This window comes from Pseudomonas extremorientalis, from assembly GCF_024584605.1.
In the GTDB taxonomy this organism is placed as follows: domain Bacteria; phylum Pseudomonadota; class Gammaproteobacteria; order Pseudomonadales; family Pseudomonadaceae; genus Aquipseudomonas; species Aquipseudomonas extremorientalis.
The window spans coordinates 5853502-5910628 of sequence record NZ_CP089519.1 but is presented as its reverse complement, the minus strand read 5'-3'; the positions used below and the strand labels follow the sequence as shown (position 1 = coordinate 5910628).

The window sequence follows — 57127 nt, the reverse complement described above, 5'->3', positions numbered from 1 at the left end:
CGGCGGCCATGGTCGCCCTGTGAGGATTGGCAATGAAAGGCGTTTTCGCCCTGGCAGCCCTGGCCTTGTTGGCCGGCTGCAGCAGCATGAACATGTTCAACGGCAAGGCCGAAACGGCCGACAAGTGGACCACCTGGACCTGCGACAGCAAGGCCGAGGTCAACTGGCGCTTTGCCAACCCGGCTAAATCCGAGGTGGATGTACGCCTCGGCGGTTCCGACCAGGTCTACCGCCTCAAACAGGACGTTGCTGCCTCGGGCGTACTGTATGCCAACGACCAATTGGCGTTTCACACAAAAGGTGAGGAAGGCCTGGTTTACTGGGTCGCCACCGATGATTTGATTGGGCGCGGCTGCAAAGCGCAGTAAGCGTGACAGCAATAACGATTCAGCAGGCCAGGCATGCAAACCCTGACCTGCAATAACTTGAATAGCAGCCGCCGCTACGGCAGGCTTGCACGATTAACGACCCTCGACCGGGAGAGACAACACAATGGCACTTATCAGCATGCGTCAAATGCTGGACCACGCAGCCGAGTTCGGCTACGGCGTCCCAGCCTTTAACGTCAACAACCTTGAGCAGATGCGCGCCATCATGGAAGCCGCTGACAAGACCGACTCCCCCGTGATCGTCCAGGCTTCGGCCGGTGCCCGCAAATACGCCGGCGCGCCGTTCCTGCGTCACCTGATCCTCGCCGCAATCGAAGAATTCCCGCATATCCCGGTGTGCATGCACCAGGACCACGGTACCAGCCCTGACGTGTGCCAGCGCTCCATCCAACTGGGCTTCAGCTCGGTGATGATGGACGGTTCCCTCGGCGAAGACGGCAAGACTCCGACCGACTACGAATACAACGTGCGCGTCACCCAGCAAACCGTAGCCATGGCCCACGCCTGCGGCGTGTCTGTTGAAGGCGAGCTGGGCTGCCTGGGTTCCCTGGAAACCGGCATGGCCGGCGAAGAAGACGGCATCGGTGCCGAAGGCGTGCTGGATCACAGCCAAATGCTGACCGATCCGGAAGAAGCCGCCGACTTCGTGAAAAAGACCCAAGTCGACGCCCTGGCCATCGCCATCGGCACCAGCCACGGCGCCTACAAGTTCACCAAGCCACCTACTGGCGACGTGCTTGCCATCGACCGAATCAAGGAAATCCACAAGCGCATCCCCAACACTCACCTGGTGATGCACGGTTCTTCCTCGGTGCCGCAAGAGTGGCTGGCGATCATCAACCAGTACGGCGGCGATATTAAAGAAACCTACGGCGTGCCGGTTGAAGAAATCGTCGAAGGCATCAAGTACGGCGTGCGCAAGGTCAACATCGATACCGACCTGCGTCTGGCGTCCACCGGTGCGATGCGTCGCCTGATGGCCACCAACCCGAGCGAGTTCGACCCACGTAAGTTCTTCGGTGCGACCGTGACCGCGATGCGTGATGTGTGTATCGCTCGCTACGAGGCCTTCGGTACTGCCGGCAATGCTTCGAAGATCAAGCCGATCTCGTTGGAAGCGATGTATCAGCGGTATTTGAAAGGTGAGTTGAACGCTAAGGTGAACTAAGCCAATAGCGCCAAAAAAACCCGCAGAAATGCGGGTTTCTTATAGGTATGAAGTATTTTTCTAAGGACAGTGAACAGTTTTTCATCGTGGGTAACGCAATAGTTTTTCAGGTGTTGGATAAGCCATCTTAGTAATTACTATAGTTATACAACTGTAAATCTCAGGTTCTGTCCTATCTCCGTATATGTTTGAGATGCATTTTCAAGCTCCCAGTAAACGTCATAGACTCCTGGGTTTGGAAGGTAGCAGGGTATTTCCTTCTCAAAATATTCGCGTTTATTGTTGATGTAAATTTGTAGCAGCGCGGCAGTAAGAGTTATTTGTTCCAGAAACATCGTAGGAAGACCTGCGGACGGCACAGGGTAGCAATAATAAGTCAGCACATCGCCTATCCTGGTGTTGTTGCTCAATAAGTGTGACAAGACGAGATACCTGAAAGGCCTGGTGACAACTGGCATGTTTTGGGGCGGCGTCGCAAAAGAACCAGGTGGGGTGGCATTGTATATTTTTGGTTGCGACCCGGCGCCAAACCCCGACGGCAGGTTGGTTAAAGGTGGCTATCGTTGGCATGTGTTTAACTCCTGAATGGGTACAGGAGTCGGACGCACATGATTTTATAAGATGTGCCCTAGGGTGCGCACTGCAAGAAATACTATTTTTATGCTGTTTTGCTATAGGGGTAAGACGATCGTCGGAGTTCGTTATATCCAAGTAATCATTCCCCCGCCGTAGCGGGGGATGATTGAAATAATCTTACTCGTGATCAATATCCAACTTGGCGAACGTCACCCGCGCCCCTTCCTTGCTGTCGCCACTGTTGTCCTGCACATACGCTCCCGCCTTGAAGTACAACGGCTTGGCGCCCCACGCCGCGCCGATGCGTTCGTTCCACTCGCCGTCCGCGGCATACACACTGAGAAGCCCCGCCTTGTTGAGGTTGATCACATAGGTGAAGGTTTTTTCCAGCGGCACATTCGATGCCACGGTGATCACCCGGCCTTCATCCTCATCCGGGCGCATGCGCACCTTGGCGACGATGTTGCCGGTCTGGGTTTTCTCCTTGAATTGATACTCCAGCTTGATCAGTGGTTTCTGGCTGTCATAGGCGTGAATCTGCCCGATCACGATTTTGCCGGAGGACGGCACTTGATTGACGGCCAGAGTGGCACGCAGGAAGTTGTCCGCATCCGGATAGGTCCAGTTGCGCAGGCGGCCATCGGCGTAGGTCTCGCGCAATTCACTGCGCGGGTAAATGGCGTTTTCGGTACGGGTGCCGGTGACCGGGGTCCAGAATTGGACGTTGCTGCCTTCGGCCTGGAAATATTGGTCGTTGAAGCCGCTCATCAATCTGGGGGTTTCGATGGTCGCGGGTGGAGAGCCGACAGGGATGCTGAGGTTCCAGGTGGATAGGTCGATCATGGCGTAGGCCTTTTTACAGAGGGGTGTAGGCTATGGCCCTTGGGCCAGACAGGTTCTTTATAGGTGGTGTTAACCGTCTTGTTAAATCATTGCTGGCAACTTATTGGCGCCAACGGAATGCCAAAAAGCCATGTTTCCCGTGGTTCGTGGCTTGTAGCGGTTGACCGTTAGTCGGCTTCCTGAACTTTGGCGCAATGATGGCACTGAGGTTACTTCTGCTTTTTCTGAACCGGGGCTAGAGTGAGGCCTCAGTGTTTGTCCGGGTTTTCTGTCAGAAATGACCGGAGTAGTCCTAAGGAAGAGACGTAGCATGGAATGCGCTCCACACCACGGCGATGGTCATTCGGTTCTTCTTGTGGTCGATGACTACCCAGAGAACCTGCTTAGCATGCGAGCGCTGTTACAGCGTGAAGACTGGCATGTGGTGACCGCTGCGTCCGGTGTGGAAGCCCTCGAGAAGTTGCTCAAGCACGAAGTCGACCTGGTGCTGCTGGATGTGAAGATGCCCGGCATGGACGGCTTCGAGGTGGCGCGCCTGATGCGTGGCAGCCAGCGCACGCGCATGACCCCGATCATTTTCCTCACCGCCAATGCCCAGTCGCCCGCCGCAGTACTCGAAGGCTATGCCAGTGGCGCCATCGATTACCTGTTCAAACCGTTCGACCCGCATATCCTCAAACCCAAGGTCCAGGCGTTGCTGGAGCATCAGCGCAATCGCCGGGCCTTGCAGCGTCTGACTCATGAGCTGGAGTCCGCACGGGCGTTCAATGCCTCGGTGTTGGACAACGCCGCCGAAGGCATTCTGGTGGTGGGCGAGGGCAGTGTGATCGAGTATGCCAACCCGGCCATTTCGCGACTGCTGAACGCTACCATGGCCGAGTTGCGAGGCGAGAGTTTCCTGAGCTTCCTGCAAAAACCCCATGTGCCGGCCTGGCTGGGGTTCGAGATGTACCTCGCTTATCGCCAGGGCCAGACCTGGCGCTTGCACGATGCGATCCTGCGTACCAGCCGCGGCCAGCAGGTGCCGGTGGCGTTGTCGTGTGCGCCGCTGCCGGCTGAACAGAAGGCCATGGTGGTGACCGTGCTGGACATGTCCGAAGTGCGTCACCTGCATCAACAATTGGAGTTCCAGGCAGTCACCGACCCGCTGACCGGGCTGTTGAACCGGCGCGGGTTTTACCAGGCGGCGGAGAACATTTTGCTGCGCAGCGAGCGCAACGAGCAGTCTCTGGTGCTGCTGTACCTGGACCTTGATGGCTTCAAGCGGGTCAATGATTCTCTCGGTCATGACGCCGGCGACCGGGTGCTGCGCTGGGTGTCGGAGCAGTTGCAGGGTTGCCTGCGTTCCTACGACATTCTCGGGCGCATGGGCGGCGATGAGTTCACCGCGCTGCTGGAGCTGGAGTTCCCCGAGCAGGCGGCGAAGATTGCGGAAAAACTGATCGAACGGGTGTCTATCTGTCAGCAGGTTGACGGTTTGGATGTGATGCTCGGTGTCAGTATCGGTATCGCCACGTTCCCGGATTGCGGCTCGGACGTTAACGGCCTGTTGCGCGCGGCGGACATCGCCATGTACGAAGCCAAGCGCGCAGGTCGTCAGCAATATCGCTATTACGACCAGGAAATGAACGGCCGCGCCCGTTCGCGCCTGATGCTGGAAGACGGCGTGCGCACGGCGATTCAAAACAAGGAGTTCACCCTGGTGTACCAGCCCCAGGTGGCGTTGGCGGACGGACGTGTGCGCGGCGTGGAAGCGCTACTGCGCTGGCAGCACCCCAGTGTCGGTGATGTGCCACCCGGTCTGTTTTTGCCGTTGCTGGAAGAAGCCCGGCTGATCAGCCAACTCAGCACCTGGATTTACCAGCAGGTCGGTGGCCAGCTCCAGGCCTGGCACGCCGGCTTGGATGATGAACTGGTGTTGAGCGTGAGCCTGAGCAGCAGTCAGTTCAACATGCCCAACCTGGCGAGCCAACTGCAGCAGGTGCTTGAGCGACATGAGCTGCAGGGGCGGCAACTGGAGGTGGAAATCAGTGAAGACTGCCTGATGAGCAACCTTGAAGAGTCGATCAAGCAGCTCAAGTTGCTGCGCCAGATCGGCGTGCGCACCGCCCTGGATGACTTTGGCCTGGGCAACTGTTCCCTGGCGCATCTGCGCGACCTGGCCTTCGACACCCTCAAGCTCGACCCGCAATTGGTCGCTCGCCTGCCAGGCTCAGCGCGGGATGAGGTGATGGCGCGCAGCATTATCGAGCTGTGCGGGCATTTTGATGTAGTGGTGGTGGCTGAGGGGGTGGAAACCCAGGAGCAGGCCCAATGGCTGAAGGCTAATGGCTGCCCTTTCATTCAGGGGCCGATGGCGGCACAGCCGTTGGTGGCTGAGGAAGTGGCACACTGGTGCCACGCTCGCCTGCGCTGAATTCGTTACACTGGCGCCTATCCGAATCTGTTGCAGACCCCATGACCGCGCTGAAATACCTCCAGGCCTATCCCGCCGCCCTTCAGGAACAAGTGCGCCAACTGATCGCCAAGGACCAGTTGGGTGCCTACCTGGAGCAACGTTACCCCGAACGCCACGCGGTGCAGAGCGACAAGGCCCTGTACGCCTACGCCCTGGCCTTGAAGCAGGAACATCTGCGCAATGCGCCGGCCATTGACAAGGTGCTGTTCGATAATCGCCTGGACCTGACTCATCGCGCCCTCGGCCTGCACACCACCATCTCGCGGGTACAGGGCGGCAATCTGAAATCGAAGAAAGAGATCCGCATTGCTGCGCTGTTCAAGGAGGCCGCGCCGCAGTTCCTGCGCATGATCGTGGTGCACGAACTGGCACACTTCAAGGAGTCGGACCACAACAAGGCGTTCTATAAACTCTGCGAGTACATGATGCCGGGCTACCATCAGGTGGAATTCGACCTGCGGGTGTACCTCACGTACCGCGACCTGCTGGGCAAACCCTGACCGCACAAGGCAACCGACCATGGATGTGAGCAAGACCAAGAGCAGCTTCTACCGTCGCCTGTACGTGGCCTACCTGATCGACAGCGGCCAGGCCAGCAGCGTCCCGGCCCTGACCGACGCCACCGGCATGCCTCGGCGTACGGCGCAGGACACCATTGCGGCGTTGGCCGACCTGGATATTGTGTGTGAGTTCGAGCAGGAAGACGGTGCCCGCAACCATGCCGGGCACTATCGGATTCGCAGCTGGGGCGCGATTGATCGGCGCTGGATCGAGGCGAACCTCGGCCAGATCAAGCAAGTGCTGGGTTATCCCTAGTCCTTTCGCATGCCGATGTGTGGAATATCATCCTCAAGGTACTCCTCGCCTGCCACGACAAAACCATACCGCCCGTAGTACCCCTGCAAATGCGCCTGGGCTGACAGGAATATCGGTGTCTCGGGCCACGTATCGGCAATCTGCTTGAGCGTCTCTTCCATCATCCGATGGCCCAGCCCGGTGCCGCGCGCCACTGGCGCTACGATCACGCGGCCGATCACCACGTCGCCGCCCTGGGATTCCGGGTCCAGCAGGCGCAGGTACGCCACCAGTTGGTCGTCTTGCCACGCCATCAGGTGGTGGGTATCGCCCGATAAATCCTGCCCATCGAGATCCTGGTACACACATTTTTGCTCGACAACAAACACCTCGTTGCGCAAGCGCAGGATCGCGTAAAGCTGCTCCTTGCCCAGGTCATCGTGGTGTTTGCACACCCATTCAACGGTCATGGCCAGTTCTCTTATCAATGTCTGTTGCGGATAGTAAGCGCAGCGGGCAACGCTGTCTAAATCAACTATTTTTGTGAGTGAAATCAATTTGCCATCATTGAGTGCGTTCGGTGCCGGTTTCTTTGTGTAATCTGAGCTACTGTTAGAACCTCGGGCCGCGCCTGAGCCAAGGCCACCGCCTGCCTGCCAAGGACTTTGAGCATGCCGCGATTCTCTCGTGCCGTTGCTTTGATTGGAGTGTTGCTGCTGGCCCAGCCGGCATTCGCGCAGCGTCTGCGTCTGGTGGCAGATGCCTGGCCGCCTTTTACCGATTCCACCTTGATCAACGGCGGGCTGGCCACCGATATCGTCAGTACCGCCCTGGCCCGTGCGGGTTATGCCAGTGACTTCGAGCAAGTGCCCTGGGCCCGTGCGCTGATGGGGGTGGGCGACGGCCGTTATGACGTGCTGATCAACGCCTGGTACGACGATGCCCGTACGAAACTGGGCCAGTTCTCAGGTGAATACCTGCTCAACCGTGTGCGCTTTATCAAGCGCCGCGACGATCCCATCGAATTCCAGAACCTTGCGCAATTGCACGACTATCCCATCGCCGTGGTGCGTGGCTATGCCTATTCGGCGGCGTTCGATGGGGATGCGCAGTTGCAGAAAGTCCCGGTGCACAACTTCGCCATGGCGGTGCGCATGCTCGCGGCGCAGCGGGTGCGGCTGACGCTGGAGGATGAGTATGTGGCGCGCTATTACCTGTCGCGCGAGTCGGCGCGGGTGCGCAACGCAGTGGAGTTTTTGCCCCAGCCGCTGAGTGAAAACAGCCTGCATATCCTGGTCAGCCTGAAGAACCCGGAGCATGAGCAGATCGTGGCCGGGTTTGATCGGGAGATTGCCAAGATGAAGGCTGACGGTAGCTATGAGCGGTTGATGAAGCAGCACGGTATGTAGCGGGTGCCTCTTGTGGCAAGCCCGCTCGCCACAGGTCAGGCCGCGCTGGTGTCCTTGATCAAATGCGTCGCCAAGGTGCGCAACGGCCCCAGTTGCCGGCAAATCAACGCCAACTGCGTCTGTACCAACCGCTGCCCTTCATCGATCTCATCCGGCATCTGCTCCAGGTCCGCCGCCAGCGCTTCCTCGGCATCGCTCTGGATCGCGATCGGCTGCTTGTTGGCCAACCCCGTGGCGATCTCATCGATGCTCGCCGCCAGGGTCTTGCCGGCGCCATCGATCAGATGCTCACGCACCTCGGCCGGCAATTGGGTTTCACGGTGCGCGCCCAGCCCTGACAAATAACTGAGCAAAGTGTGCGACAACACCAGGAACCGAAAACCCACGTCCGCTTCCTTACGGAAGTGCCCCGGTTCCATCAGCATGTTCGCCAGGGTGGTGGACAGCGCGGCATCGGCGTTGTGTGCGTTGCGTCGGGCCAGGCGGTAGGCCAGGTCGTCGCTCTTGCCGGCGGCGTACTGCTGCATGATCTGGCGCAGGTAGATGCTGTTGCAGGTCAGGGTATTGGCCAGCACTTTGTTCAAGCGGCGACCTTGCCAGTCCGGCAGGAACAGGAACACCGCGAGGCCGGCGATCAGGCTGCCGAGCAAGGTATCGAACAGGCGTGGCAGGAATAGTCCGTAGCCATCGCCGACCTGGTTGAAGCAGAACAACACCATCAAGGTGATGGCGGCGGTGGCCAGGGTGTAGCGGGTGGTGCGGTTGATAAAGAACACCAGGCCGGCGGCGATGGCGAACATCGATTGCACCAGGGGGCTCGGAAACAGGTCGAACAGTGCCCAGGCCACGGTCAGGCCGATGGCCGTACCGATGATCCGCTGGCCGAGCTTGCGCCGCGTGGCGCCATAGTTCGGCTGGCACACAAACAGCGTGGTGAGGATGATCCAGTAGCCCTGGGACGCGTGGATCGCATGCAGCATGCCGTAGCCGACGGTCAGCGCCAACGACAGGCGCAACGCGTGACGGAACAGCAGTGACGTCGGCGTCATCTGCGTGCGCAGGCGCGTCCACATTTCCTTGAGGTTGCGCGGGGCGCGGTCCAGCAGGTTGCTGTCGGTGGCGTCCGCCAGGCTGTCGGGGTTGCTGGCGTCGCCGAGCAGGCGGTCCAGGGTCGACAGGTTGGCCGCCAGGGCGCGCAACGAACGCAGCAGGCCGCGCCAGGCTGGGTTGCTCTGGATGCGCAGGTGTTCCAGGGACGCGTTGAGGTCGCCCAGGGCTTCGGCGAAGCTGTCGTCATAGATGAACGGTTGGCGCATCTGGATCGATTCGGCCAGGGTCTGGCAGGCCTTGCCTTGCTGGCGTAGCAGGCGCTGGCAACGGAAGAGTACGTCGCTGTGGAAGAAGGCCTCGGCCAGGGCGTTGTACGGGTAGTGCGACGAGCTGGCGCGTTCGTGGATGTCCTGGGCTAGGAAGTACAGCTTCAGGTAACGGCTGACTTTCGAACCGGGTCGACCATTGCCCACGCGATGCAGGATGATTTCCTTCGCCGCATTCAACGCCGCCACCACGCGACCGTTCTGCTGGGCCAGTTCCAGGCGCCGCGCTTCCACGTCCAACTGGCGGATTGGCTCGAACAACGATGACTTGAGCTTGAGGTACCGTCCAAGCTCACGGAACAACCGCGCCAGGCTCTGTTGCACCGGCTGGTTGGAAAACAGCGCCTGCCACAGCACCGACAGCGCGCCATACCAGGCTGCACCGGCCACCAACAACAGCGGCTCATGCCAGAAATCGCTGACGGCGCCGCCGCGCTGGTCCACGCCGATCATGGTGTATACCGACAGAATCAACGTTGCCGAAGCAATCGCCCCATAGCGCTCGCCCAAGGCGCCGAGCATGGTCAGGCAGAAGGTGGCCAGGGCCAGTGAGACCGCGAAGATCAAGGGATAAGGGAACAGCAACTCTACCGACAGCGCGGCGATGCTGAAACACACCAGCGTCACCGCCAGGGCGTTGAGGCGGCCCTGCCAACTGTCATCGGTCTCGGCCAGTGCGCTGGCGATGATCCCCAGGAACAACGGGATCAGCAGTGCCATTTCATCCTGATACCAGCACAGCGCCATGCTGCCGGTGAGGGCAATGAATACCCGAATGCTGTAGCTGAATTTATCCAGTGCCCACAGGCGCCGCAGGGACTGCTTGAACGAGGTCGATGACATGAAGTCTGGAGTCTTCCGGGACGATGCCGCTAAATTGAGCTATCAAGGACGCCACGGCAAGCGTGGCGATCACATCCAACAGCAAAATTTATTCCATGTGGGAGGGGGCTTGCCCCCGATAGCGGTAGATCAGTCACAGTCGTACTGATTGACACACTGCCATCGGGGGCAAGCCCCCTCCCACATTTGACCGATTACACTCTTCAGGCGTACTGCGCCGCCGCGTAACCCGAAGCCCAGGCCCACTGGAAGTTGAAGCCGCCCAGGTGACCGGTCACATCCAGCACTTCACCGATAAAGTACAGGCCGGGGCTTTTCAGCGATTCCATGGTCTTGGACGACACTTCCCGTGTGTCCACGCCACCCAATGTGACTTCCGCCGTGCGATAACCCTCGGTGCCCGCCGGCACCCATTGCCAGTTGCCGAGTTTTTGCGCGATGTCGGCAATTTCGGCATGGGTGTACTGCTTCATCGGCTTGGACACGAACCATGTCTCGGCCAACAGGTTGGCCATCTTCTTGGTGAAGATCTCGCCCAGCAGGGTTTTCAACTCGCTGTTGGGGCGCTCGACTTGTTGCTGTTGCAGCCAGGCGTGAGCGTCGTGGTCGGGCAGCAGGTTGATTTCAACCGTGTCGCCGGATTCCCAGTAAGAAGAAATCTGCAGAATCGCCGGCCCGCTGAGGCCACGGTGGGTAAACAGGATGTTCTCGCGAAAGCTCTGGCCGTTGCAGCTGACCAGGCAATCCACCGACGTCCCCGACAACTCGCCACACAAATCCTTGAGCTGGTCGGTGATGGTGAACGGCACCAGCCCGGCGCGGGTCGGCAGCAATTCGTGGCCGAACTGTCTGGCCACCTGGTAACCAAAACCGGTCGCGCCCAGGGTCGGGATCGACAGGCCGCCGGTGGCGATCACCAGGGATTCACAGCGCAACTCGCCCAAGGTGGTCTGCAACTGGTAGCCGCTGTCCAGCTTGGCAATCTCCTGGACCGACGTGTCCAGGTGCAGGCTCACGCCGACCTGGATGCACTCATCGAGCAGCATGCCGAGGATGTCGCTGGATTTGTTATCGCAGAACAACTGGCCGAGTTTTTTCTCGTGGTACGGCACGCCGTGCTTGGCCACCAGCCCGATGAAGTCCCACTGGGTGTAGCGGGCCAGGGCGGACTTGCAGAAGTGTTCGTTGTGCGACAGGAAGTTGGCCGGCTCGGTGTACAGGTTGGTGAAGTTGCAGCGGCCACCACCGGACATCAGGATCTTCTTGCCGGCCTTGTTCGCATGGTCGATCAACATCACCTTGCGCCCACGCCCGGCGGCGGTCAGCGCGCACATCAAGCCTGCGGCGCCGGCGCCAATGATCACAACTTCGGTCGAGCGCAAAACGGTGTCCTCATACAGGTTCTGATTTGGAATACAGTCAAATGTGGGAGGGGGCTTGCCCCCGATAGCAGTGTGTCAGCCAGTGCATCGGTAACTGATAGATTGCTATCGGGGGCAAGCCCCCTCCCACATTGGATCTCCATTGAAGCGGAGATCGTGTTACAGGATACGCACGCGCAACGAACGGCCTTTGATCTTGCCGTCATTCAAGCGCTGCAAGGCCTGCTTGGCGATCCCGCGTTCCACGGCCACGAAGGCCTGGAAGTCAAAGATCGCGATCTTGCCGACCTGGGCACCCGGGATGCCAGCTTCACCGGTCAACGCGCCGAGGATGTCGCCTGGGCGAACCTTGTCTTTACGGCCTGCAGCGATGCACAAGGTGCTCATCTGCGGCAGCAACGGACCACCGCTTTGCGGCTTGAGGTTGTCCAGTTGGTCCCAGTTCAGCGGCGATTTCTGCAACTGCTCGATGGCCTGGGCGCGGTGCGCTTCGGACGGAGCGACCAGGCTGATGGCGATGCCGGTCTCACCGGCACGACCGGTACGGCCGACGCGGTGGATGTGGATTTCCGAATCGCGGGCCAGTTCGACGTTGATCACCATGTCCAGCGAGTCGATGTCCAGGCCACGGGCTGCAACGTCAGTGGCAACCAGCACCGAGGTGCTGCGGTTGGCGAACATCGCCAGCACCTGGTCGCGGTCGCGCTGTTCCAGGTCGCCATGCAGGCCAACGGCGGAAATGCCCTTGGAGGTCAGGTGATCCACGGTTTCCTGTACTTGCTGCTTGGTGAAGCAGAAGGCCACGCAGGAGGCAGGGCGGAAATGCGCCAGCACCTTGGTCACGGCGTCCATGCGCTCTTCCGGCGAGATCTCGTAGAAACGCTGCTCGATCTGGTCATCGGAGTGGAACGCTTCGGCTTTGACTTGCTGCGGCGCGCGCATGAACTTTGAGGCCAGCTGCTTGATGCTCACCGGGTAGGTGGCGGAGAACAGCAGGGTCTGGCGGCGCGGCGGGGTCTTGCTGATGATGTCTTCGATGGCGTCGTAGAAGCCCATGTCGAGCATGCGGTCGGCTTCATCGAGGATCAGCGTGTTGAGGCCGTCCAGTACCAGCGAACCTTTGCGCAAGTGCTGCTGGATGCGACCCGGTGTGCCGACGATGACGTGGGCGCCGTGCTCCAGGGAAGCGATCTGCGGGCCGAGGGACACGCCGCCGCACAGGGTCAGCACCTTGATGTTGTCTTCGGCACGGGCCAGGCGGCGGATTTCCTTGGCGACCTGGTCGGCCAGCTCACGGGTCGGGCACATGACCAGGGCCTGGCAGCCGAAGTAGCGCGGGTTGATCGGGTTCAACAGGCCGATGCCGAAGGCGGCGGTCTTGCCGCTGCCGGTCTTGGCCTGGGCAATCAGGTCCAGCCCCTTGAGGATCACCGGCAAGCTTTGCGCCTGGATCTGCGTCATCTCGACATAACCCAGCGAGTCGAGGTTAGCCAGCATGGCGGCGGACAGGGGCAAAGTATTAAAAGCGGTGGCGATGGTAGTCACGGGACTGGCTCTGCAAAACAAAATGTCGCGCAGTGTACCAGTCCCGTGGGAATTTCCCTGCAAGTTCTAGACGAGAAGCCTGTTAATGCTCGATGTCGTGCTCGCGGCTGACTACTCGTTTGCCATCGGTTGGCGACAATTGCAGGAAGATCGCCGCCGCCAGCATCGCCATGATGCCCACTGTCAGAAAGGTCAGTTGGAACGCGCCGAGTACGCTTTCCACCCCATCATTACCGGTTTCGGCGGTGAACCCGCCGAGCAGCGCACCCGCGCAGGCCACGCCGAGGCTGAGGGACAACTGCGCCACCACTGACAGCAAACTGTTGCCGCTGCTGGCCTGGGCGTCGTCGAGGTCGATCAGGGTGACGGTGTTCATCGCGGTAAATTGCAGGGAATTGATCGCCCCGAGTACCGCCAGCATGCACAACAGCAGCGGGTAGGGCGTGTGCTCGCTGACCAGGCCCATGCTCGCCAGCATGATGCCCAGCGCCAGCGTGTTGCCGGTGAGCACGATGCGGTAGCCGAGGCGTTCGATCAGGGTGCGGGCGATGGATTTGGCAAACATCGCCGCCGCCGCCAGGGGCAGCATGCTCATACCGGCTTCGGACGGTGAGTAACCCAGCGCGACCTGCAACAGCAACGGCACCAGAAACGGCAACGCACCGCTGCCCAGCCGCGCAAACAGGTTGCCGAGGATGCCGATGGCAAAGGTGCGGGTCTTGAACAGCACCGGCGAAAACAGTGGGTTGTCGATATGCCCGGCGCGCAGCCAATACGCCGCCAGGCACGCCAGCCCGCCGAACAGCAGCAACATCACCCGCAGGTGCGGCAGGTGCAGTTCGCCCAGGCCTTCCATGGCGATGGTGATCAACACCATTGCCGCGCCAAACAAGAGAAACCCGACGCCATCAAAGCGCGTGCGTTCGCTGCCGCGCAGATCGGGGATGAGTTTCCACACGGCGTAACAGCCGACCATACCCACCGGCAGGTTGATCAGGAAGATCCAGTGCCAGGTCAGGTATTGCACCATCCAGCCACCCATGGTCGGGCCGAGTAGCGGGCCGAGCAGGCCGGGAATCGTAATGAAGCCCATGATGCGCACCAGTTCGGAGCGGGGGTAAGCGCGCAGCACCACCAAGCGGCCGACCGGCAACATCAGCGCGCCGCCCAGGCCCTGGATCACCCGGGCGCCCACCAGCATGGTCAGGCTGCTGGACAAGGCGCACAGCAGCGAACCGATGCTGAACAGCATGATCGCGCCAAAGAAGATTTTCTTGGTGCCGAAGCGGTCGGCGATCCAGCCCGAAGCCGGGATCAGCAAGGCAACGGTGAGCATGTAGGCGATCACCACCCCTTGCATGCGCAGCGGGTTTTCAGCGAGGTCCCGGGCCATGGCCGGCAACGCCGTGTTGAGGATCGTCCCGTCCAGCGACTGCATGAAGAAGGCAATCGCGACCACCCAGGGGAGCCAGCGGGCGGTCTTGGCATCGAGCGGGACGCGATTGGGCATAGAGAACCTTTTTGTTAGCTGGCTATGTGTCGGCGATTATGCGCCAACCGGGGTGCTTTTTCCCACCAGGAAATCCAGCAGTTCACGGTGTACCGCTGCGGCGGCTTCGTTGGATTCGAGGTCGAGCAAGTGGCCAGTGTGTTCGGCCACGGCAAAGCTGCTGCGCCCTACGTACTGCTTGAACAATTGCGCTTCGGCGGCGGGGGTGTATTCGTCGAGTGCGCCGTTGAGGAAGTGCACCGGTGTTTCAATCTGCTTGAGTGTCGGCAGGTAGTTGCCGTCGCCCAAGGCCAATACCTGATGGATGTGAAAACGCGCCTGGCGGTATTCGGTGGTGGCCATGCTCGACAAGTGCCGGTGGTTGTTGCGCTTGAGGCGGGGCGACAGGTACTTGCCCACGGTCTCGTTGAGCAAGTGGCCGACCGCGGACTTGTCATCGGCCTCGATCAGCACGCGCACGCGCTCCACATAATCGAGCATGGCCTGGTTGAGGCTGGGCGCCAGGGCCATCACCACCGAGCTTTCGATGGACGGCGGGTTATGGGCCAGGGTCAGCAACGTCGAGATGCCGCCCCAGGAGGCCGACACCAGGTGGTTGACCTGGAAGCGCTCGACCAGGGCGCGCAGCATCTGCACCTCGTCGTCCTTGGTGACCAGGTCCAGTTCGGCGTTGTGTTCCCGGGAATAGCCGGAGAACGGCAGGTCGAACAGCAGTACATTGAAATGCCCGGCCAGGCATTTGCTGGTGCGGGCGAAGGAACGCGTGGTGGACAGCGCGCCGTTGACCATCAGGACGGTCTTTTTTTCCGAATCGTTTCCTAGCTGCTCAACATGAACGTTGTAGTGCTTGAACAGCTTCTCTATGACAAAACTTCCATGGTTCATGTCAACGCTCCAGCTTGCCCTTCCCGGGCAAGGCCATGCTCTCGTGGGTGGGGTGGCGGGGTGCCACTAACCCTTATAACGAGGAATCTGGAGGTGAACAACAGGCCGAATGGCCAAAGTGTGGAGAAGGGAAGCTTCGCTACGGCGCAGGTAAATCCCCTGTAGGAGCCGGCAAGCCGGCGCCCACGAAGGATGGGGTTTACAGGGTGAGGGTCAGGCGTTTGACCAGGGCTCCCGGCAACAGGTTGGAAGCGGTGTTGCGCTGGCTGTAGGTGCTGGCCGAGAGCAGCAATTCCCGCTCAGCGGTCAGGGCTTCCAGCTGCGAGCCGAGCAGGTTGTACACGCTGTCATCAAAGCGCATGGTGCTGACCGGTGCCTTGATCTCGCCGTCTTCCACCCAGAACGTGGCGAAGCGTGTCATGCCGGTCAGGCGCGCCGCCGGCAGGTCCGAGTAGTTCAAATACCACAGGTTGCTGATGTACAGCCCGGTGCCCAATTGCTTGAGGATATCGGCCTGGGCCAGGTTGCCGGCGGCCATCTGCAAGGCGCTGGGGGATTCGTCGCTGCTGGCGCCGTTGGTGCTCAGGCCGTATTCGGCGGCGCTGCGCGAGTTGATCAACTGGCCTTCGCCTTTGCCCGCACTGATCAGTGTCACGTCACTGCGCGGATAGCCTTCGGTGGAAAACGCCTGGCTCAGGGAGCCGCTGATCTGTTCGTCCACGGTCACCAGCGGGCTCAGGGATTGTTCACCGGCATACAGCTTTTGCAGCGAACTGCCTTTACTGGCAATGGCCTGGGCGGAAAAACCACCCCAGGTGATGAGGCTGATGATTTCTTCCAGCGCCGCCGGGGCGAGGTAGGCGCGGTACTGCCCGGGTGCCAGCGTGTGCAGCGGGCGGCCAAGGAATTCCAGTTGCTCGCGGGCTTGCTGGAAGCGCGCGGCGAACTCGGCGCTGTTCCAGGTGTGCCCGGCATAGCTGGCCTTGACCGCTTCACCATTGGCGTGGAACAGGCTGAAGTCGAAGTTGAAGCTGTTGGCGCGGTGCCAGCCGAACGCGCCGTCCGAGCTGGCAAAGCCACGGCTGATCGGGCCGGCAGCGTAGAAACCGACCAGATCAATACCTTCAGCAGCCTGGCTGATGTCTTCCAACACCCGGGCCAGGTCCGGCAGCGGTCGCGTTTGTTCGTTGCTGCTTTGCCAGGCATTGTGGTTGAGCAGCAGGTACGGGTCCTTGGGTAGCAACGGCAAGGTGTCGCGCAGTTGTTGCAGGCCGTCGGCCAGGCGTTGGCGGTCCAGCCCCGCTTCGCCGGACAAGGTGATGCCCAGGTCGGCATGGCGGCCATCGTTGATCAGTTTCAGGGAGAGGCTGGCTTGTTGCACCTGGCCGGCCTGGCGCACCTTCGCGTGGTTGAAGCGTACGAATTCGGAGGCTTCATCCGCATAGCCGAGGTGGAATTGTTCGTTGTCGGTGATGGCCTGCTTGAGCCACTCCACCAGTGCCTTGAAATTGTTCATCAGGCATCTCCCCCAAATACGTCGACATCACTGAATACGCAGGCCGGCGACGCATGGCCGACGCGAATCACCTGGTTGGGTTCGCCTTTGCCGCAGTTCGGTGTACCCAGCACCTTGAACGTACTGGCATCGCCGACGGCGCTGAGATTGCGCCAGAAGTTCGCGGAAATGGCCCGGTAGTTGGGGTTTTTCACCACGCCTTTCAACTCGCCATTTTCGATCAGTTGGCCCCATTCGCAGCCGAACTGGAATTTATTGCGCGCATCGTCGATGGACCACGAGCGGTTGGTCGACATCAGGATGCCGTTTTCGATGCCGCCGATCAGTTGCGCGAGGCTCTTGTCGCCTGCTTCGATATTCAAGTTGGCCATGCGATCGATGGGCGCGCGGTTCCAACTGCTGGCCCGGCTGTTGGCCACGCCTTGCATACCCGCGCGAAATTGCGACAGCGCTCCACCGAGGGGTTTGAGCAGCAGCCCCTCACGGATCAGGAATTGCTTGCTGGCTTTGGTGCCTTCGTCATCGTGGCCGTAGCTGGCCAGTTGCTCGGGAATGTCCGGGTCGAAGGTCACGTTCAGCAGCGGGGAGCCGTATTGCAGGTGGCCGAAGTCGCTGGCCTTCACAAAGCTGGTGCCGGCGTAATTGCGCTCGTCGCCGAGGATGCGGTCCAGTTCCAGGGGGTGGCCGATGGATTCGTGGATCTGCAGGATCATCTGGTCGGGCATCAACAGCAGGTCACGCGGACCGTTGGGCGTGTTCGGCGCGGCCAGCAGTTGCAGGGCCTCATCGGCGATGCGAGGCGCGGCGCCGACCAGGCCGAAGCGGCTGATCACGTCGAACCCGCCTTGCTGGCCGAAGTTGCTGCCGCCGAGGGTGCGGGTCTGGCTGTCATCACCGTCGTAGGCGGTGACGTTGACGCCGGGGAATACAAAGCGCTGGGCCTGGCGCAACTGGGCACCGGCATTGTTCAGGTAGATCTGCTCGACGTGGGTCAGGCCCAGGCTGACTTCCCAGCTCACCAGGCGCTCGTCCTTGGGCACGGAGGCCGATTCGCTGCCGAGCAACTGGTAGCAATCGCTCAGGGACGGGAAGGGCTGTTGAAGCTCGGGCGACAGGTAATCGGCGACGTCACTGGAGACGTGTTGCGCGCGCAGGTCGAGCAAGGCGTGGGGGCTGATCAGGCGGGCTTGTTGTTCGGCACGCTCAAGGGCGGCTTGCAGACCGGCGAGGGAAATGTCGTTGGTCGCGGCGTAGGCTTCCACACCGTTGAGACGCACGGTGAGCATGGCGCCCTCGTCGTGGCTCAGGTGGGGCGGTTCGGCGACGTTCTTGCGTACGGCCAGGTATTGGCCGGATTCGCGTACGTAGCGCAGCGAGAAGAATTCGGCGCGGGTGCGCAGGGCACTGAAATGCTGTTTGAGTGTAGCGTGGTGGTCGAACATGGGGCCTTCCTTGTGGGCGGCTCGTCGCGGGCAGGCAGACAGAGTAGCTGATCAAGGAGGGGTTTTGCAGTGACTGGTCGGGCCTCTTCGGGGGCAAGCCCCCTCCCACACTTGATCGGGTTCACACGGTCAAAAATGTGGGAGGGGGCTTGCCCCCGATGGGAACACCGCGGTGTATCCGTTACTGCGCGGTAGGGCCCACTTCACGCAGCGGCTTGCCACGTACCGGCGCGTCGCCTGCCACGTAGTAGTCGGCGGTGCTGCGTGGCAATGGCTTGCGGCCACGGATCTTGTCGGCGATTTTCTCGGCGATCATGATTGTTGGCGCGTTCAGGTTGCCGGTGGTGATGATCGGCATGATCGACGCATCGACTACACGCAGACCCTGCATGCCATGCACGCGGCCTTCGCCATCGACTACTGCCATTTCGTCGGTGCCCATCTTGCACGAGCAGGACGGGTGGAACGCCGTTTCGGCGTGCTCACGGATGAACTTGTCCAGTTGCTCATCGGTTTGCACATCGATACCCGGGCTGATTTCGCGGCCACGGTAGGGGTCCAGCGCCGGCTGCTGCATGATTTCACGGGTCAGGCGGATGCCGTCGCGAAATTCCTGCCAGTCCTGCTCGGTGGCCATGTAGTTGAAGAGGATGCTCGGGTAGTCCCGTGGGTTCTTCGACTTCAACTGGATGCGGCCACGGCTCGGCGAGCGCATGGAGCCCATGTGCGCCTGGAAGCCGTGCTCTTTCACACCGTTGCTGCCGTTGTAGTTAATCGCCACCGGCAGGAAGTGGTACTGGATGTTCGGCCATTCGAACTCTTCACGGGTGCGGATGAACCCGCCCGCTTCGAACTGGTTGCTGGCGCCGATGCCGGTACCGTTGAACAGCCACTCGGCACCAATGGCCGGCTGGTTGTACCAGAGCAGCGACGGGTACAGCGACACGGGCTGGGTGCAGGCGTATTGCAGGTACAGCTCAAGGTGGTCCTGCAGGTTTTCACCGACGCCTGGCAGGTCGTGGACCACCGGGATGTCGAGGCTTTCCAGCAGTTTGGCCGGGCCGACACCGGAGCGTTGCAGCAATTGCGGCGAAGCGATGGCGCCGCTGCACACCAGCACTTCCTTACGGGCGCGGGCTTCGACGCGCTCTTCGGCGGCGCCGATCAGGTAACGCACGCCAACCGCACGTTTGCCTTCGAACAACACTTTGTCGGTGAGGGCGTGGGTGACGATGGTCAGGGTGGAACGCTTCTTGGCGGTGTCCAGGTAACCGCGTGCGGTGCTGGCGCGACGGCCTTTAGGCGTGACGGTACGGTCCATCGGGCCGAAGCCTTCCTGCTGGTAGCCGTTCAAGTCTTCGGTACGTGGGTAACCGGCCTGCACGCCGGCTTCGACCATCGCGTGGAACAGTGGGTTGTTGCCAGGCTTGGGCGTGGTCACGCTGACCGGGCCATCGCCGCCGTGCCAGTCGTTGGGGCCGATATCGCGGGTTTCGGCCTTGCGGAAGTACGGCAGGCAGTCGAGGTAGGTCCAGTCTTCCAGGCCCGGCAGCTTCGCCCAGTTGTCGTAGTCCATGGCGTTGCCACGGATGTAGCACATGCCGTTGATCAGCGAGGAACCACCCAGGCCCTTGCCGCGCCCGCATTCCATCCGGCGGCCGTCCATGTGCGGCTCTGGATCGGTTTCGTAGGCCCAGTTGTAGCGGCGGCCTTGCAGTGGGAATGCCAGGGCGGCTGGCATTTGCGTGCGGAAGTCGAAACGGTAGTCGGGGCCACCGGCTTCCAGCAGCAGGACGGTGACGCCTTCGTCTTCGGTCAGACGGGTCGCCAGGGTGTTACCGGCGGAGCCGGCACCCACAATGATGTAGTCGTATTCTTGGGACATTGGATGCACCCTCTTTGATGTGTGGTCAGGTCGGGCCTCATCGGGGGCAAGCCCCCTCCCACATTTTTGAATGTATTCGCAAATCAAAGTGTGGGAGGAGGCTTGCCTCCGATGGCGGCCTCAGGCAATACATGGCCCGGGTCTTAGAACACCGAGGCGTAGTCGCCCAGCTCAACCTGTACCGATTTGATGCGGGTGAAGTTGTTCAGCGAGCTGATGCCGTTCTCACGGCCCACACCCGATTGCTTGTAGCCACCGACCGGCATCTTCGCGTCGGATTCGCCCCAGGCGTTGATCCAGCAGATACCCGCTTCCAATTGGTGAATCACGCGGTGAGCGCGGTTCAGGTCTTTGGTCACCAGGCCAGCGGCCAGGCCGAAGTCGGTGTCGTTGGCGCGGCGGATCACTTCTTCTTCGGTCTCGTAGGTGAGGATGCTCATCACTGGGCCGAAGATTTCTTCACGGACGATGGTCATTTCGTCGGTGCAGTCGGTGAACACGGTCGGGGCCACGTAGGCGCCTTTGGCGAAGTCGCCGTCGGTCAGGCGGTCGCCGCCGCACAGTACGCGCGCGCCTTCTTCCTTGCCTTTGGCGATGTAGCTCAGCACGCTTTCCATGTGGGCGAAGCTGACCAGCGGGCCGAAGTTGGTGTTGTCGTCCTGCGGGTCGCCGACGCGGATGCGCGCAACACGCTCGACGATCTTGGCTTCGAATGCCGCTTGCAGGTGCTTGGGTACGAACACGCGAGTGCCGTTGGTGCAGACCTGGCCGGAGCTGTAGAAGTTGGCCATCATCGCGATGTCGGCGGCGCGATCCAGGTCGGCGTCTTCGAACACGATCAACGGCGACTTGCCGCCCAGTTCCATGGTCACTTCCTTGAGCGAGGAGCTCGACGCGCTCGCCATGACTTTCTTGCCGGTGTCGGTGCCGCCGGTGAACGAGACTTTCTCGATGCGAGGGTGCTCGGTCAGCCAGGTGCCGACTTCACGGCCGCTGCCGGTCAGCACGTTGAACACGCCCGCCGGAACGCCGGCTTCGGTGTAGATCTCGGCCAGTTTCAGCGTGGTCAGCGAGGTGACTTCGCTTGGCTTGAAGATCATCGCGTTGCCGGCGGCCAGGGCCGGTGCGGATTTCCACAGGGCGATCTGGATCGGGTAGTTCCACGCGCCGATACCGGCGACCACGCCCAGCGGCTCGCGGCGGGTGTAGACGAACGAGGTGTCGCGCAGCGGGATCTGCTCGCCTTCGATGGCCGGCACCAGGCCTGCGTAGTATTCCAGCACGTCGGCGCCGGTAACGATGTCGACGTATTTGGTTTCGGAGAAGGCTTTACCGGTGTCCAGGGTTTCCAGGGCGGCCAGCTCGTCGTTGCGCTCGCGCAGGATGTCGACGGCACGACGCAGGATGCGCGAGCGCTCCATGGCGGTCATCGCAGCCCAGATTTTCTGGCCTTTCTCGGCGCTGACCACGGCACGTTCAACGTCTTCTTTCGTCGCGCGTTGCACTTGGGCGAGAACTTCACCGTTAGCCGGGTTGATGGCTTCGAAGGTGGCATCGCTGCCAGCGTCGCTGTAGCCGCCGTCAATGTAGAGTTTTTGCAGTTCGAAACGGGCCATAAAGTCCTCGCAAGTGCATAAGTGGTTGGCGTTGACTGCCGTACCGTAAGCCGGTGCGGCAGCGTTCAGGGGTTGAGCGTTTATGTGTGCTCTAACTCACCTGCTTGGCCAATTGGAAATCCATGTATTCGTAAGCGATCCGTTGCGCCTGCGCCGTGTCGAAAGCGTCTCCCGACAGGGCGCCGCGCAACCACAAACCGTCGATCAGGGCCGCCAGGCCGCGGGCTGCTTTGCGTGCGTGCGGCAGCGGCAGCACTCGGCGGAACTGGCAGCACAGGTTGGAATACAGACGTTGATCGTTGATCCGCTGCAACCTGTGCAATGACGGGTGGTGCATGCTGGTGGCCCAGAAGGCCAGCCAGGTTTTCATTGCCGGTCCGTTGACCTGGCTGGCGTCGAAGTTGCCCTCGATGATCACCTGAAGGTGCGCCCGTGGGCTGTCGTCCGTCAGCGCCTGCCGGCGTTCATGGACGTTGTCGATCAGTGCGTTCATCAAGTAGCGCATCGTCGCTGCAATAAGGCCGTTCTTGTCCTTGAAGTAGTGACTGATGATGCCGTTCGAGACACCGGCCAAACGGGCGATCAGCGCAATGCTGGCATCTCCCATTCCGACCTGATCGATGGCCGTCAACGTGGCTTCGATCAACTGCTGGCGGCGTATGGGTTGCATACCGACCTTGGGCATGTAGCACCTCTCCTTAGGCCTGCGGCGGGCGATAAACGTCCGTCGGCTTGATGGCCAGTCTATTTTGTTTTGATTGAACGTTCAATCAACAAAGAATAAGATCTGCGACAAATGGTCGCGTCCTACAGGTATTTCCCACCTGCAGGCGCGACATCCGGCACCTGGTTAAACCCCTGAAACGTCCCTGGGCACTGCGCCCGTGGGGGACAGGGATTTAAGGGGTGTCTTTATAACACCCGTCCGTCGACTGCCGAAAAATCGATGTCCCGGGATAACCGTTGCCTTGTGTTTCTCTCTCGCACTGCCCGGAGCATCTGCGCCATGAGTTCTGCCTCTCTTATAAAAACCCCACCGGAAAAGGTGCGGGTCAACGGTTGGGTGTTCTACACCTCCACCGCGCTGATTCTGTTGTTGACTGCCATTCTGATCATCGCCCCGCAGGAGGCCGGGCGCATGCTCGGTGTTGCCCAGGCGTGGCTTTCGAAAAGCTTCGGCTGGTACTACATGGTGGTCATCGCCGCCTACCTGGTGTTTGTGGTGGGCCTGGCGTTTTCGTCCTACGGCAAGTTGAAACTGGGCAGCAAGGACGACACCCCGGACTTCAGCTACGGCGCCTGGGCCGGCATGTTGTTCTCCTCGGGCATCGGCATCTCGCTGCTGTACTTTGGCGCCTCGGAGCCGCTGGACCATTACTTCAACCCGCCCGAAGGCGCAGCCGCCAGCAATGGCGCCGCACGCCAGGCGCTGCAACTGACCTTCCTGCACTGGGGCCTGCATGGCTGGGCGATCTATGCCCTGGTCGGCCTGGCCGTGGCGTACTTCGCGTATCGCCATAACCAGCCGCTGGCCCTGCGTTCGGCGCTGTACCCGCTGGTGGGCGAGCGTTGGGTGAAAGGCGCGGCCGGCCACGCGGTGGATGGTTTCGGCATGTTCGTGACCCTGCTGGGCCTGGTGACGAACCTGGGGATTGGTTCGATGCAGGTGTCGTCCGGGTTGGAAAACCTGTTCGGCATGCAGCACAGCAACACCAACCTGTTGATCGTGATCATCGTGATGAGCACCGTGGCGACCATTGCTGCCGTGTCGGGCGTGGAGAACGGCATCCGCCGCCTGTCCAACCTCAACATCGTGCTGTTCAGCGGCCTGTTGATCTTTGTGCTGTTGTTCGGCCCGACCCTGCATTTGCTCAACGGCCTGGTGCAGAACACCGGGGACTACCTCAACGGCATCATCCTGAAAACCTTCGACCTCTACGTGTACGAAGGCGACGCCGACAAGACCGAACGCTGGATGGGCCTGTGGACCCTGTTCTACTGGGCGTGGTGGATTTCCTGGGCGCCCTTCGTGGGCATGTTCATCGCGCGGATTTCCCGTGGTCGCACGGTGCGTGAACTGGTGGCCGGCGTGCTGCTGATTCCGCTGGGCTTTACCCTGGCGTGGTTGTCGATCTTCGGTAACTCGGCCCTGGACCTGGTGCTGAACCACGGTGCGGTGGAGTTGGGCAAGACGGCGCTGGAGCAGCCTTCCATGGCCATCTACCAGTTGCTGGAGCATTACCCTGCGTCGAAAATTGTTATCGGCGTGTCGATCTTCGTAGGCTTCGTGCTGTTCCTCACCCCGGCGGATTCCGGCGCGGTGATGATGGCCAACCTGTCGTGCAAAGGTGGCAACGTGGATGAAGATGCGCCGCACTGGCTGCGGATCTTCTGGTCGGCGGTGATCACCCTGGTGACTATCGGCCTGCTGTTTGCCGGCAACTTCGAAGCCATGCAAACCATGGTGGTGCTGGCGGGGCTGCCGTTCTCGGTGGTGCTGATCTTCTTTATGTTCGGCTTGCACAAGGCGATGCGCCAGGACGTGGCCATCGAACAGGAGCAGGCGCAATTGGCCGAGCGTGGTCGCCGTGGTTTCAGCGAGCGTCTGACGGCGCTGGACCTGCAACCGAGCCAAGGCACCGTGCAGCGTTTCATGGACAAGCATGTGACGCCGGCGTTGGAAGAGGCGGCGACGGCGTTGCGTAATCAGGGCTTGGAAGTGCAGACCCTGCTCGGTAAGTCCAAGCGTTGCATCGGTGTGCGCATCGAGATGGAAGAGGGCAACCCGTTTGTCTATGAAGTGAGCCTGGATGCCTACTCGTCGGCGCCGAGCGACCTGCCCGAGGAAGAGCGCACTCGCTACTACCGTGCCGAGGTATACCTGCACAACGGACCTCAGGAATACGACCTGATGGGCTTCACCCAGGAACAGATCACCCGGGATGTGCTCGATCAGTTTGAAAGCCATCGGCAACTCCTTGGCCGGGTCTATAGCTGATAGTTGAAGACGGGTGGTGTCCTCACTGACACCACCTGTTTGCACAGTGAGATGTGCAGTGTTAGCCCAGGTTCTTGCCCAAGAGGGCGTGGTACAGCTCACTGTCTCCCAGAATCCCCACCACCTGGTTGTTGTCATGCAACACCAGCTTGTTGCCGGTGTGGTAACGAATCTGCAACGCATCGCGCATGCCGATGTTCGAGTCCACCAGTGTCGGCAACCGACCCAAACCTTCCACCGCTTGCCCCGGCGCCCAGTTCTGCAGGTTCATCACCGCGCCGTTCTGGCGGGCGCCCTTGATGGTGTTGCCTTCGGCCAGGTCCAGCCACGAGTCGCCGCCCGGATCCAGGCATACCGAACCGTTCACGCGCTTGCAGTTGTCCAGGGTGCGCATCAGGCTGCGACCGCACAGCACGTTCAGCGGGTTGGTGTGGGCGACGAAGGTACGCACATAGTCGTCCGCCGGGTTCAGCACGATCTCTTCCGGCACGCTGTACTGGATGATCTTGCCGTCTTTCATGATTGCGATACGGCTGCCCAGCTTGAGCGCTTCGTCGAGGTCGTGGCTCACGAACACGATGGTTTTGCTCAGCTTGCGTTGCAGTTCCAGCAACTCGTCCTGCAGGCCTTGCCGGATCAGCGGGTCGAGGGCGGAGAAGGGTTCGTCCATCAGCAGGATATCGGCGTCCATCGCCAACGCTCGAGCCAGGCCGACGCGCTGCTGCATGCCGCCGGAGAGTTCGTCCGGCTTCTTGTTGCGCCACTGGGTCAGGCCCACCAGTTCAAGCTTTTCGTCCACCAGCTTGCGCCGGTCTTTCTCTGGGCGGCCCTGCATCTCCAGGCCGAAGCTGATGTTTTCGCGCACCGTCAGCCAAGGCATCAGGGCGAACTTCTGGAACACCATGGCGATGCGCTTGGTGCGCATCATTTTCAGCTCGGCGGGCGTGCAGGACGCGATGTCGATCTGGCGACCTTCATGCTCCACGAACAGCTGGCCACGGCTCACGGTGTTGAGACCGTTGATGCAGCGCAGCAGGCTCGATTTGCCGGAGCCCGACAGGCCCATCAGCACGCAGATCTCACCTTTCTCGATATCCAGGCTGGCTTTTTCCACGCCGACAATCTGCCCGGTCTTTTTCAGGATCTCGTTACGGCTCATGCCCTGGTCCAGCAGCTTGAGCGCTTCGCGTGGGTCTTTGGAGAAGATCACGTCGACTTTGTCGAATCGGATAATGCTCATGCATCACCCCCTACTTTGGCGTCGGGTTGTTTGCAGATGCGGTCGAGCATGATGGCCAGCAGGACGATCGCCAGGCCCGCTTCAAAGCCCAGGGCGATGTCAGCGGTGTTGAGCGCGTTGACCACCGGCTTGCCGAGGCCGTCGGCGCCCACCAGGGCCGCGATCACCACCATCGACAACGACAGCATGATGCATTGGGTAATGCCGGCTGCAATGCTCGGCATGGCGTGGGGCAGTTCAATGCGCGAGAGCAACTGACGACGCGAGCAGCCAAAGGCCTTGCCGGCGTCCATCAACTCTTGCGGTACATCACGGATACCCAGGTAGGTCAGGCGGATCGGCGCGGCAATCGCGAACACCACCGTGGAAATCAGCCCGGGCACCACACCCAGCCCGAAGAGGGTCAGGGTAGGGATGAGGTAGACGAAGGTCGGTACGGTCTGCATCAGATCGAGCACCGGCCGCATCATGGTGTAGAACAACGGTTTGTGCGCGGCAACAATGCCCAGCGGCACACCGATGACCACGCAGACCAGGGTGGCGAACAGCACCTGCGCCAGGGTCTCCATGGTTTCCTGCCAGTAACCCAGGTTGAGGATCAGCAGGAAGGAGGCGATGACAAAAACAGTCAGTCCCCATTTACGTTGGATAAAGTGAGCCAGCAGCGCAATCAGACCGATCAATGCCAGCGGATTGAACCAGGTCAGCGCAAACGTCACGCCGTGGATCATCGTTTCCAGTGTCGATGCGATCGCGTCGAAATAGTTGGCGCCGTGTTGGGTCAACCATTCGACGAAGGCAGCGATGTACTGGCCTAGTGGGATTTTCTGTTCAGTCAGCATGGTAGTGAATGTCCACATGCGAAGAGGGAAAACATCCCGGGGCAGCGCACCGCCCCGGGGTCAGCGGCATTACTTGGAGAGGTAAGCTTTCACGGCCTCCAGGCCAGGTTTGCCATCAACGGTGGTGACACCGGCGAGCCAGGTGTCGAGTACTTGAGGGTTCTTCTTCAGCCAGGCTTTCGCCGCGGCGTCGGGTTTCATCTTGTCGTCCAGGACATTACCCATCAGGGTGCTTTCCATGTTGAGGGTGAACACCAGGTTCTTCAGCAACTGACCCACGTTGCTGCATTCCTGGGTGTAGCCCTTGCGGGTGTTGGTGTAGATGGTGGCCTGGCCGTAGTTGGGGCCGAAGGAATCATCACCCCCCGTCAGGTACTTCATCTTGAAGCGGGTGTTCATCGGGTGCGGTTCCCAGCCGAGGAACACGATGGCCTGGTCGCGCTTGGTGGCGCGTTCGACCTGGGAGAGCATGCCGGCTTCGCTGGACTCGACGACTTTGAAACCGGCGGTTTTCAGGCCGAAGGCGTCTTTGTCGATCAGCGTCTGGATGGTGCGGTTGCCGTCGTTGCCCGGCTCGATGCCGTAGATCTTGCCGCCCAGCTCATCCTTGAATTTGGCGATATCGGCGAAGTCCTTCAGGCCTTTGTTGTACAGCGCTTCCGGGACCGCCAGGGTGTACTTGGCGTTCTCCAGGTTGGCGCGCACGGTTTCCACGGTGCCGGCATCGCGGTACTGCTTGATGTCGTTTTCCATGGTCGGCATCCAGTTGCCGAGGAAGATGTCCATGTTCTTGCCGTCGGCCAGGGACTTGTAGGTCACGGGTACCGAAATCATCGTGGTGCGTGGCTTGTAGCCCAAGCCCTTGAGGATTTCGCTGGTGGTGGCGGTGGTGACGGTGATATCGGTCCAGCCGACATCGGAGAAGTTGACGGTCTGGCATTGTGCCGGTTCTGCAGCGTGCGCCACGACTGGCAGACTCAGCATGGCGGCCAACAACAACGAGGGTGAAGCTTTCATGGGGCTAGACTCCTGTGTTTTTTCTGGCGGCGTTCGCCGCGCTTTATAAGTGTTGCGGTTGGAGCGTGCGACAACAGCTCTGGCACGGTGCCTTGCAAACGAGTCGAGACTGATCATGTACCAGTGAAAATCTGACGCCTACAGGGGGCGTCGTATCCAGTACAGGGAGGGTCGTATCCAGTGTCGGTGACGTCGCTTACAGGTTTTTCCCAAGGCAAAACTGCAGTTTTTGCCCATCTGCACCGCTAAAAACGGCCAAAACCGGTGATCGCACAGGCGCGACGCTGGTGAGCATGGGTGCGTCGGTGTGAGACGCCGTGACGGCAAGTAAAAGCTTGATGATGCCGCCATCTGGGCGATCTGAGCGTAGCAGCTCGTTGGTGTCCGGCCTGTTCACCTGCGGAGTTCCACGTTAATGGCTATCAGTGTTTTCGACCTGTTCAAGATCGGCATCGGGCCTTCGAGTTCTCATACCGTCGGCCCCATGCGCGCCGCGGCGTTGTTCGTTCAAGGGTTGCGTGAACGTGATCTGTTGGAACAAGTGCGGCGCGTCGAAGTTCAGCTGTATGGCTCGCTGTCGGCCACCGGCATCGGCCATGGCAGCGACACCGCGACCATCATGGGCCTGATGGGCGAATGGCCGGACGCCATCGACCCTTCGCAGATCGGCCAACGCATCCACACCCTGCGCGAGACCGACACCCTGCTGCTCGACGGGCGCTTGCCGGTGCCCTTTGTCTGGGCCCGGGACATGCGCCTGCTCGACGAAAACCTGCCGTTCCATCCCAACGCCATGACCCTGGTGGTGTCGGGTGACAACGGCGAGCTGCACCGCGACACCTACTATTCGGTGGGTGGCGGTTTCGTGGTGGATGAAGCCCAGGCGCAAAGCGGCGTGGCCGATATGGACCGCACCGAATTGCCTTACGACTTTTCCAGCGCGGTGGAGCTGTTGCAGCTGTGCAAGACCCACAACCTGCGCGTGGCCGAGTTGATGATGGCCAACGAGAAGGTCTGGCGCTCTGAAGATGAAATCCGCAGCGGCCTGATGAAACTCTGGCGCGCCATGCAGGATTGCGTGGAACAGGGTCTCAAGCACGAAGGCATCCTTCCCGGCGGCCTCAACGTGCGCCGGCGTGCCGCCAAGTTGCACCGCAGCCTGCAGGAGTTGAACAAGCCCAATGTGATTGGTTCGACCCTGAGTGCCATGGAATGGGTCAACCTGTTCGCCCTGGCGGTGAACGAAGAAAACGCCGCCGGTGGACGCATGGTCACGGCGCCCACCAACGGCGCTGCCGGGATCATCCCGGCGGTGCTGCATTACTTCATGAAATTCAGCGAAGAAGTCACCGAGGCCAATGTGGTCGACTACCTGCTCGGTGCGGCGGCGGTGGGCATTCTGTGCAAGAAGAACGCCTCGATCTCCGGCGCCGAAGTCGGCTGCCAGGGCGAAGTGGGCTCTGCCTGCGCCATGGCCGCCGCCGGGCTGGCCGAGATCCTCGGCGCCACGCCGGAGCAACTGTGCAATGCTGCCGAAATCGGCCTGGAACACAACCTGGGGCTGACCTGCGACCCGGTGGGCGGCTTGGTGCAGGTGCCGTGCATCGAGCGCAACGCAATCGCGGCGGTGAAGGCGATCAACGCGGCGCAAATGGCGCTGCGCGGCGACGGCCAGCACTTTATCTCCCTGGACCGGGTGATCCGCACCATGCGCGATACCGGGGCGGACATGCATGACAAGTACAAAGAGACATCGCGCGGTGGGTTGGCGGTCAGCGCGGTGGAGTGCTGAGACCGAGTTGCCTGCATCGGGGGCAAGCCCCCTCCCACATTTGGATTGGTGAACACAGTCAAAGGTGGGAGGGGGCTCGCCCCCGATAGCAATCATCCAGGCGCCGCTGCGCAAAAAGTGAACACCCCAACCAAAAGCGCCACCTTTTAGCGCGTCGCAAATAGATAAGTAGCTTGCGAACGATTTTCGACCTGACCACTGACCTCCCGCGCTTTGGGTGACAGACTTCTCCCACACCCGCAAAGCGCCTTCCCACAAGTGCTACCGATCTGCTCACACACCTTGCCCGGGCGTGTTCCTACGGCCAATTCCAGCCATAACCGTACGTGCGGCGCGGGCTTATTTAGACGCGTCATGAGGTCGTTTTTAGGAGTTATTGGACGGCCATTCAAATTTAGGCATGGCATTTGCTCTATCAATTCAAAGCCTCTCTCCTCGCCGGATGAAGAGCGCAATAACAAGAGCCTCGCCTGAGGCCATCACCCGCTTTGTGTGAGGAGATACCGCGATGACGTCGTTCAACTCCGGGGCCCAACCCCAGAACCGTGCGCCTCAATCCATCGGCTTTTTGCTGCTGGACAATTTCACGCTGATTTCCCTGGCCTCCGCAGTCGAACCGCTGCGCATGGCCAACCAGCTCTCCGGCCGCGAGCTGTATCGCTGGACGACCTTGAGCGTCGATGGAAACCAGGTGTGGGCCAGCGACGGTCTGCAAATCACTCCCGATGCTTCCATGCACAAAGCGCCCGCCCTGGACACCGTGATCGTGTGCGGGGGTGTGGGTATCCAGCGTACCGTGACCCGTGAACATGTGTCGTGGCTGCAAAGCCAGGCACGCCAATCGCGCCGCTTGGGCGCGGTATGCACCGGCAGTTGGGCCTTGGCTTGCGCCGGTCTGCTCGATGGTTTTGATTGCAGTGTGCATTGGGAATGCCTGGCTTCGATGCAGGAAGCCTTCCCCCGCGTGGCCATGAGCACACGCCTGTTTACCCTCGACCGCAACCGCTTCACCAGCTCGGGCGGCACCGCGCCGCTGGACATGATGCTGCACCTGATCAGCCGAGATCACGGTCGCGAACTGTCGGCCGCCATCTCCGAGATGTTTGTGTACGAACGCATCCGCAACGAGCAAGACCACCAGCGCGTGCCGCTCAAGCACATGCTCGGCACCAACCAGCCGAAGCTTCAGGAAATCGTCGCGCTGATGGAAGCCAATCTGGAAGAACCGATCGACCTGGATGAACTGGCGGTATACGTCGCCGTCTCACGTCGCCAGTTGGAGCGGTTGTTTCAGAAGTACCTGCATTGCTCGCCGTCGCGTTACTACCTCAAGCTGCGCCTGATCCGTGCACGGCAGTTGCTCAAGCAAACGCCGATGTCGATCATCGAAGTGGCGTCGGTGTGCGGGTTTGTGTCCACGCCACACTTCTCCAAATGCTACCGCGAATATTTCGGCATTCCGCCACGGGATGAACGCGTCGGCTCCAACACCACCCAACAGGTGGCGATGATGCCAATTCCACAGGCGCTGGTGTTGTCGCCGTTGTCGGGGCCGATGTCGGCGTTGAGTCAGGCGCGCAATGAGTCGACGTTTGCCAGCGTAAGGCTCTAGACCGAGGTTTCTGCATCGGGGGCAAGCCCCCTCCCACATTTGGATGGGTGAACACAGTCAAAGGTGGAAGGGGGCTTGCCCCCGATAGCAATCTATCAGGCGCCAGAGTTCTGCTTGAACTGCACCAGTGCCGGCAACAACTGCTTGTCGATTGCCTGGCGCACGGCCGGCAGAATCGTCGCACTGCCGGTGTACATCTGCTCCACCATGCCCTTGAGCGCCTTGGCCCGTGCCTCGCTCAAGCCGCGTACCGCGCACTCGCAGGCCTGCTCGGCAGTGGCGCCGCTGGACACTTCGAAACCCAGCGAGCGCAGTTGGCCCAGCAGGTCATCCTGGTCAATCAAATCCGCGTGCATCATGACGTTTATCCTGGTGAGGTGAACGGGTGTCTGACTGGGATTCTGGTAGCCACCCAAGGGGGCGGCAAGCGCAGATTGCACGAATGCCTCAGATGGCTATGAGCATGTCGTTTTCGGGCCATTTAACGAAGGCGGTAATGGGCACACTGACTATCAGCAAACAGCTTGAAGGTTTGGTCACCCTCGGGATGTCACGCTCACACAAGGCCCTCTGCCTCGATCCAGTCACGGCTGGATCGGGGCTTTTTTGTGGGGCGGGCTTGCTCGCGAAGGGCGCGCCACGGTCTACCGTTGCAACACCAAAATGCGCGAGAGCAACTCATCCCTATCGATATAACACCCTTGAAAATGCCGAGCCCCGGAAGCCGGGTCAAAAGCATGACGCGCATGCAACGTGCGGCGGTTATCGAAGCACCACAGCTCACCGGGGTTCAGGCGCTGCACCACACGAAAGCGATCTTCCCGCGTCATCGCGATAAAGCGCCGATAGGCGCGATACAGCAACGGCATCTGTTCCACACTCGTCTCAAACGGCCCGCGTAGAAAATTGGCCATGCGGATCTCCGCGATATCGCCCAAGGCATCCAGCGCAATGATCGGCGCCAACTGGCGGTAGTCGCTGTGACGGTCCTTGTTGCGAAACTCCACCGGGATGTCGCACAGCGCCAGGAACGCTTCGGGGTCTTCGGTACGCAGGGCGCAGGCGATGGCAAACCCATCGACAAAAATACTTTCGCCACCGTCGGCATCGTTCACCAGGCAATGCAAAAACTGCAGGCCCGGTTGCAGCTCCCGCGTGGGCAAATCACTGTGCAACGGCAGGTTGAAGGCGGTGTACGCATTGCTGTCGGCATCGGCCTTGGATTGCACGTTGAACAGCACGCCGAAGTTGCTCTCGCGGATGAATGAAATGCGCTTGGCGACCAGCGCCAGGGCGCCGGGCTCGGTGGGCACGCCGCGGATTTGCGTGAGGCCGCAGTCACGTAGCGCCAGCAGCCACTGCAACAATGCGTGGGGGTCTTGCATGACCGCTGAATAGTCGAACACCGGCAGTTGGAAGCGGCTGTCCCACAGCTGGGGTTTGGGCTTCGCCGCCCAGCGTTCGGCGCGGGACTCATCGTCGTAGGCATGCGCCCGCAGCCAGCCGGGGTCGTACTGGCTGCGGTGGCCGCCGCTCCATTGCACGCTCAACAAGCCTTGATCGATGCGTGCGTCGACAGCGCTGAGGTGCTCGTCCACATCGACAATCTCCAGCACCTGCTCGCGGGTCACGCTGTACACGCATTCCGCGCAGGGGCAGTTGTCCCGCAGCCACTGATGATGAAACGGGCTGACCCGCCCATCGGCCCATTGCACACGAATCTGATCATTTAGCACCCGCACCTGCGCAAGGTCGCAGATCTTCGGGTAGGTACGGAAATCGGCAACAGCGGCAGCGGTTTGCATGGTGGCTCCTTATGGTTTTCTGGGCGGCAGTCCAATCACTCGGCCGAGCAGGGCGGGGCGCGGCAGGTCGGCCTGTTGTGCGCTGATGGTCGTGAGTCTTTCCAGGGTGGCCTCGGTGAATGGCGCGGCGTGTGGACCGGCCAGGTCAACGTGCAACAGCATCTGTTCGTTGCCCGCCAGTTCCTTCTCATCCCCCACCAAGTGCAGGCTGTGATAGAGGTGCAGGCGCTTGGCGTCATGGGCGATCAGTTGGGTATGCACCTCCACGTCGGCGCCGAGTTTCACTTCGTGCAGGTAGTTCAGGTGCAGCTCCAGGGTGAACAGCGAATGGCCGCTGGCTTCGCGGTTTTCACTGTCCAGCCCGAGGATGTCCATCAGCGCGTCGGTGGCGTAGCTGAAGATCAGCAGGTAGAACGCGTCGCGCAGATGGCCGTTGTAGTCCACCCAGTCGGGGTGGACCTGGGTGGTGTAAGTGGTGAGTGCGGGCATGTCAGGGGTTCCGTTATTCAGCGAAGGTCATGCCGTGCTTGGCCTTGGTGGTTTTCACCGCTTCCAGCACCGCCAGCAGGCAATCATCACGATAGCGCTCCAGCGCTGAAATGCTGTGCTTGCCCAACTGGTCGCTGGTGCCGTCGACCACATCATCAATGAGCTTGTCGGTCAGTTCCGGCGCCGGCAGGTAGGTCCACGGCAATTGCAGTGCCGGGCCGAACTGCGCCATGAAGTGCCGCATGCCGGCATCGCCGCCCGCCAGGGTGTAGGTGAGGAACGTGCCCATGAACGACCAGCGCAGGCCGGCGCCAAAACGGATTGCGTCATCGATCTCGCCGGTGGTCGCCACGCCATCATTGACCAGGTGCAATGCTTCACGCCACAACGCTTCGAGCAGGCGATCGGCGATGAACCCCGGGACTTCCTTGCGCACATGCAGCGGGCGCATGCCGAGGGATTCATACACCTTGATCGCGGCCTGGATGGCTTCTGGCGCGGTGTTCTTGCCGCCAACGACTTCCACCAGCGGCAACAGGTAAACCGGGTTGAACGGGTGGCCGACCACACAGCGTTCCGGGTGGGTCGAACCTTCGTAGAACTCACTCGGCAACAGGCCCGAGGTGCTTGAACCGATCAACGCATTCGGCTTGGCTGCCGCACTGATCTTGCTGTGCAGGTCCAGCTTCAGCTCCAGGCGTTCCGGGGCGCTTTCCTGGATGAAGTCGGCGTCTTTCACGCATTCTTCAATGGTGTCGACAAAGCGCAGGCGCTCTTGCGACGCACCCGGCGCCAGCCCTTGTTTCTCCAGGGCGCCCCAGGCGTTGGCGACGCGCTTGCGCAGCGCAGCTTCGGCACCGGGTGCCGGGTCCCAGGCGACCACATCCAGGCCATGGGCCAGCGCGCGGGACACCCAGCCGCTGCCGATGACACCGCTGCCGAGGGCGGCGAAGGTTTTGATTTCGGTGATAAAGCTCATGGCAAATTCCTAGAAAAGTGGTAGCCGCAATTAACCGCGCTTGGTCAAGCCCATCTTGATTCGGCCTTCGGCCGGGGTCATGACCCGTGCACCCAGGCGGCTGAGGATTTCGCTCGCCCGTTCCACCAACTGGCCGTTGGTCGCAAGCACACCCTTGTCCAGCCACAGGTTGTCTTCCAGACCGACCCGCACGTTGCCGCCCAGCAGCACCGCTTGCGCCGCCATCGGCATTTGCATGCGGCCAATCCCAAAGCCGGCCCACACGGCGTCGGCGGGCAGGTTGTCGACCATGGCTTTCATGGTGGTAGTGTCGGCCGGTGCGCCCCACGGGATGCCCAGGCACAGCTGGAACAGCGGGTTGTCGAGCAGGCCTTCCTTGATCATCTGTTTGGCGAACCACAGGTGACCGGTGTCGAAGATCTCCAGCTCGGCCTTTACGCCCAGCTCCTGGATGCGTTTGGCACCCGCCCGCAGTTGGGCCGGGGTGGACACGTAAATGGTGTCGCCATCGCCGAAGTTCAGGGTGCCGCAGTCCAGGGTGCAGATTTCCGGCAGCAGTTCTTCGACGTGGGCCAGGCGGGTCAGCGGGCCGACCAGGTCGGTGTTGGGGCCGAATTCCATCGGGTTCTCGCCGCCACCGATCTCCAGGTCGCCGCCCATGCCGGCAGTGAGGTTGACGATGATGTCGATGTCGGCCTCGCGGATGCGCTCCATCACTTCGCGATACAGCGCCACGTCACGGCTGAACTTGCCGGTGTGCGGGTCGCGCACGTGGCAGTGCACAACGGTCGCGCCCGCTTTGGCGGCTTCCACGGCGGCGGCGGCGATTTGTTTGGGGGTGACCGGCACGTGTGGGCTTTTGCTGGTCGTGTCGCCAGCACCGGTGAGTGCGCAGGTGATGATGACGTCGTGGTTCATGAGGCAGGTTCCTTACAAGCGGGCGTAGGGGGGCCGTGCGCAGCCGGGAGTGGCTGCGACACGGTGATTCGAATCAGGTTATTTGCTGGTCAATTGCAGGTTGGCCGCCGCCGGTTTGCCGTCGAAGGTGGTCACACCTTCCAGCCAGCGGGCCTGGTCTTGCGGGTGATCCTTGAGCCATTGCTTGGCGGACTCGATAGGGTCTTTGTGATCCAGCAGCGGCTGCATCATCCGGCTCTCGTCGGCGGCGGTGAAGGTCAGGTTGGTCAGCAGTTTGTGCACGTTGGGGCATTGTTCGGCGTAGTTCGGTGCGGTGACGCTCCACACGGTGGCCATGCCTTCGTTCGGCCCCAGGGCGTCGTCGCTGCCGGTGAGGTAGGTCATGGCGACGTTGACGTTCATCGGGTGCGGCGCCCAGCCGAAGAACACTACGGCTTCCTTGCGGCGCACGGCGCGGTCGACGGCGGCGAGCATGCCGGCTTCACTGGACTCGACCAGCTGGAATTTGCCCAGGCCGAACTGGTTCTTGGCGATCATCGCCTTGATCTGGGTGTTGGCGCCCGAGCCTGGCTCGATGCCGTAGATCTTGCCGCCCAGTTCTTTCTCGAACCTGGCGATGTCGGCAAAGGTTTTCAGGCCTTTGTCTGCCAGGTAGGTAGGCACGGCGAGGGTGGCACGGGCGTCTTCCAGGCTGGGCTTGTCGAGCACCTTGACTTGCTTGGCGTCGACGAACGGCGTGATGGTCTGGGTCATCAGTGGGTTCCAGTAGCCCAGGAACAGGTCCAGGCGCTGGTCGCGGATACCGGCGAAGATGATTTGCTGGGAGGCGCTGGTCTGTTTGGTCTTGTAGCCGAGGCCGTCGAGCAACACTTGGGTCATGGCGCTGGTGGCGATTACGTCGGTCCAGTTCACCACGCCCATGCGCACGTTCTGGCAGGATGCCGCGTCGGCAGCCAGTACGTTCGTGCTCAAGATGGCGCTGGCGCTGAGTGCGAGCACGCAGCGGCTGATCAGTCGGTTCATGGTGGATCCCTCGGCAGGTCGTTATTGTGGGGTCCGGCGTCTTTGTGCGCCGTGGGATCAAATTACGCAGCTTGAGGGCCGACAAAACGCACGGCGGCGACCAGCTCTTGCACTGCAGCGACCTGTGCTCTTGAATGGCTCGTTGAACTGGCGTATCACAGTGAGCACGCTGCCCGTCCTACGAGAGCGCACCATGTCCCAGGATTTCTACTTTCTGCTGATGCCGGGCTTCTCGGCCATCGGCTTTATCTCTGCGCTGGAACCGTTGCGGGTGGCCAACCGCTTTCGTGGCGAGCTGTACCGCTGGCATGTATTGAGTGCCGATGGCGGCGCGGTATTGGCGAGCAATGGCATGTCGGTCAACGCTGACGCCGCGCTGGAACCGTTGAAAAAGGGCGCGACGTTATTGGTGGTGGCGGGCTTCGAGCCGCTGCAGTTCGCCACGCCTGCGCTGGAGCACTGGCTACGGCGCCTTGACCATGATGGCGTGACCCTCGGCGCCATCGACACCGGCGCTTGCGTGCTCGCCGAAGCCGGGCTGCTCGACGGCCACCGCCTCACCCTGCACTGGGAAGCCATCGACGCGTTCAAGGAATCCTATCCGCACCTGACGGTCACCCAGGAACTGTTCGAAATCGACCGCCGCCGCATCACCTGCGCTGGCGGCACCGCTTCCATCGACCTGATGCTCGACTTGATTGCCCAGGCCCACGGACCCGAACTGGCGATCCAGGTCTCCGAACAATTCGTGCTCGGCCGCATCCGCCCACGCAAAGACCACCAGCGCATGCAGATCGCCACGCGCTACGGCATCAACAACAAGAAACTGGTGCAGGTGATCGGCGAAATGGAGCAACACACCGAGCCGCCGCTGAGCACCTTGGCCCTGGCCGAGGCGATCAAAGTCACCCGGCGCCAGTTGGAGCGGCTGTTCCGCCTGCACTTGAACGACACCCCGAGCAACTTCTACTTAGGCCTGCGCCTGGAAAAAGCCCGACAGCTCTTACGCCAAAGCGGTATGAGCGTGTTGGAGGTAGGTATTGCGTGCGGGTTCGAGTCGCCGTCGTACTTCACCCGCAGTTATCGGGCGCGGTTTGCGAAGTGTCCGAGGGAGGATCGGCGACGGGAGGTGGTGTAATGGCCAATTATAGTCAATTATACTCGCGACTATAATTTATAGTCCTTTCCATAATTGAGTATAAAACCATGTCCAAGCACAGCGGCTTTGTATTCCGCCGCCCCACCCTGGCCAGCAGTATTGCTGACGGCCTAGTGGGCGCCGGCATTCAGGATTTCACCTCTGGCCTGTTTCTCGCGGCGCCGCGTCGTACGGGCAAAAGTACTTTTTTGCGTGAGGATCTGATCCCGGAGTGCCAGCTTCGGGGTTGGCTTACCGTGTATGTCGATCTGTGGGCCGACAAAGAGAAAGATCCCGCGGAGTTGATTGCCAGTGCTATTGCTGCCGCGCTGGTGCCCTATGAAAAGGGCATTCGCAAGCTGGCCAAGCACATTGGAATCGAGAAACTGAGCTTTCTGCGTACCCTGTCCTGGGACTTCAGCAAGCCTCAATTGCCGGTTGGCGCGACGTTGACCCAGGCCTTGGAGTTGCTCCACCGCGCAGCGGAAAAACCTGTCGTCCTGGTGATTGACGAGGCTCAGCACGCTTTGACCAGCGATTCAGGCATCAATGCGATGTTCGCGCTCAAGGCTGCCCGGGATCAGCTCAACCAAGGCCGTGACGAGGACGGCAGCGGTTTGCATCTGGTATTCACCGGCTCCAATCGCGACAAGCTGGCTCACTTGGTACTGGGTAAAAGCCAGCCGTTCTTCGGCTCCAGCATCACGCCGTTCCCGCTGCTGGGTAAAGAGTTCACCCAGGCCTACACCGCGCACCTCAACGCGCACCTGGCCAAGACCAACCAATTCAACGCCGCCGATATTGATGAAGCCTTTGAGCTGGTAGGCCGGCGCCCCGAGATGTTGCGCACGATCATCGGTGAAGTGGCGCTGGAGTTGGGCGAAGCCAGCAACCTCGGCCAGTTGCTGCACAGTCGTGCCGAACTGCTGCGTGCCGGTGTGTGGACCGAATTCGAAAGCGCCTGGAACAACCTCACCATCCCCCAGCGCGCCGTACTGCAAGTGATGGTGGAGCGCTCGCAAAACAACGAACCCTTCGCGCCGTTCACCGACAGCACCGTAACGGCGGTCAGCAAGGCGCTGGAGGACATGGGCAGCGACGTGGTGCCGGGCACCCAGACGATTCAGGCCTGTATCGATGCCCTGCGCGACAAGGAACTGGTGTGGAAGTCGAGCCGGGGAGGGTATGCCCTGGAGGACAAAACCTTCGGCGACTGGCTGCGCAACAAGCGCTGACATGTGGGAGGGGGCTTGCGCCCGATGACAGGCTGTCAGTTGATACAACTTCGGCTGACCCACCGCTATCGGGGGCAAGCCCCCTCCCACAGTAGATTAATGATGTGGCCTATTTCTTCAGCAGCGCCGAACACGCTGCTTTGTACGCTTCATGCTGGTATTTGTTCAGCGTCGCCGGCAGTTCGAAGTTGTGCTTCTTGTTCTGCGCATTAAGGGTCTGCGGCGACAGCAAGGTCACCTCAACCCCGTCCAGCAGCTGGAACACCCCTTCAATCTTGAACGTGGTCGGGCCACCGGCGAACTCGCCTTTCTTGCTGCGCTTCTTGATCGCGATACGCTCGATGGCGTTTTCCTGCACAAATGCCTTTACCTGTGCGGCGAAGGCTTTGACGTTGGCGGCCTCGTCATCGTCTTCCAGGGCAATTTTCTTGGTCGCCAGGGTGACGTGGGCAAGTGCCTGATTGTCCAGGGAGGCGACGGCGATGATGGCTTCGCTGCCTTTGATTTCGATGCCGCAAGTCTTCATGAATAGCCTTGGTTCAGAGTAAAAGTGGCGGAGATTGTCGCTTATTCCTGCCCAATCGACTCCAAAAACTCCGACCGCTCATCACTCATCCGCGCCAGGCAGTCGTTCTGTGCGATCGCGTAGGCCTTGGTGCCGGTCACCGCCGGAAAGGTGTCCACCGCGCAATCAGCGTCACGCAATTTTTCCCACTTTTGCTGGGCATCCTTCAGACGAGCGGTAATGTCCGCCAGCTTGGTCTTGTCGCTGCCGTAGGTCGACGCCATGCGTTCGAGCAGGCCCTGGTAGTTATCCTTGAGCAGCTGTTCAGCAGTGGTTTTGTTATAGGTGGCGCATTCCAGGGTTTGCTTGTCGTTTTCGATGCCGTCGCACGGCGTGCTGTCGGTGTCTTCAGCCGCGTGAACGCCGGTTGCGATGAGTGCCAAAGCCAGGAAAATCGATTTCATTGCGCCGTCTCATATCAGTTGATGCCCGAATTCTGGCTCAAGCGTAAGACAAAGAACAGCCGCGAGTCAGACCTCTCTTGGTAGCCTTTGTCGCGGATTGACGCTTTCGGCAATTCCCCTGTCGTTTTTGCACCCGGCTCTGTCGGCCCCTGGGCATATGCTGGCCCCAAAGCGCCGGCAGACGATTCGGCGCATGAATCGCCAATAAGGGGACGCCTGATGAGCCCAGCCGAATTGCACGCCGACAGCATCGTTATCGACGGGCTGATTATTGCCAAGTGGAACCGCGACCTGTTCGAGGACATGCGCAAAGGGGGACTCACCGCCGCCAACTGCACGGTGTCGGTGTGGGAAGGGTTCCAGGCCACCATCAACAATATCGTGGCCAGCCAGACCCTGATCCGTGAGAACAGCGACCTGGTGATCCCGGTGAAAACCACTGCGGACATCCGCAAAGCCAAGGAACAGGGCAAGACCGGCATCATCTTCGGCTTCCAGAACGCCCATGCCTTCGAAGACCAACTCGGCTACGTCGAGATCTTCAAGCAGCTCGGCGTCGGTGTGGTGCAGATGTGCTACAACACCCAGAACCTGGTCGGCACCGGTTGCTACGAGCGCGACGGCGGCCTGTCGGGCTTCGGTCGCGAGATCGTCGCCGAGATGAACCGTGTCGGCATCATGTGCGACCTGTCCCACGTGGGCTCCAAGACGTCCGAAGAAGTCATCCTCGAATCGAAAAAGCCGGTGTGCTACTCCCACTGTCTACCGTCGGGCCTTAAAGAACACCCGCGCAACAAGTCCGATGAAGAGCTGAAGTTCATCGCCGACCACGGGGGGTTTGTCGGTGTGACCATGTTCGCGCCGTTCCTGGCCAAGGGCATCGATTCGACCATCGACGACTACGCCGAAGCCATCGAATACACCATGAACATCGTCGGTGAAGACGCCATCGGCATTGGCACCGACTTCACCCAGGGCCATGGCCAGGATTTCTTCGAAATGCTGACCCATGACAAGGGCTACGCCCGCCGTCTGACCAGCTTCGGCAAGATCATCAACCCGCTGGGCATCCGCACCGTGGGCGAGTTCCCCAACCTCACCGAGACCCTGCTCAAGCGCGGCCACCCTGAGCGCGTGGTACGCAAGATCATGGGCGAGAACTGGGTCAACGTCCTCAAGGACGTCTGGGGCGAATAAGCCACCGCTAACGCATTCTCTCCCCGGCCATCCGCGCTGGGGCACTACACAAGAATTTTCTGGAGTTAAGTTTCCATGGCCAAGATCGCCCCGCAATTGCCTATCGAAGTCGACAGCGAAACCGGTGTCTGGACCTCCGACGCCCTGCCGATGCTGTACGTGCCACGCCATTTCTTCGTCAACAACCACATGGGCATCGAAGAAGTGCTGGGCGCCGAGGCCTATGCCGAGATCCTCTACAAGGCCGGCTACAAATCCGCCTGGCACTGGTGCGAGAAAGAAGCCGAATGCCACGGCCTGGAAGGCGTCGCGGTGTTCGAGCATTACATGAAGCGCCTGTCGCAACGCGGCTGGGGCCTGTTCAAGATCCAGGACATCGACCTCGACAAAGGCACCGCCAGCGTCAAGCTCGAACACTCGGCGTTTGTCTACGTGTACGGCAAGGTCGGGCGCAAGGTCGACTACATGTTCACCGGCTGGTTTGCCGGTGCCATGGACCAGATCCTTGAGGCCCGAGGCAGCAAGGTTCGCACTGTGGCCGAACAAGTCTACGGAGGCTCCGAAGAGGGCCACGATGACGGCCTGTTCACCGTCAAGCCGTTGTAAGCCGAGGACCGTGCCATGGCTTTCGAAGCAATGTTCCAGCCGATCCAGATCGGCAAGCTGACCATCCGCAACCGCGTGCTCAGTACCGCCCACGCCGAGGTGTATGCCACCGATGGCGGGATGACCACTGACCGCTATGTGAAGTATTACGAAGAAAAAGCCAAGGGCGGTATCGGCCTGGCAATCTGCGGCGGTTCCTCGGTGGTGGCCATCGACAGCCCGCAGGAATGGTGGAGCTCGGTGAACCTGTCCACCGACCGCATCATCCCGCACTTCCAGAACCTGGCCGACGCCATGCACAAGCATGGCGCCAAGATCATGATCCAGATTACCCACATGGGCCGCCGCTCGCGTTGGGACGGCTTCAACTGGCCGACGCTGATGTCGCCGTCTGGCGTGCGTGAGCCGGTGCACCGCGCCACCTGCAAGACTATCGAGCCGGAAGAAATCTGGCGCGTGATCGGCAACTACGCCCAGGCCGCGCGCCGGGCCAAGGCCGGTGGCCTGGACGGCGTGGAACTGTCCGCCGTGCACCAGCACATGATCGACCAGTTCTGGAGCCCGCGGGTCAACAAGCGGACCGACGAGTGGGGCGGCACGTTTGAAGGGCGCATGAAGTTCGGCCTGGAAGTGCTGAAGGCCGTGCGTGCCGAGGTGGGTGATGACTTCTGCGTGGGCATGCGCCTGTGCGGTGACGAGTTCCACCCGGATGGTTTGTCCCACGAGGACATGAAGCAGATCGCCAAGTATTACGACGACACCGGCATGCTCGATTTCATCGGCGTGGTGGGTTCGGGTTGCGATACCCACAACACCCTGGCCAACGTTATCCCCAATATGAGTTATCCACCGGAGCCGTTTTTGCACCTGGCCGCCGGTATCAAGGAAGTGGTCAAGGTCCCGGTGTTGCACGCGCAGAACATCAAGGACCCGAACCAGGCCACGCGCATCCTGGAAGGCGGCTACGTGGACATGGTCGGCATGACCCGTGCACACATCGCCGATCCGCACTTGATCGCCAAGATCAAGATGGGCCAGATCGACCAGATCAAGCAGTGCGTCGGCGCCAACTACTGCATCGACCGCCAGTACCAGGGCCTGGATGTGTTGTGCATCCAGAACGCCGCGACGTCCCGTGAATACATGGGCGTGCCGCATATCATCGAGAAGTCCACCGGGCCGAAACGCAAAGTGGTGGTGGTGGGTGCCGGCCCGGCCGGGATGGAAGCTGCACGCGTGGCCGCCGAACGTGGCCATGATGTGACGCTGCTGGAGAAGAAAGAATTTATCGGTGGGCAGATCACCACCGCTTCGAAAGCGCCGCAGCGTGACCAGATTGCGGGTATCACCCGCTGGTTCCAACTGGAGCTGGCACGCTTGAAAGTCGACCTGCGCCTTGGCGTGGCGGCGGATGCCGACACCATCCTGGACCTGCGTCCGGACGTGGTGGTGCTGGCGGTGGGCGGGCATCCGAATGTGGAGCAGAACGAACACTGGGGCGCCGCCGAAGGTTTGGTGGTGAGCAGTTGGGATGTGCTCGACGGCAAGGTAGCACCGGGCAAGAACGTGCTGGTGTACGACACCATCTGCGAATTCACCGGCATGTCGGTGGCGGATTTCCTCGCGGACAAAGGCAGCCAGGTCGAGATCGTCACCGACGACATCAAGCCGGGCGTGGCCATCGGCGGTACGTCGTTCCCGACCTACTACCGCAGCATGTACCCCAAGGAAGTGATCATGACCGGCGACATGATGCTGGAAAAGGTCTACCGCGAGGGCGACAAGCTGGTGGCGGTGCTGGAGAACGAATACACCGGCGCCAAAGAGGAGCGGGTGGTCGACCAGGTAGTGGTAGAGAACGGCGTGCGGCCGGACGAAGCCATCTACTACGCGCTCAAGGAAGGCTCGCGCAACAAGGGCCAGATCGACGTCGAAGCCTTGTTCGCGATCAAGCCGCAGCCGTGCCTGAGCGAGACGGGTGATGGGTACTTGCTGTTCCGCATCGGTGACTGTGTGGCGCAGCGTAATACCCACGCTGCGATCTATGACGCTCTGCGCCTGTGCAAAGATTTCTGAGCGAGCCTTGAACCAATGTGTACTCGGTCCAAATGTGGGAGGGGGCTTGCCCCCGATGGCGGAGTGTCAGTTGATAAAGCTGTAGCTGACCCACTGCTATCGGGGGCAAGCCCCCTCCCACATTCAGCGCCAGTTTCACAGTAGACCTGTGCGGTCTGTGGGAGCTTCACCATGTTGAACACCTTGCTGCCTATTCTCTTGTTTACCGCCCTGGGCCTCGCCGTCCTCGGCGCCCTGCGCCGGGTGAACATGTGGCGCCGTGGCCGCGCGTCCAAAGTCGACCTGCTGGGCGGCCTGCTGGCCATGCCCAAGCGCTACATGGTCGACCTGCACCACGTGGTCGCCCGCGATAAATACATCGCCAATACCCACGTCGCCACCGCGTTGGGCTTCGTGCTGTCGGCCTTGCTGGCGATCCTGGTCCACGGTTTCGGCCTGCAAAGCCGTATCCTCGGCTACGCCTTACTGTTGGCCTCGGTGCTGATGTTTGTCGGGGCCACCTTCGTCTATCTGCGTCGGCGCAACCCGCCGTCGCGCCTGTCGAAAGGCCCGTGGATGCGCCTGCCGAAAAGCCTGATGGCGTTCTCGGTGAGCTTCTTCCTGGTGACGCTGCCGGTGGCCGGGATCCTGCCGGCGGACTTCGGCGGCTGGCTGCTGGCCGCATTGCTCAGCGTCGGTGTGTTGTGGGGCGTGTCCGAAATGTTCTTCGGCATGACCTGGGGCGGCCCGATGAAACACGCCTTCGCCGGTGCCCTGCACCTGGCCTGGCACCGCCGCGCCGAGCGTTTTGGCGGTGGCCGTTCCACCGGTTTGAAACCGCTGGACCTCAGTGACAAGACTGCGCCCCTGGGTGTGGAGAAACCCAAGGATTTCACCTGGAACCAACTGCTCGGTTTCGACGCCTGCGTGCAGTGCGGCAAGTGTGAAGCCGCGTGCCCGGCGTTCGCCGCCGGCCAGCCGCTGAACCCGAAAAAGCTGATCCAGGACATGGTCGTCGGCCTGGCCGGCGGCACCGATGCCAAGTTCGCCGGCAGCCCGTATCCGGGCAAAGCGGTGGGCGAGCACAGCGGCAACCCGCACCAGCCGATCGTCAACGGCCTGGTCGACGCCGAGACCCTGTGGTCGTGCACCACCTGCCGTGCCTGCGTGGAAGAGTGCCCGATGATGATCGAGCACGTGGACGCCATCGTCGACATGCGTCGCCACCTCACGTTGGAAAAAGGCGCCACGCCGAACAAGGGTGCCGAAGTCCTGGAAAACCTGATCGCCACCGACAACCCCGGTGGTTTCGCACCGGGCGGTCGCCTGAACTGGGCGGCGGACCTGAACCTGCCGCTGCTCAGCGAAAAAGGCAGTGCCGAGGTGCTGTTCTGGGTCGGCGACGGTGCCTTCGACATGCGTAACCAACGGACTTTGCGTGCCTTCGTCAAAGTGCTGAAAGCGGCCAAGGTCGACTTCGCCGTGCTCGGCCTGGAAGAACGCGACAGCGGTGATGTCGCCCGGCGCCTGGGTGATGAAGCGACCTTCCAACTGCTGGCTTCGCGCAATATCCAGACCCTGGCCAAGTACAGCTTCAAGCGGATCGTCACCTGCGACCCCCACAGTTTCCATGTGCTGAAAAATGAATACGGCGCTTTCAACGGCAACTACCGGGTACAGCATCACAGCACCTTCATGGCCGAGTTGATCGGTGAGGGAGCGCTGAACCTGGGCCAGCACAAAGGCAACAGCGTGACCTATCACGACCCTTGTTATCTCGGCCGCTACAACGGCGAGTACGAGGCGCCGCGCCAAGTGCTGCGTGCATTGGGGATTGAGGTCAAGGAAATGCAACGCTCGGGGTTCCGTTCACGCTGCTGCGGTGGCGGCGGCGGTGCGCCAATCACTGACATCCCCGGTAAGCAACGTATCCCGGACATGCGCATGGAAGACATCCGCGAAACCGGTGCCGAGCTGGTGGCGGTGGGTTGTCCACAGTGCACGGCGATGCTTGAGGGCGTTGTAGAACCAAGACCCTTGATCAAGGACATTGCCGAGCTGGTGGCCGACGCGCTGCTCGAAGACGCCGCGCCTGCCAAAGCCCCATTGAAGCGTGAACCTGCGGAGGTGCACTGATGAGCGACATTATCCGCCGCGACCCCCGGGCCGAGTGGATCGCCCGCAACCGTCTGCACCCGCTGCATGCGGCGATGCAACCGGTGCAGCACAGTTGGATGGGCCCCAGTGGCGTCATCCGCAAGAACGTGCACGGCGTCGGTTTTATCGGCCCCAATGGCATCAAGCGTATTGACCGCAGCGGCGCGCAGCAGGGCGGCTCGGCCAAGCGTACGGCGGCGGTAGAAGTGCAATTGCCGCTGCATCAGATTGCCGCCCCCGCGTTCTACATCAACGTGGTACCGGACATGGTTGGCGGCCGCTTGAGCAGCCACGATCGCGACCTGCTTGGCCTGGCGCGACAACTGGCCGGCAGCGACGGCGCGGTGCTGGCGGTGGTGTTTGGTGATCACAAGGAAAGTGCGTTTGCCACGGCGGGTGTCGACCGTTTGCTGGTGCTGGAAGGCCAAGCATTCGACGGTTATTCACCGGAGCAACGCGTCCAGGGCCTGCGGGCTGTGGACAACCAGTTCAACCCGCGACACTGGCTGCTGCCGGACAGCCGCAGCGGCGGTGGCGAGTTGGGTCGGCGCTTTGCCGCCAGCCTCAAGGAGCGCCCGGCCACGCGGGTGTGGCAGATCAAGGGCAACGAGTGCATCGGCCGCGCCGGTGCCGGCCAGGAAGACTTGGCCCGGCCACTGCCGCGCCTGGTCCTGGCGGCTGCCGAATGTGCCGATCCGGTCAGCGAAACCCGTCACGAAGTGCTGCCAGTGGAGTTATCCACAGCCCTGGCGCGCAGCCTGCCACGCATCGAAGACCTCGGCGCGGTGGCGGTGGACCCGGCGGCGATTCCCATGGCCGAAGCGGAATTCATTTTCTCCGGCGGCAACGGCGTGAAGGATTGGGCGCTGTTCCACCAGACCGCCGCCGCCCTGGGCGCCACCGAAGGCGCCTCGCGGGTGGCGGTGGACGATGGCTTCATGGCGCGTGATCGCCAGGTCGGTGCCAGCGGCACCTGGGTCACGGCGCGGGTCTACGTGGCCGTGGGTATTTCCGGGGCGATCCAGCACCTGCAAGGTATCGGCGCCTGCGACAAAGTGGTGGCGATCAACCTCGACCCGGGCTGCGACATGATCAAGCGGGCCGACCTGTCGGTGATTGGCGAAAGCGCCGCAATACTGCAAGCCTTGATCGCGGCGGTCGAGGCCTACCGCAACGGCGCCAAGCGCGATGCAGCATGAGGATACGACCATGACGACGAATGTAATCAGCCTGGTGTCCATCGGCGCCCACCCGACTTCCGGGCGCCCGCGCCGTGCCGAGCAGGATGCCCGTGCTGTGGAACTGGGCCTGCAAATGGCTGGGGATAAGTTGCAGGTGCTGCACGCCGGCAACATCGCCGAACCGACCCTGCGCAGCTACCTGGGCATGGGCCTGCCGCAATTGCATGTGCTGGAGCAACCGGCGGGTAGCGATGCGTTGCCGGTGCTCAGTGAGTACCTGCGCGATGCGGGTGCCCAAGTGGTGCTCGCCGGCAGCCAGGCCGAAACCGGTGAAGGCTCGGGCATGCTGCCGTTCCTGCTGGCCGAGCAACTGGGTTGGCCGCTGATCGTGGGGCTGGCGCAGGTGGAGTCCATCGACGGCGGTGTGGCCCATGTGCTGCAAGCCTTGCCCCGTGGTCAGCGGCGGCGCTTGAAGGTGCGCCTGCCGTTCCTGGCGACGGTGGATAACGCTGCGCCCAAGCCACGGCAAAGCGCCTACGGCCCGGCGCAACGCGGTGAGTTGGCGGCCCATGAAGTCCGGATTGAAGAGGATGAGCTGTTCCATGCGGCGGTGTTGCAGCCGGCCAAGCCACGGCCCAAGCGTCTCAAGGTGATCAAGGCCAAGAGCGGCGCTGACCGGATGAAAGCCGCCACGGCCAAGGCCAGTGGTGGCGGTGGGCAAGTGCTCAAGGGTGTGAGCCCGGAAGAGGGCGCCCAGGCGATCCTCAAGCTATTGGTTGAGGAAGGTGTGGTTCGCTGAACATGAACAGGGACTGTGGTTTACCCACAATCCCTGTTGACCTGTCTGTGGATAACCTGTTCGCGGTTGTCCACACCCCTGATGAATCAAGCGCTAGAGTCCCATGTACGAAAAATAACCAAGCTAACTGAAGGTTTTTGATGGGGTTTTTCGCTGCATCGGTGTATTTCTCTGAACCGACTTGCCCCCATAGTCTGTTGGTGCTTCTGTGGATAACGTGTTCGCTCTCGGCTGAGGGCCTTATTAATAAAGGCCTGCATGGAGTTGATCAAAATCTGATCGATGTAAGCGGTTTCTCAGCTGAGACGCCTGAAAGCCTAGATTCATGAAGCTTTGAGGTGGTTTTCCACAGCGTGATCGGAGTTGCCCCCAAAGTCTGTTGGTGCATCTGTGGATAAGATGTTCGTGTACTGCTACAAGCCACGTCAATCATGGCTTTCATTAGGTTGTTCAAAAAACGAACAAAGCCGGCCCAGACTCACTGGTTTGAATAAGTCACGGATTTTATTCACTTAATTTCAGGCTGGTGCGGCGCTTGTCCACAATTGCTGTGGGTGGCTCTGTGGATAAGTTGTTGGGCAAAGGCTGGAGGGCAGGGGAAACAAGGGGAAGCAGGGGGTTGAATGTTTTTTGTACAATTCAGCCCCCCGGACCAACGTGTCATTCGTGAGCGGCAACACCCTTGAGGTAGGGCGCCGGAGCGGCCCCAAGGTTGTGCAGCATGCGCTCGCTATACCAGTCCACGAAGTTCACCACGCCGAACTCATAGGTCTTGGAGTACGGGCCAGGCTGGTAAGCGGTGGAGTTGATCCCGCGCTGGTTCTCTTCGGCCAGGCGACGATCCTGGTCGTTGGTGGCGTCCCACACTTCGCGCATGCGTGCCACATCGTAGTCCACACCTTCCACGGCGTCCTTGTGCACCAGCCACTTGGTGGTGACCATGGTTTCCTGGGCGCTGATCGGCCACACAGTGAACACGATGATGTGGTCGCCCATGCAGTGGTTCCAGGAGTGGGGCAGGTGCAGGATGCGCATCGAGCCCAGGTCCGGGTTCTTGATGCGGCCCATGAGTTTGGCGCAGCCCTGTTTACCGTCCATGGTCATCGACACGGTGCCTTTGAGCAGCGGCATGCGCACGATACGGTTACGCAAGCCGAAGCTGGCGTGGGCGTAAGGGATCTTCTCGGCATCCCAGGCGGCGGCGGAGGCGGCTACATGGTCCTTGAACGCCTGGTCGGCGCGCGGATCGGTGACGTCGTCCCATTCCAGCAGGGTTTTCAGCAGTTCCGGGTGCGAAGCGTTGCAGTGGTAGCACTCGCGGTTGTTTTCCAGCACCAGCTTCCAGTTGGCTTTTTCCATCAAGGTGGTTTGCACCGCCACCTTGGTGTTCTCCATGTCGTAGGGTTCCATGTAGTGGTTCAGCGTCGACAGGAAGTCATCGATGGCTGGCGGGTTCTCCGCCAGGCTGATGAAGATGTAGCCGCCGGCGGTCTTCACGTTCACTGGCTTGAGGCCGTACTGCTTCATGTCAAAGTCGGCGCCCATCTCGGTGCCGGCGAACAGCAGGCGGCCGTCCAGCTCGTAGGTCCACTGGTGGTAGTGGCACACGAGTTTGGCGACCTTGCCCTTGTCGCTGGTGCACAAGCGCGAGCCACGGTGGCGGCACACGTTGTGGAACGCGTGCACCACGCCTTCGGCGCCACGGATCACGATGATCGGGTTCTTGCCCACTTGCAGGGTCAGGTAGTTGCCCTTGGTGGGGATCTCGCAGGTCATGCCGGCGATCAACCACTCTTTCTGGAAGATCTCCTGCATGTCGATATCAAACAGCCGCTCATCAGAGTAGAACGGCTGTGGCAGCGAGAAAGTGCGCTCGCGCTCTTGCAGCATCTGCGCGGTGGCCTTGCGTGCGGGTTCCAGCGGATCGCCCAAGCTTAAGGTTGCGGTGACGTCCATCGTGTGTGTCCTCATGGCCATTCTGTGTGGCCGGCGAATAGTGGCTACGGTTGTACTACGCAAGGCATAAAGAAAGCGTCGTTGTTGGGAGCGAGTGTGGGGCCGCGCAACGTCAGAACCTTATCCGTGGGCGACATGGCCCAATCTGTTCCCGACGCGCAACCCTAGGTCGTTCGGGGCTGGTCGCGATAAGTATGTGAATGTCGCAGATAGGTAAATGGGCGGTTCCGGCGTTACGCAGAATCGCCACCATAAGGCCGACGTCGGCGGTGGAGAACAACATGTCCAATAATTTCCTGAATCCGGTAACCACCCAGACCTGGGCCAATGGTCGGCACATTGTCCGGTGCGTCAAAGTCATCCAGGAAACCTGGGACGTACGCACCTTCTGCTTCATGGCTGATCAGCCGATCCTGTTCTTCTTCAAGCCAGGGCAATTCGTCACCCTGGAACTGGAGATCGAAGGCCAGCCGATCATGCGTTCCTACACCATTTCCAGCTCGCCGTCGGTGCCGTACAGCTTCTCGGTGACCATCAAGCGCGTGCCGGGCGGCAAGGTTTCCAACTGGCTGCACGACACGTTGCACGAGGGCCAGGAACTGGCGGTGCACGGGCCGGTAGGCCTGTTCAATGCCATCGACTATCCGAGCCCGAAGGTGCTGTACCTCAGCGGCGGCGTCGGCATCACGCCGGTGATGTCCATGGCCCGTTGGTTCTACGATACCAACGCCAATGTCGACATGACCTTTATTCACAGCGCCCGCTCGCCCAAGGACATCATCTACCACCGCGAGCTGGAGCACATGGCGTCGCGAATCGACAACTTCAGCCTGCACCTGATTTGCGAGAAGCACGGGTTGGGCGAGCCATGGGCCGGTTATCGCGGTTACCTGAACCACAAGATGCTCGAACTGATGGTGCCGGACTTCCTCGAGCGCGAAGTGTTCTGTTGCGGGCCTACGCCTTACATGAACGCAGTGAAGCGCTTGCTGGAAGTGGCCGGTTTCGACATGACGCGGTATCACGAGGAGTCCTTCGGCGCCACGCCGCCGGAAGCCCGTGCCGATGCGGTGGAACAAGCCGAACAGGCCGCCGAAGCGCCGGAAATCGACTTGGCGGATCTGCATCAGGTGGAGTTCATTGCGTCGGGCAAAAGTATTCGCGTGGCCCCTGGCGAAACTGTCCACGCCGCTGCTGCGAAGCTTGGATTGCTGATCCCGAAAGCCTGCGGCATGGGCATCTGTGGTACGTGCAAGGTGATGAAGCTGGGTGGCGAGGTCGAGATGGACCACAACGGCGGGATTACCGAGGAAGATGAAGCCGAGGGTTACATCCTGTCGTGCTGCAGCGTGCCGAAGGGTGATGTGCGTATCGAGTTCTGACTAACGAAGCCGTTCTAAATGTGGGAGGGGGCAAGCCTCCTCCCACAGTCAGTGCTTAACGCACAAACAGGTTGATGATGTACGAGCCCGATGCTGTCATTTCGAACTCTTTTCCGGTGACGGTAAAGGTGCGGGATGGCTCGACGATGGTGTCGCCGACGTTCGCCAGCTTCCTCAGGTCATCCAGGCTGACGAGCGTGGCATTGACGTCGCCGCGCAGTTGAGAGTCAGTGGTGTAGCATTGAATTTCCATGATGTTGCCCTCGATAGGATTTCCATTTCCAGCCGATTATTCGGCAGGCAGTCAGCCCGAAAAAACGCGTCCGTTGTTTCGGGGTGACGGGATCTTATCCAGGGCAGGGGCTAGATAGATACTGTCGGAAACACGTACAAACAGTCTCTGAGAATGGGCTGAGAGGCCCGTCTTTTCAGGCTTCCATCACTTTCCGAATGTCCGCAGCCAATTCTCTTACACGCTCTTCCTCGGTATCCCACGCACACATAAAGCGCGCGCCGCCCTTGCCGATGAAGGTGTAGAAACGCCAGCCCTTGGCCGTCAACGCTGCGATGGCCGGCTCCGAGAGTTGCAGGAACACGCCGTTGGCCTGCACCGGGAACATCAACTCCACACCGGGAATATCCGCCACCAGGCTGCTCAGCAGCTGCGCGCAGTGGTTGGCATGGCGTGCGTGTTTGAGCCAGGCGTCGTTTTCCAACAGACCTACCCACGGGGCCGAAAGAAAGCGCATTTTCGATGCCAGCTGCCCGGCCTGTTTGCAGCGGTAGTCGAAGTCTTCGGCCAGCTTGTGGTTGAAGAACAGGATCGCTTCACCCACGGCCATGCCGTTCTTCGTGCCGCCAAAGCACAGCACGTCCACACCGGCTTTCCAGGTCAGGTCGGCGGGCGAGCAGCCGAGGAACGCGCAGGCGTTGGAGAAGCGTGCGCCGTCCATATGCAGGTTCAGGCCCAGCTCTTTGCAGGTGGCGCTGATGGCGCGGATTTCTTCCGGGGTGTACACGCTGCCGACTTCCGTGGCTTGGGTCAGGGTGACCACGCGTGGCTTGGGGTAGTGGATGTCCTGGCGCTTGAGGGCGATCTCGCGGATCGACTCCGGGGTCAGCTTGCCGTTTTCGGTGCGGGCGGTGAGCAGCTTGGAGCCGTTGGAGAAAAACTCCGGCGCGCCGCATTCGTCGGTTTCGACGTGGGCGGTTTCCGAGCAAATCACGCTATGGTAGCTCTGGCACAGCGAAGACAGCGCGAGCGAGTTGGCGGCGGTACCGTTGAAGGCGAAGAACACTTCGCAGTCGGTTTCGAACAAGTTGCGGAAACCGTCGGCGGCGCGGTGGGTCCATTCATCATCGCCGTAGGCGCGTTGATGGCCCTGGTTGGCTTGTTCCATGGCGGCCCAGGCTTCCGGGCAGATGCCGGAATAGTTGTCACTGGCGAATTGTTGGCTCTTGTCGGTCATGGCCCATTCCTGTGGTCGATGTTGGTGCGCACTGTAACCAAGATTGTCGCGGGTGCGCACGCACTGTAAATGCAAAGTCACTGGGGAATTATGCACGGTACTGGAACGATGCCTGTCGGACGTGTCCGCGATGGGGCTCTGGATCTGCTCAAGTGGCTGGCGCTGTTGAGTATGGTGCTGGACCACCTGCGCTATGTCGGTTTAAGCCTGGATGGCCTGTATGTGCCGGGGCGCCTGGCGTTTCCGTGGTTTTGCCTGGCAATTGCGGCCAACCTTCATCGGGTCGCAGGCACGCCAGTGACGCGCCAATGGCATTACGTGGGGTGGCTGTTGCTGTTCAGTGTGATCAGCGAAGTGCCATACCGGATGTTTATCGAGGATGCCGATACGCTGAACGTATTGCCGACGTTGGCGCTGGGTTTGCTGGTTGCCAGAGGATGGCATCAGAAGGCGCTTCTTGATCGAGGATTGGCGCTGATTGCTGTCATGATCGCAGCCGTGTTTTCCACGCAGCTGATGTTTGGCTTTTTTGGCGTATTACTGCCACTGGCGATGGTGCTGGTGTTTTGTCGTCCCTGGTATTTCAGCATATTACCGGGCGCGGTCTGCGTCGTAGCCAATCAATGGCAGGCCCTGCTCAACAGCGGTACGTTTTTGGCGCTGTCGGGACTGACGGTGTGCATGGTCGCGCCACTGCTCGGCTTGGTCCTGCTGCGACATGCCAAAAACGCCGCGCCACCCGCCATGCGGCGCTGGGCGTATAGCCTTTACCCCGCGCATTTTATAGTGTTGCTTGCCGTGCGACAGGTGATTGCTTGACCGCGCAAGGGCCGTATTGGCTATGGCTTTTCAAGCCAGGGAGGAGGGAACGGATGGGCACGATACAGTTCACGCATTCTTTTTACATCGCTCTCGAACCAGTCCCGTATCCATCGTTGGTACTGCAGGGAAATAACCTGTTGATTCGTTGGGTTGTCACATCCTTCGATGACAGCCTGGGCGGCCATCATTCCTGACATTAGTGCTTTAAGAACCCCATGAGAGGCGCCCGGATCTATCACCGTGCTGGCGTCTCCCGCGATGAAGTAGCCATTGCCTGCCGATTGCTCGCAGATTCTCCAAGTAACATCGGCACCCTGCATTTTCCCCACGTGGGTCAGGTGTTCGAAGGAGGATGGAACAGCAGATGCCTTGCAGATCTGAGCGTGCTCAAAATAGAGGCGTGTCCAGTGATACAGCTTTCGTCCTACCTGTGCGGTCCAATACCACCCCAGCCGATCGGCGAAAATACCCAGTGCACTTTCGTCGACCGTTCCGCTCGTATAACCATACAGGGCCGTAAGTGGCGGTGAGTAGCAACGTGATCCCAGCCCGAGCTGACGTGTGAGCCAGCCATGAGCGCCGCTGGCATCCACAAGCTGGCGGCAAGACAGAGCCCCGGTAAGGGTTTGCACGCCCGTGACGCGACCGTTGTCCAGGAGTACCTTTTTTGCATGGCAAGGCTGCAGGGCCTGGACCCCCAGCGCGATTGCCTTCGCCAATAAAAAACCATCCAATGTGGACCTGGGTATTTGAAACCCTGACCAAGCGCCATCGGCATCATTTCCGAAGGGAGTAAAGTTTCGTTCCTTATCCCACGTTACCCAGTTTCCAAAAGGCCTGATGAATTTGCCCGCCTGCACTTGGTTCATCACACCTAGCTGTTTAAGAAGAGGCTCTATGCCAGGATGCAGTGTTTCGCCAGGACGTTCGCGAGGAAATGAAAGGCGCTCAACAATGGCCACCCTCAAGCCATGTTGAGCGCAAGCAATAGCCGTCGCGCATCCTGCTGGGCCGGCGCCTATTATGACGACATCGTAGTCAGTCATCGTGTCGGACTTTAGTTGTGGTTAAACGGGTTGCCATGGACGCGTGCCTGATTGGTGAAAAATGACATGTGGCCAGACGAGATAATTTGAAGTTTCTATGACTTTGATTAAGGTTTTATTGAAGTGTGGAGAGGCGCTTGGTTCATAGCGATAGAGTTCGAATCGATAAGCGGCGGCATCAAGTTTGACGTTTGAATTTAGAGGGGCGTCGAGCTCTCTTAAATCGTCGGACGTTATAGTTTTGAACGAGCGTATAAACCATTTTTCATGCAGGGAGCCGAGTGCAAGTTTGACACGTCGGAATGCATCAATACGTCTTTGGTATTCCAAGGTATCAATCTTGCCGGTCAAGGCGAGTGAGAACTTACCTTCCAGAGCGCTTTCCGTATAATCACCATAGTGATAACTGTGATAAGCAATTTGTGTCACGTTGTTGGCAATAATACTGTGTGGTGCGGGGATGCCGTCCCAAGAAAAACCGGCGGTGATGCCTATTTCCTGATCGAGCATCGGTTTAATCGTCGGGCCCGCTCCGGCGTCGGGTTCAAAGGATTGAGCGGCGTCAGGAGCGACTGCCGGCCAAAATGAACTCAGCGCGGCACACAGTTTTGCGTCCTCTGGAAAAGGGCTGCCTAGCCTGTACGCTGCGAGGTGCGGCACGGCGCCCGAGCTACTCTCGTATTCGACCGCACCGACATCCCAGCCAGGAGCAAAGACTCCCGCTGCGGCATCTGGAAGGCATGAGGCACGTTTTGCCGACGCTGTATCAGGTTTGGCCGCAGTCGACTGTCCAACAGTTGACCCATGGTGACCCACAATCGCAGTTATGCTGACATCAGTGCTGGAAAAGAGGGTGGGAAAAGACTGGATATTGGCCGCATAGCGAGAATCGGACAGGCATTCAGGGGCTGTCCGAAACACGGTTTTTTGAATGTCCGGACTCAGGGTCTCCAGCCACTCGCTCAGATGCCGCTGATTACACAGAGGGTAGAAGTCGGGAGCGCACAGCAAAGAGTAGGCGGGTATGCGATTTGGAAAAGCGGTGTCCAGCGCTGGGCACTGAGCTTGAATCCAGCCGTCTGCGGTAAAGTCCAGGTAATGCAGGGCTTGGAAGTCGCCTTTTTCCAGCTCACTGAGGATGCCTGGCTGTTGGTTGAAGTTAACAAGGTTGCCGGCGTCGTCAACTTTATGGCGAATGTGCACATATTCCGGAGCGTTTTCGGGCCCGATCAGGGTGGATGCTAACAGCCTTGGCGATTTTGGTACGTTGAAGGTCAAGGGCTTACCTTTGTATTGCGCCGCTTCAACCAGAAATCTGCGTGGCGAGGCTGCCATGAGTCCCGCGCCGAATTCCAGTTCGCAAAGCCAGTTGCCGAGCCCTTCGGTTATGACAAAAGGTGGTTGACTGATGTCTGGTTCTTCCCAGCCCGACCCGGCGCCCAACATCAAGTGTAGGCGGCGTATTTTCTCGTTTTTGTGCATCGCTGTCAGTTGGACGTCAAGGTTCAGACCCTCAATGCACTCGGTGCCGTGGAACAGTTTGTGCAGGGGTACCCAAAAATCGTGGGTTTCGTCCTTTTCGCGCACGCGCATAGGACCGAAAGTTGTGGCGTCTCCTTTGCGTTGGATGGCGATGTAGGCGGCGTATCGAGCAGGCAAGACACGAATGGCGTGGTTGTCATCTGCAACAAAAGGTAGGAACCCTCTACTTTGTGCATCGTACAAAGGTTCAGCGGTGCCAACGCGTGATATGCCGGTTCGTGAAAAACACATATCGGCCTGTTCTTTGTGAACTGTATCAGGTGCCGGTCGGTACTCATTAGCAAAGACGACCACTGCCATGGGCGCACCATTGGCGAGTTCTTTTAATTGCTGGAGGCTGGGTGGTTGGCTGCCGTAAACATAGTTCATGACTGTTTCCAGCTCGGCAGCCGTGGGGTAAATCTGAAGGGGATTACCTTTCGCATCCACTGTTACGTTAGCGTTGGCCAGTGCGTGAAACAGCAAACTGAGTGCGGGCTTGCCTGGTTCAATGCCGCGTACACCGCTTGACGCGAAGTCTTCAAAGCCGGCGAGTGTTCGATCCACCTTTAAGATGTTACGCAGTTCATCTTGCAAGGAAGGTGCAAGGATGTTGAGGCCGTGATGAAGCAGTAAGTTATGCCAGCCACCAGGGGCCAGTCGGGTGCAAATATCTTTGACTTGATCAATTAAAGCCATGTTTGTTCTCCTGCGGTTTAAAAGTCAGTTTCAAGATAGCGTTGCCGGATTGTTGCGCGAGTCGAGGTATTGCTCGGGGAGCAATTAAGTTCTGATGTAGGGTGAAATGCAAAAGACGTTTTGTAAGTGGTTATTTGGTTGGATGTTTTCAAAGTTTATTTTAATGTTTGCCTATTAGTGGTTTTTGTAAGAAGCCTCTTTCAGTAGGTTTGTTTGTATATAAAACTTTCTGCCGGGCAGGTGCCTGCCTCTTCGTGTACGTTGAAAACGAGGTCGACCAGCAACCCATGTCGTAAACGCACCTTTGCATGGCGTGCGCAGGCATTTGACCTGTCTGCGCCAGCCCTACCATCGCATCAAAGGGCCCTGCACGGGCCTCAACAATACGAAAGGCTGGGAGAGACGCGATGTTCAGCAAACAAGACCAGATCCAGGGATATGACGACGCACTGCTGGCGGTCATGAATGCCGAGGAGCAGCGCCAGGAAGATCATATCGAGTTGATCGCGTCAGAGAACTACACCAGCAAACGCGTGATGCAA

General features: G+C 60.4%; 48 protein-coding genes (1 of these 48 cut by a window edge). 20 read left to right on the top strand and 28 right to left on the bottom strand.

What is annotated here, in order from left to right; all coding sequences use genetic code 11:
• Positions 1–32 precede the first annotated feature (32 nt).
• Both LUU92_RS26835 and fba read left to right on the top strand, forming a co-directional pair.
• The gene (locus LUU92_RS26835; protein WP_071490324.1) at positions 33–368 is read left to right on the top strand and encodes an MliC family protein; all 336 of its coding nucleotides are present in this window, start codon (positions 33–35) and stop codon (positions 366–368) included.
• Positions 369–492: 124 nt separating this feature from the next.
• Positions 493–1557 carry a class II fructose-bisphosphate aldolase gene (fba, locus tag LUU92_RS26830; RefSeq protein ID WP_003177554.1) on the top strand — a complete coding sequence of 355 codons (1065 nt, stop codon included), beginning with the start codon at positions 493–495 and terminating at the stop codon, positions 1555–1557.
• A 753-nt stretch (positions 1558–2310) separates the two neighbouring features.
• Here fba and LUU92_RS26825 read toward each other — a convergent pair.
• The gene (locus LUU92_RS26825; protein WP_071490323.1) at positions 2311–2976 is read right to left on the bottom strand and encodes a polysaccharide lyase family 7 protein; all 666 of its coding nucleotides are present in this window, start codon (positions 2974–2976) and stop codon (positions 2311–2313) included.
• Positions 2977–3286: 310 nt separating this feature from the next.
• On the opposite strand from LUU92_RS26825, the gene LUU92_RS26820 reads away from it, so the two are divergent.
• Genes LUU92_RS26820 through LUU92_RS26810 form a run of 3 tightly spaced genes read left to right on the top strand, consistent with a single transcriptional unit; the run spans position 3287 to position 6250 of the window.
• The gene (locus LUU92_RS26820; protein WP_222540565.1) at positions 3287–5392 is read left to right on the top strand and encodes a putative bifunctional diguanylate cyclase/phosphodiesterase; all 2106 of its coding nucleotides are present in this window, start codon (positions 3287–3289) and stop codon (positions 5390–5392) included.
• 41 nt (positions 5393–5433) lie between these two features.
• The gene (locus LUU92_RS26815) at positions 5434–5934 is read left to right on the top strand and encodes a M48 metallopeptidase family protein (RefSeq protein ID WP_058426613.1); all 501 of its coding nucleotides are present in this window, start codon (positions 5434–5436) and stop codon (positions 5932–5934) included.
• Positions 5935–5953: 19 nt separating this feature from the next.
• Entirely contained in the window at positions 5954–6250 is a 297-nt protein-coding gene (locus LUU92_RS26810; RefSeq protein ID WP_033898013.1) for a winged helix-turn-helix domain-containing protein, read from the top strand.
• Here the strand turns inward: LUU92_RS26810 and LUU92_RS26805 are convergent.
• Positions 6247–6699 carry a GNAT family N-acetyltransferase gene (locus LUU92_RS26805; RefSeq protein WP_092242104.1) on the bottom strand — a complete coding sequence of 151 codons (453 nt, stop codon included), beginning with the start codon at positions 6697–6699 and terminating at the stop codon, positions 6247–6249. The two genes, LUU92_RS26810 and LUU92_RS26805, sit on opposite strands and share 4 nt — an antisense overlap.
• Positions 6700–6900: 201 nt before the next feature.
• Here LUU92_RS26805 and LUU92_RS26800 point away from each other — a divergent pair, with 201 nt between their 5' ends.
• Positions 6901–7638: a substrate-binding periplasmic protein gene (locus tag LUU92_RS26800; RefSeq protein WP_071490320.1), complete on the top strand. Its 738-nt coding sequence runs from the start codon at positions 6901–6903 to the stop codon at positions 7636–7638.
• A gap of 35 nt (positions 7639–7673) precedes the next feature.
• Here the strand turns inward: LUU92_RS26800 and yccS are convergent, their stop codons facing one another.
• The 10 genes from yccS to betI all read right to left on the bottom strand — a co-directional run bounded on the left by yccS (position 7674) and on the right by betI (position 22323).
• Positions 7674–9857, bottom strand: coding sequence for a YccS family putative transporter (gene yccS, locus LUU92_RS26795; RefSeq protein WP_257102871.1), 2184 nt, complete (start codon positions 9855–9857; stop codon positions 7674–7676).
• 203 nt (positions 9858–10060) lie between these two features.
• A complete protein-coding gene (locus LUU92_RS26790) occupies positions 10061–11239 on the bottom strand; it encodes a BaiN/RdsA family NAD(P)/FAD-dependent oxidoreductase (protein ID WP_257102870.1) in 1179 nt (392 codons plus the stop codon).
• Between the two features lie 159 nt (positions 11240–11398).
• Positions 11399–12736, bottom strand: coding sequence for an ATP-dependent RNA helicase DbpA (gene dbpA / locus LUU92_RS26785; protein WP_231501119.1), 1338 nt, complete (start codon positions 12734–12736; stop codon positions 11399–11401).
• A 130-nt stretch (positions 12737–12866) separates the two neighbouring features.
• Complete coding sequence (gene mdtD / locus LUU92_RS26780; RefSeq protein WP_071490317.1) at positions 12867–14294, bottom strand: multidrug transporter subunit MdtD; 1428 nt, start codon at positions 14292–14294, stop codon at positions 12867–12869.
• 36 nt (positions 14295–14330) lie between these two features.
• Complete coding sequence (locus tag LUU92_RS26775) at positions 14331–15179, bottom strand: alpha/beta fold hydrolase (protein WP_071490316.1); 849 nt, start codon at positions 15177–15179, stop codon at positions 14331–14333.
• A 199-nt stretch (positions 15180–15378) separates the two neighbouring features.
• Positions 15379–16695 carry a TldD/PmbA family protein gene (locus tag LUU92_RS26770; RefSeq protein ID WP_257102869.1) on the bottom strand — a complete coding sequence of 439 codons (1317 nt, stop codon included), beginning with the start codon at positions 16693–16695 and terminating at the stop codon, positions 15379–15381.
• Positions 16695–18137 (bottom strand): TldD/PmbA family protein, encoded by a 1443-nt coding sequence (locus LUU92_RS26765; protein ID WP_257102868.1) that lies wholly within the window; start codon positions 18135–18137, stop codon positions 16695–16697. Before LUU92_RS26765 ends, LUU92_RS26770 begins: the two co-directional genes overlap by 1 nt.
• A 181-nt stretch (positions 18138–18318) precedes the next feature.
• Positions 18319–20022, bottom strand: a complete 1704-nt coding sequence (gene betA, locus LUU92_RS26760) for a choline dehydrogenase (protein ID WP_071490313.1) — start codon at positions 20020–20022, stop codon at positions 18319–18321.
• Positions 20023–20165: 143 nt separating this feature from the next.
• Positions 20166–21638 carry a betaine-aldehyde dehydrogenase gene (betB, locus tag LUU92_RS26755; RefSeq protein ID WP_257102867.1) on the bottom strand — a complete coding sequence of 491 codons (1473 nt, stop codon included), beginning with the start codon at positions 21636–21638 and terminating at the stop codon, positions 20166–20168.
• A gap of 91 nt (positions 21639–21729) precedes the next feature.
• Complete coding sequence (gene betI / locus LUU92_RS26750; protein WP_017735982.1) at positions 21730–22323, bottom strand: transcriptional regulator BetI; 594 nt, start codon at positions 22321–22323, stop codon at positions 21730–21732.
• Positions 22324–22701: 378 nt separating this feature from the next.
• Between betI and LUU92_RS26745 the strand changes: the two genes are divergently transcribed.
• Positions 22702–24636 carry a BCCT family transporter gene (locus LUU92_RS26745; protein ID WP_231999537.1) on the top strand — a complete coding sequence of 645 codons (1935 nt, stop codon included), beginning with the start codon at positions 22702–22704 and terminating at the stop codon, positions 24634–24636.
• Between the two features lie 61 nt (positions 24637–24697).
• Here the strand turns inward: LUU92_RS26745 and choV are convergent, their stop codons facing one another.
• The 3 genes from choV to LUU92_RS26730 all read right to left on the bottom strand — a co-directional run bounded on the left by choV (position 24698) and on the right by LUU92_RS26730 (position 27735).
• Positions 24698–25876 (bottom strand): choline ABC transporter ATP-binding protein, encoded by a 1179-nt coding sequence (choV, locus tag LUU92_RS26740; protein WP_058426626.1) that lies wholly within the window; start codon positions 25874–25876, stop codon positions 24698–24700.
• Positions 25873–26718, bottom strand: coding sequence for a choline ABC transporter permease subunit (gene choW / locus LUU92_RS26735; RefSeq protein WP_016972877.1), 846 nt, complete (start codon positions 26716–26718; stop codon positions 25873–25875). The genes choV and choW overlap by 4 nt, the downstream gene beginning before the upstream one ends.
• 69 nt (positions 26719–26787) lie before the next feature.
• The gene (locus tag LUU92_RS26730; protein WP_071490310.1) at positions 26788–27735 is read right to left on the bottom strand and encodes a choline ABC transporter substrate-binding protein; all 948 of its coding nucleotides are present in this window, start codon (positions 27733–27735) and stop codon (positions 26788–26790) included.
• 415 nt (positions 27736–28150) lie between these two features.
• Here LUU92_RS26730 and LUU92_RS26725 point away from each other — a divergent pair, with 415 nt between their 5' ends.
• Positions 28151–29527 (top strand): L-serine ammonia-lyase, encoded by a 1377-nt coding sequence (locus LUU92_RS26725; RefSeq protein WP_071490309.1) that lies wholly within the window; start codon positions 28151–28153, stop codon positions 29525–29527.
• A 508-nt stretch (positions 29528–30035) separates the two neighbouring features.
• Positions 30036–31139 carry a choline metabolism transcriptional regulator GbdR gene (gbdR, locus tag LUU92_RS26720; RefSeq protein WP_005792167.1) on the top strand — a complete coding sequence of 368 codons (1104 nt, stop codon included), beginning with the start codon at positions 30036–30038 and terminating at the stop codon, positions 31137–31139.
• 95 nt (positions 31140–31234) lie between these two features.
• On the opposite strand, the gene LUU92_RS26715 is transcribed toward gbdR, so the two are convergent.
• The 6 genes from LUU92_RS26715 to LUU92_RS26690 all read right to left on the bottom strand — a co-directional run bounded on the left by LUU92_RS26715 (position 31235) and on the right by LUU92_RS26690 (position 36353).
• On the bottom strand, positions 31235–31498 hold the full coding sequence (locus LUU92_RS26715) for a hypothetical protein (protein WP_010207120.1): 264 nt from the start codon (positions 31496–31498) through the stop codon (positions 31235–31237).
• 285 nt (positions 31499–31783) lie between these two features.
• On the bottom strand, positions 31784–32944 hold the full coding sequence (locus tag LUU92_RS26710) for a gamma-butyrobetaine dioxygenase (protein WP_093514140.1): 1161 nt from the start codon (positions 32942–32944) through the stop codon (positions 31784–31786).
• A 9-nt stretch (positions 32945–32953) separates the two neighbouring features.
• Complete coding sequence (locus tag LUU92_RS26705) at positions 32954–33433, bottom strand: thioesterase family protein (protein ID WP_257102866.1); 480 nt, start codon at positions 33431–33433, stop codon at positions 32954–32956.
• Between the two features lie 13 nt (positions 33434–33446).
• Positions 33447–34412 (bottom strand): L-carnitine dehydrogenase, encoded by a 966-nt coding sequence (locus LUU92_RS26700; protein ID WP_222540557.1) that lies wholly within the window; start codon positions 34410–34412, stop codon positions 33447–33449.
• Between the two features lie 30 nt (positions 34413–34442).
• A complete protein-coding gene (gene cdhC, locus LUU92_RS26695; RefSeq protein WP_257102865.1) occupies positions 34443–35330 on the bottom strand; it encodes a 3-dehydrocarnitine:acetyl-CoA trimethylamine transferase CdhC in 888 nt (295 codons plus the stop codon).
• 78 nt (positions 35331–35408) lie between these two features.
• Positions 35409–36353: a choline ABC transporter substrate-binding protein gene (locus LUU92_RS26690; RefSeq protein WP_071490304.1), complete on the bottom strand. Its 945-nt coding sequence runs from the start codon at positions 36351–36353 to the stop codon at positions 35409–35411.
• Between the two features lie 193 nt (positions 36354–36546).
• Between LUU92_RS26690 and LUU92_RS26685 the strand changes: the two genes are divergently transcribed.
• Together LUU92_RS26685 and LUU92_RS26680 are read left to right on the top strand one after the other, a co-directional pair.
• Entirely contained in the window at positions 36547–37491 is a 945-nt protein-coding gene (locus LUU92_RS26685) for a GlxA family transcriptional regulator (protein ID WP_071490303.1), read from the top strand.
• Positions 37492–37559: 68 nt separating this feature from the next.
• The gene (locus LUU92_RS26680) at positions 37560–38726 is read left to right on the top strand and encodes an AAA family ATPase (protein ID WP_071490302.1); all 1167 of its coding nucleotides are present in this window, start codon (positions 37560–37562) and stop codon (positions 38724–38726) included.
• A 109-nt stretch (positions 38727–38835) separates the two neighbouring features.
• On the opposite strand, the gene LUU92_RS26675 is transcribed toward LUU92_RS26680, so the two are convergent.
• Both LUU92_RS26675 and LUU92_RS26670 read right to left on the bottom strand, forming a co-directional pair.
• On the bottom strand, positions 38836–39252 hold the full coding sequence (locus tag LUU92_RS26675; protein WP_058426637.1) for a DUF3010 family protein: 417 nt from the start codon (positions 39250–39252) through the stop codon (positions 38836–38838).
• 41 nt (positions 39253–39293) lie between these two features.
• Positions 39294–39695: a lysozyme inhibitor LprI family protein gene (locus LUU92_RS26670; protein ID WP_071494402.1), complete on the bottom strand. Its 402-nt coding sequence runs from the start codon at positions 39693–39695 to the stop codon at positions 39294–39296.
• Between the two features lie 219 nt (positions 39696–39914).
• Between LUU92_RS26670 and LUU92_RS26665 the strand changes: the two genes are divergently transcribed.
• The 6 genes from LUU92_RS26665 to etfB all read left to right on the top strand — a co-directional run bounded on the left by LUU92_RS26665 (position 39915) and on the right by etfB (position 47690).
• The gene (locus LUU92_RS26665) at positions 39915–40892 is read left to right on the top strand and encodes a dipeptidase (RefSeq protein WP_010207105.1); all 978 of its coding nucleotides are present in this window, start codon (positions 39915–39917) and stop codon (positions 40890–40892) included.
• Between the two features lie 75 nt (positions 40893–40967).
• Positions 40968–41498 (top strand): DUF5943 domain-containing protein, encoded by a 531-nt coding sequence (locus LUU92_RS26660; protein WP_071490300.1) that lies wholly within the window; start codon positions 40968–40970, stop codon positions 41496–41498.
• A 15-nt stretch (positions 41499–41513) separates the two neighbouring features.
• Positions 41514–43574: a dimethylglycine demethylation protein DgcA gene (gene dgcA / locus LUU92_RS26655; RefSeq protein WP_071490299.1), complete on the top strand. Its 2061-nt coding sequence runs from the start codon at positions 41514–41516 to the stop codon at positions 43572–43574.
• 171 nt (positions 43575–43745) lie between these two features.
• Positions 43746–45689: a dimethylglycine demethylation protein DgcB gene (gene dgcB, locus LUU92_RS26650; RefSeq protein ID WP_071490298.1), complete on the top strand. Its 1944-nt coding sequence runs from the start codon at positions 43746–43748 to the stop codon at positions 45687–45689.
• On the top strand, positions 45689–46909 hold the full coding sequence (gene etfA / locus LUU92_RS26645; RefSeq protein WP_257102864.1) for an electron transfer flavoprotein subunit alpha: 1221 nt from the start codon (positions 45689–45691) through the stop codon (positions 46907–46909). Before dgcB ends, etfA begins: the two co-directional genes overlap by 1 nt.
• A 10-nt stretch (positions 46910–46919) precedes the next feature.
• Entirely contained in the window at positions 46920–47690 is a 771-nt protein-coding gene (gene etfB, locus LUU92_RS26640) for an electron transfer flavoprotein subunit beta (RefSeq protein ID WP_071490296.1), read from the top strand.
• Positions 47691–48350: 660 nt separating this feature from the next.
• On the opposite strand, the gene gbca is transcribed toward etfB, so the two are convergent.
• Positions 48351–49646, bottom strand: coding sequence for a glycine betaine monooxygenase oxygenase subunit (gene gbca / locus LUU92_RS26635; RefSeq protein WP_071490295.1), 1296 nt, complete (start codon positions 49644–49646; stop codon positions 48351–48353).
• Positions 49647–49927: 281 nt separating this feature from the next.
• Here gbca and gbcB point away from each other — a divergent pair, with 281 nt between their 5' ends.
• Positions 49928–51028 (top strand): glycine betaine monooxygenase reductase subunit, encoded by a 1101-nt coding sequence (gene gbcB, locus LUU92_RS26630; RefSeq protein ID WP_071490294.1) that lies wholly within the window; start codon positions 49928–49930, stop codon positions 51026–51028.
• 55 nt (positions 51029–51083) lie between these two features.
• On the opposite strand, the gene LUU92_RS26625 is transcribed toward gbcB, so the two are convergent.
• The gene (locus LUU92_RS26625; protein WP_071490293.1) at positions 51084–51281 is read right to left on the bottom strand and encodes a hypothetical protein; all 198 of its coding nucleotides are present in this window, start codon (positions 51279–51281) and stop codon (positions 51084–51086) included.
• Positions 51282–51456: 175 nt separating this feature from the next.
• Positions 51457–52497: a threonine aldolase family protein gene (locus LUU92_RS26620; RefSeq protein ID WP_058426659.1), complete on the bottom strand. Its 1041-nt coding sequence runs from the start codon at positions 52495–52497 to the stop codon at positions 51457–51459.
• Positions 52498–52587: 90 nt separating this feature from the next.
• Between LUU92_RS26620 and LUU92_RS26615 the strand changes: the two genes are divergently transcribed.
• Positions 52588–53316, top strand: a complete 729-nt coding sequence (locus tag LUU92_RS26615; RefSeq protein WP_222541757.1) for a TraX family protein — start codon at positions 52588–52590, stop codon at positions 53314–53316.
• Positions 53317–53336: 20 nt separating this feature from the next.
• On the opposite strand, the gene LUU92_RS26610 is transcribed toward LUU92_RS26615, so the two are convergent.
• Together LUU92_RS26610 and LUU92_RS26605 are read right to left on the bottom strand one after the other, a co-directional pair.
• A complete protein-coding gene (locus LUU92_RS26610) occupies positions 53337–54365 on the bottom strand; it encodes an NAD(P)/FAD-dependent oxidoreductase (RefSeq protein WP_257102863.1) in 1029 nt (342 codons plus the stop codon).
• A gap of 21 nt (positions 54366–54386) precedes the next feature.
• Complete coding sequence (locus LUU92_RS26605) at positions 54387–56585, bottom strand: hypothetical protein (RefSeq protein ID WP_257102862.1); 2199 nt, start codon at positions 56583–56585, stop codon at positions 54387–54389.
• Positions 56586–56992: 407 nt separating this feature from the next.
• Here LUU92_RS26605 and glyA point away from each other — a divergent pair, with 407 nt between their 5' ends.
• Positions 56993–57127 carry the beginning of a serine hydroxymethyltransferase gene (glyA, locus tag LUU92_RS26600; RefSeq protein WP_257102861.1) on the top strand. It continues 1119 nt past the right edge of the window, so the window shows 135 of its 1254 coding nt (coding positions 1–135); its start codon is at positions 56993–56995; the stop codon falls past the right edge of the window.

What these genes read in the sequence shown, in the direction of transcription:
- LUU92_RS26725 (WP_071490309.1), top strand. Translation starts at nt 28,151, where the DNA reads ATGGCTATCAGTGTTTTCGACCTGTTCAAGATCGGCATCGGGCCTTCG.
- etfA (WP_257102864.1), top strand. Translation starts at nt 45,689, where the DNA reads ATGAGCGACATTATCCGCCGCGACCCCCGGGCCGAGTGGATCGCCCGC.
- LUU92_RS26685 (WP_071490303.1), top strand. Translation starts at nt 36,547, where the DNA reads ATGTCCCAGGATTTCTACTTTCTGCTGATGCCGGGCTTCTCGGCCATC.
- LUU92_RS26730 (WP_071490310.1), bottom strand. Translation starts at nt 27,735, where the DNA reads ATGAAAGCTTCACCCTCGTTGTTGTTGGCCGCCATGCTGAGTCTGCCA.
- LUU92_RS26710 (WP_093514140.1), bottom strand. Translation starts at nt 32,944, where the DNA reads ATGCAAACCGCTGCCGCTGTTGCCGATTTCCGTACCTACCCGAAGATC.
- LUU92_RS26620 (WP_058426659.1), bottom strand. Translation starts at nt 52,497, where the DNA reads ATGACCGACAAGAGCCAACAATTCGCCAGTGACAACTATTCCGGCATC.
- LUU92_RS26660 (WP_071490300.1), top strand. Translation starts at nt 40,968, where the DNA reads ATGGCCAAGATCGCCCCGCAATTGCCTATCGAAGTCGACAGCGAAACC.
- cdhC (WP_257102865.1), bottom strand. Translation starts at nt 35,330, where the DNA reads ATGAACCACGACGTCATCATCACCTGCGCACTCACCGGTGCTGGCGAC.
- mdtD (WP_071490317.1), bottom strand. Translation starts at nt 14,294, where the DNA reads ATGCCCAATCGCGTCCCGCTCGATGCCAAGACCGCCCGCTGGCTCCCC.
- LUU92_RS26665 (WP_010207105.1), top strand. Translation starts at nt 39,915, where the DNA reads ATGAGCCCAGCCGAATTGCACGCCGACAGCATCGTTATCGACGGGCTG.
- betI (WP_017735982.1), bottom strand. Translation starts at nt 22,323, where the DNA reads ATGCCCAAGGTCGGTATGCAACCCATACGCCGCCAGCAGTTGATCGAA.
- LUU92_RS26670 (WP_071494402.1), bottom strand. Translation starts at nt 39,695, where the DNA reads ATGAAATCGATTTTCCTGGCTTTGGCACTCATCGCAACCGGCGTTCAC.
- choV (WP_058426626.1), bottom strand. Translation starts at nt 25,876, where the DNA reads ATGAGCATTATCCGATTCGACAAAGTCGACGTGATCTTCTCCAAAGAC.
- LUU92_RS26690 (WP_071490304.1), bottom strand. Translation starts at nt 36,353, where the DNA reads ATGAACCGACTGATCAGCCGCTGCGTGCTCGCACTCAGCGCCAGCGCC.
- dgcB (WP_071490298.1), top strand. Translation starts at nt 43,746, where the DNA reads ATGTTGAACACCTTGCTGCCTATTCTCTTGTTTACCGCCCTGGGCCTC.
- gbca (WP_071490295.1), bottom strand. Translation starts at nt 49,646, where the DNA reads ATGGACGTCACCGCAACCTTAAGCTTGGGCGATCCGCTGGAACCCGCA.
- LUU92_RS26820 (WP_222540565.1), top strand. Translation starts at nt 3,287, where the DNA reads ATGGAATGCGCTCCACACCACGGCGATGGTCATTCGGTTCTTCTTGTG.
- LUU92_RS26605 (WP_257102862.1), bottom strand. Translation starts at nt 56,585, where the DNA reads ATGGCTTTAATTGATCAAGTCAAAGATATTTGCACCCGACTGGCCCCT.
- dbpA (WP_231501119.1), bottom strand. Translation starts at nt 12,736, where the DNA reads ATGCTGGCTAACCTCGACTCGCTGGGTTATGTCGAGATGACGCAGATC.
- yccS (WP_257102871.1), bottom strand. Translation starts at nt 9,857, where the DNA reads ATGTCATCGACCTCGTTCAAGCAGTCCCTGCGGCGCCTGTGGGCACTG.
- LUU92_RS26815 (WP_058426613.1), top strand. Translation starts at nt 5,434, where the DNA reads ATGACCGCGCTGAAATACCTCCAGGCCTATCCCGCCGCCCTTCAGGAA.
- LUU92_RS26680 (WP_071490302.1), top strand. Translation starts at nt 37,560, where the DNA reads ATGTCCAAGCACAGCGGCTTTGTATTCCGCCGCCCCACCCTGGCCAGC.
- LUU92_RS26715 (WP_010207120.1), bottom strand. Translation starts at nt 31,498, where the DNA reads ATGATGCACGCGGATTTGATTGACCAGGATGACCTGCTGGGCCAACTG.
- LUU92_RS26610 (WP_257102863.1), bottom strand. Translation starts at nt 54,365, where the DNA reads ATGACTGACTACGATGTCGTCATAATAGGCGCCGGCCCAGCAGGATGC.
- LUU92_RS26805 (WP_092242104.1), bottom strand. Translation starts at nt 6,699, where the DNA reads ATGACCGTTGAATGGGTGTGCAAACACCACGATGACCTGGGCAAGGAG.
- gbdR (WP_005792167.1), top strand. Translation starts at nt 30,036, where the DNA reads ATGACGTCGTTCAACTCCGGGGCCCAACCCCAGAACCGTGCGCCTCAA.
- LUU92_RS26835 (WP_071490324.1), top strand. Translation starts at nt 33, where the DNA reads ATGAAAGGCGTTTTCGCCCTGGCAGCCCTGGCCTTGTTGGCCGGCTGC.
- LUU92_RS26775 (WP_071490316.1), bottom strand. Translation starts at nt 15,179, where the DNA reads ATGAACCATGGAAGTTTTGTCATAGAGAAGCTGTTCAAGCACTACAAC.
- etfB (WP_071490296.1), top strand. Translation starts at nt 46,920, where the DNA reads ATGACGACGAATGTAATCAGCCTGGTGTCCATCGGCGCCCACCCGACT.
- LUU92_RS26825 (WP_071490323.1), bottom strand. Translation starts at nt 2,976, where the DNA reads ATGATCGACCTATCCACCTGGAACCTCAGCATCCCTGTCGGCTCTCCA.
- gbcB (WP_071490294.1), top strand. Translation starts at nt 49,928, where the DNA reads ATGTCCAATAATTTCCTGAATCCGGTAACCACCCAGACCTGGGCCAAT.
- dgcA (WP_071490299.1), top strand. Translation starts at nt 41,514, where the DNA reads ATGGCTTTCGAAGCAATGTTCCAGCCGATCCAGATCGGCAAGCTGACC.
- LUU92_RS26625 (WP_071490293.1), bottom strand. Translation starts at nt 51,281, where the DNA reads ATGGAAATTCAATGCTACACCACTGACTCTCAACTGCGCGGCGACGTC.
- LUU92_RS26810 (WP_033898013.1), top strand. Translation starts at nt 5,954, where the DNA reads ATGGATGTGAGCAAGACCAAGAGCAGCTTCTACCGTCGCCTGTACGTG.
- LUU92_RS26705 (WP_257102866.1), bottom strand. Translation starts at nt 33,433, where the DNA reads ATGCCCGCACTCACCACTTACACCACCCAGGTCCACCCCGACTGGGTG.
- fba (WP_003177554.1), top strand. Translation starts at nt 493, where the DNA reads ATGGCACTTATCAGCATGCGTCAAATGCTGGACCACGCAGCCGAGTTC.
- LUU92_RS26800 (WP_071490320.1), top strand. Translation starts at nt 6,901, where the DNA reads ATGCCGCGATTCTCTCGTGCCGTTGCTTTGATTGGAGTGTTGCTGCTG.
- choW (WP_016972877.1), bottom strand. Translation starts at nt 26,718, where the DNA reads ATGCTGACTGAACAGAAAATCCCACTAGGCCAGTACATCGCTGCCTTC.
- LUU92_RS26765 (WP_257102868.1), bottom strand. Translation starts at nt 18,137, where the DNA reads ATGTTCGACCACCACGCTACACTCAAACAGCATTTCAGTGCCCTGCGC.
- LUU92_RS26770 (WP_257102869.1), bottom strand. Translation starts at nt 16,695, where the DNA reads ATGAACAATTTCAAGGCACTGGTGGAGTGGCTCAAGCAGGCCATCACC.
- LUU92_RS26615 (WP_222541757.1), top strand. Translation starts at nt 52,588, where the DNA reads ATGCACGGTACTGGAACGATGCCTGTCGGACGTGTCCGCGATGGGGCT.
- betA (WP_071490313.1), bottom strand. Translation starts at nt 20,022, where the DNA reads ATGTCCCAAGAATACGACTACATCATTGTGGGTGCCGGCTCCGCCGGT.
- betB (WP_257102867.1), bottom strand. Translation starts at nt 21,638, where the DNA reads ATGGCCCGTTTCGAACTGCAAAAACTCTACATTGACGGCGGCTACAGC.
- LUU92_RS26700 (WP_222540557.1), bottom strand. Translation starts at nt 34,412, where the DNA reads ATGAGCTTTATCACCGAAATCAAAACCTTCGCCGCCCTCGGCAGCGGT.
- LUU92_RS26675 (WP_058426637.1), bottom strand. Translation starts at nt 39,252, where the DNA reads ATGAAGACTTGCGGCATCGAAATCAAAGGCAGCGAAGCCATCATCGCC.